The organism is Pseudogemmobacter hezensis (assembly GCF_013155295.1).
Classification (GTDB): Bacteria; Pseudomonadota; Alphaproteobacteria; order Rhodobacterales; family Rhodobacteraceae; genus Pseudogemmobacter; species Pseudogemmobacter hezensis.
The window spans coordinates 56936-114390 of the sequence record NZ_JABJXT010000008.1 but is presented as its reverse complement, the minus strand read 5'-3'; the positions used below and the strand labels follow the sequence as shown (position 1 = coordinate 114390).

The 57455-nt window shown below is 63.5% G+C and carries 48 protein-coding genes and 2 riboswitches (2 of these 50 running past the window's edge); of the genes, 27 read left to right on the top strand and 21 right to left on the bottom strand.

The window, feature by feature from the left end; genetic code table 11:
* Positions 1-193, top strand: the end of a protein-coding gene (locus HOY34_RS10785) for a DUF1489 family protein (protein ID WP_172362647.1). Its footprint begins 236 nt before the window's first position; the window shows 193 of its 429 coding nt (coding positions 237-429); its start codon lies off the left edge, out of view; the stop codon is at positions 191-193.
* A gap of 114 nt (positions 194-307) precedes the next feature.
* Here HOY34_RS10785 and HOY34_RS10780 read toward each other — a convergent pair whose 3' ends face one another.
* A complete protein-coding gene (locus HOY34_RS10780; RefSeq protein WP_172362645.1) occupies positions 308-682 on the bottom strand; it encodes a bactofilin family protein in 375 nt (124 codons plus the stop codon).
* 320 nt (positions 683-1002) lie between these two features.
* A riboswitch (cobalamin riboswitch) is annotated at positions 1003-1180 on the top strand.
* Positions 1181-1228: 48 nt separating this feature from the next.
* Here HOY34_RS10780 and bluB point away from each other — a divergent pair.
* On the top strand, positions 1229-2032 hold the full coding sequence (bluB, locus tag HOY34_RS10775) for a 5,6-dimethylbenzimidazole synthase (RefSeq protein ID WP_172362643.1): 804 nt from the start codon (positions 1229-1231) through the stop codon (positions 2030-2032).
* An 85-nt stretch (positions 2033-2117) separates the two neighbouring features.
* Here the strand turns inward: bluB and HOY34_RS10770 are convergent, their stop codons facing one another.
* Entirely contained in the window at positions 2118-2570 is a 453-nt protein-coding gene (locus HOY34_RS10770) for a type II toxin-antitoxin system RatA family toxin (RefSeq protein ID WP_172362641.1), read from the bottom strand.
* Between the two features lie 195 nt (positions 2571-2765).
* Here HOY34_RS10770 and hpt point away from each other — a divergent pair, with 195 nt between their 5' ends.
* From hpt to HOY34_RS10755, 3 genes are all read left to right on the top strand, one after another.
* Complete coding sequence (gene hpt / locus HOY34_RS10765; RefSeq protein ID WP_172362639.1) at positions 2766-3386, top strand: hypoxanthine phosphoribosyltransferase; 621 nt, start codon at positions 2766-2768, stop codon at positions 3384-3386.
* Positions 3387-3494: 108 nt separating this feature from the next.
* Positions 3495-3620 (top strand): hypothetical protein, encoded by a 126-nt coding sequence (locus tag HOY34_RS22315; protein ID WP_301538896.1) that lies wholly within the window; start codon positions 3495-3497, stop codon positions 3618-3620.
* 156 nt (positions 3621-3776) lie between these two features.
* A riboswitch (cobalamin riboswitch) is annotated at positions 3777-4007 on the top strand.
* Positions 4008-4042: 35 nt separating this feature from the next.
* Positions 4043-4846, top strand: coding sequence for an ABC transporter ATP-binding protein (locus HOY34_RS10755; protein WP_172362635.1), 804 nt, complete (start codon positions 4043-4045; stop codon positions 4844-4846).
* Between the two features lie 141 nt (positions 4847-4987).
* On the opposite strand, the gene HOY34_RS10750 is transcribed toward HOY34_RS10755, so the two are convergent.
* Genes HOY34_RS10750 through HOY34_RS10740 form a run of 3 tightly spaced genes read right to left on the bottom strand, consistent with a single transcriptional unit; the run spans position 4988 to position 7250 of the window.
* Positions 4988-5488: a CinA family protein gene (locus HOY34_RS10750; RefSeq protein WP_172362633.1), complete on the bottom strand. Its 501-nt coding sequence runs from the start codon at positions 5486-5488 to the stop codon at positions 4988-4990.
* Positions 5476-5985, bottom strand: coding sequence for a phosphatidylglycerophosphatase A family protein (locus HOY34_RS10745; protein WP_172362631.1), 510 nt, complete (start codon positions 5983-5985; stop codon positions 5476-5478). The genes HOY34_RS10750 and HOY34_RS10745 overlap by 13 nt, the downstream gene beginning before the upstream one ends.
* Positions 5982-7250 (bottom strand): bifunctional 2-C-methyl-D-erythritol 4-phosphate cytidylyltransferase/2-C-methyl-D-erythritol 2,4-cyclodiphosphate synthase, encoded by a 1269-nt coding sequence (locus HOY34_RS10740; RefSeq protein ID WP_436645197.1) that lies wholly within the window; start codon positions 7248-7250, stop codon positions 5982-5984. Before HOY34_RS10740 ends, HOY34_RS10745 begins: the two co-directional genes overlap by 4 nt.
* Before the next feature lie 375 nt (positions 7251-7625).
* Between HOY34_RS10740 and dusB the strand changes: the two genes are divergently transcribed.
* The 10 genes from dusB to HOY34_RS10690 all read left to right on the top strand — a co-directional run bounded on the left by dusB (position 7626) and on the right by HOY34_RS10690 (position 20538).
* Positions 7626-8591 carry a tRNA dihydrouridine synthase DusB gene (gene dusB / locus HOY34_RS10735; protein WP_172362901.1) on the top strand — a complete coding sequence of 322 codons (966 nt, stop codon included), beginning with the start codon at positions 7626-7628 and terminating at the stop codon, positions 8589-8591.
* Positions 8588-9715, top strand: coding sequence for a two-component system sensor histidine kinase NtrB (locus HOY34_RS10730; RefSeq protein WP_172362627.1), 1128 nt, complete (start codon positions 8588-8590; stop codon positions 9713-9715). Before dusB ends, HOY34_RS10730 begins: the two co-directional genes overlap by 4 nt.
* Positions 9716-9718: 3 nt before the next feature.
* Positions 9719-11098, top strand: coding sequence for a response regulator (locus tag HOY34_RS10725; RefSeq protein ID WP_172362625.1), 1380 nt, complete (start codon positions 9719-9721; stop codon positions 11096-11098).
* Positions 11099-11161: 63 nt separating this feature from the next.
* Positions 11162-13522, top strand: coding sequence for a sensor histidine kinase NtrY-like (locus tag HOY34_RS10720; RefSeq protein ID WP_172362623.1), 2361 nt, complete (start codon positions 11162-11164; stop codon positions 13520-13522).
* A 1-nt stretch (position 13523) separates the two neighbouring features.
* Complete coding sequence (gene ntrX / locus HOY34_RS10715) at positions 13524-14939, top strand: nitrogen assimilation response regulator NtrX (protein WP_172362621.1); 1416 nt, start codon at positions 13524-13526, stop codon at positions 14937-14939.
* 91 nt (positions 14940-15030) lie between these two features.
* Complete coding sequence (trkA, locus tag HOY34_RS10710) at positions 15031-16407, top strand: Trk system potassium transporter TrkA (protein ID WP_172362619.1); 1377 nt, start codon at positions 15031-15033, stop codon at positions 16405-16407.
* Positions 16407-18149, top strand: coding sequence for a potassium transporter TrkG (locus tag HOY34_RS10705; protein ID WP_253944383.1), 1743 nt, complete (start codon positions 16407-16409; stop codon positions 18147-18149). The genes trkA and HOY34_RS10705 overlap by 1 nt, the downstream gene beginning before the upstream one ends.
* 222 nt (positions 18150-18371) lie before the next feature.
* Complete coding sequence (gene hfq, locus HOY34_RS10700; protein WP_107672734.1) at positions 18372-18605, top strand: RNA chaperone Hfq; 234 nt, start codon at positions 18372-18374, stop codon at positions 18603-18605.
* A gap of 113 nt (positions 18606-18718) precedes the next feature.
* Entirely contained in the window at positions 18719-20035 is a 1317-nt protein-coding gene (hflX, locus tag HOY34_RS10695; protein WP_436645198.1) for a GTPase HflX, read from the top strand.
* Positions 20020-20538: a hypothetical protein gene (locus tag HOY34_RS10690; RefSeq protein WP_172362617.1), complete on the top strand. Its 519-nt coding sequence runs from the start codon at positions 20020-20022 to the stop codon at positions 20536-20538. Before hflX ends, HOY34_RS10690 begins: the two co-directional genes overlap by 16 nt.
* A gap of 70 nt (positions 20539-20608) precedes the next feature.
* Here HOY34_RS10690 and HOY34_RS10685 read toward each other — a convergent pair whose 3' ends face one another.
* Positions 20609-23098 carry a penicillin acylase family protein gene (locus HOY34_RS10685; RefSeq protein WP_172362615.1) on the bottom strand — a complete coding sequence of 830 codons (2490 nt, stop codon included), beginning with the start codon at positions 23096-23098 and terminating at the stop codon, positions 20609-20611.
* Between the two features lie 86 nt (positions 23099-23184).
* On the opposite strand from HOY34_RS10685, the gene HOY34_RS10680 reads away from it, so the two are divergent.
* Positions 23185-24051 carry an NAD(P)-dependent oxidoreductase gene (locus HOY34_RS10680; RefSeq protein ID WP_172362613.1) on the top strand — a complete coding sequence of 289 codons (867 nt, stop codon included), beginning with the start codon at positions 23185-23187 and terminating at the stop codon, positions 24049-24051.
* Between the two features lie 48 nt (positions 24052-24099).
* On the opposite strand, the gene HOY34_RS10675 is transcribed toward HOY34_RS10680, so the two are convergent.
* The 3 genes from HOY34_RS10675 to hemB form a co-directional block, all read right to left on the bottom strand.
* Positions 24100-24669, bottom strand: coding sequence for a DedA family protein (locus HOY34_RS10675; protein ID WP_172362611.1), 570 nt, complete (start codon positions 24667-24669; stop codon positions 24100-24102).
* Between the two features lie 66 nt (positions 24670-24735).
* Complete coding sequence (locus HOY34_RS10670) at positions 24736-25293, bottom strand: lipid-binding SYLF domain-containing protein (RefSeq protein WP_172362609.1); 558 nt, start codon at positions 25291-25293, stop codon at positions 24736-24738.
* A 190-nt stretch (positions 25294-25483) separates the two neighbouring features.
* On the bottom strand, positions 25484-26482 hold the full coding sequence (hemB, locus tag HOY34_RS10665) for a porphobilinogen synthase (RefSeq protein WP_172362607.1): 999 nt from the start codon (positions 26480-26482) through the stop codon (positions 25484-25486).
* A 195-nt stretch (positions 26483-26677) separates the two neighbouring features.
* On the opposite strand from hemB, the gene HOY34_RS10660 reads away from it, so the two are divergent.
* The gene (locus HOY34_RS10660; RefSeq protein ID WP_172362605.1) at positions 26678-27202 is read left to right on the top strand and encodes a component of SufBCD complex; all 525 of its coding nucleotides are present in this window, start codon (positions 26678-26680) and stop codon (positions 27200-27202) included.
* A 4-nt stretch (positions 27203-27206) separates the two neighbouring features.
* Positions 27207-30662 carry a transcription-repair coupling factor gene (gene mfd, locus HOY34_RS10655; protein WP_172362603.1) on the top strand — a complete coding sequence of 1152 codons (3456 nt, stop codon included), beginning with the start codon at positions 27207-27209 and terminating at the stop codon, positions 30660-30662.
* Positions 30663-30715: 53 nt separating this feature from the next.
* Here the strand turns inward: mfd and HOY34_RS10650 are convergent, their stop codons facing one another.
* From HOY34_RS10650 to HOY34_RS10640, 4 genes are all read right to left on the bottom strand, one after another.
* Positions 30716-31948: a multidrug effflux MFS transporter gene (locus HOY34_RS10650; RefSeq protein ID WP_172362601.1), complete on the bottom strand. Its 1233-nt coding sequence runs from the start codon at positions 31946-31948 to the stop codon at positions 30716-30718.
* Between the two features lie 5 nt (positions 31949-31953).
* Complete coding sequence (locus tag HOY34_RS10645; RefSeq protein WP_172362599.1) at positions 31954-32607, bottom strand: DsbA family oxidoreductase; 654 nt, start codon at positions 32605-32607, stop codon at positions 31954-31956.
* A gap of 315 nt (positions 32608-32922) precedes the next feature.
* Positions 32923-33039, bottom strand: a complete 117-nt coding sequence (locus tag HOY34_RS22420) for a lipoprotein (protein ID WP_366926946.1) — start codon at positions 33037-33039, stop codon at positions 32923-32925.
* A 68-nt stretch (positions 33040-33107) separates the two neighbouring features.
* Positions 33108-34940 (bottom strand): extracellular solute-binding protein, encoded by a 1833-nt coding sequence (locus tag HOY34_RS10640; protein WP_172362597.1) that lies wholly within the window; start codon positions 34938-34940, stop codon positions 33108-33110.
* A 325-nt stretch (positions 34941-35265) separates the two neighbouring features.
* On the opposite strand from HOY34_RS10640, the gene HOY34_RS10635 reads away from it, so the two are divergent.
* Together HOY34_RS10635 and HOY34_RS10630 are read left to right on the top strand one after the other, a co-directional pair.
* Positions 35266-36039, top strand: coding sequence for a 3-hydroxybutyrate dehydrogenase (locus HOY34_RS10635; protein WP_172362595.1), 774 nt, complete (start codon positions 35266-35268; stop codon positions 36037-36039).
* 101 nt (positions 36040-36140) lie between these two features.
* Complete coding sequence (locus tag HOY34_RS10630) at positions 36141-37157, top strand: patatin-like phospholipase family protein (RefSeq protein WP_172362593.1); 1017 nt, start codon at positions 36141-36143, stop codon at positions 37155-37157.
* A 38-nt stretch (positions 37158-37195) separates the two neighbouring features.
* Here the strand turns inward: HOY34_RS10630 and HOY34_RS10625 are convergent, their stop codons facing one another.
* The 3 genes from HOY34_RS10625 to HOY34_RS10615 all read right to left on the bottom strand — a co-directional run bounded on the left by HOY34_RS10625 (position 37196) and on the right by HOY34_RS10615 (position 39789).
* Entirely contained in the window at positions 37196-37891 is a 696-nt protein-coding gene (locus tag HOY34_RS10625) for a DUF502 domain-containing protein (RefSeq protein ID WP_172362591.1), read from the bottom strand.
* Positions 37892-37978: 87 nt separating this feature from the next.
* Entirely contained in the window at positions 37979-38896 is a 918-nt protein-coding gene (locus HOY34_RS10620) for a pseudouridine-5'-phosphate glycosidase (protein WP_172362589.1), read from the bottom strand.
* Positions 38896-39789: a PfkB family carbohydrate kinase gene (locus HOY34_RS10615; RefSeq protein ID WP_172362587.1), complete on the bottom strand. Its 894-nt coding sequence runs from the start codon at positions 39787-39789 to the stop codon at positions 38896-38898. Before HOY34_RS10615 ends, HOY34_RS10620 begins: the two co-directional genes overlap by 1 nt.
* A 181-nt stretch (positions 39790-39970) precedes the next feature.
* Between HOY34_RS10615 and uvrA the strand changes: the two genes are divergently transcribed.
* The 6 genes from uvrA (at position 39971) to HOY34_RS10585 (ending at position 48087) form a co-directional block, all read left to right on the top strand.
* On the top strand, positions 39971-42823 hold the full coding sequence (gene uvrA, locus HOY34_RS10610; protein ID WP_172362895.1) for an excinuclease ABC subunit UvrA: 2853 nt from the start codon (positions 39971-39973) through the stop codon (positions 42821-42823).
* Between the two features lie 241 nt (positions 42824-43064).
* A complete protein-coding gene (locus HOY34_RS10605) occupies positions 43065-44450 on the top strand; it encodes a DUF4153 domain-containing protein (protein ID WP_172362585.1) in 1386 nt (461 codons plus the stop codon).
* On the top strand, positions 44447-45118 hold the full coding sequence (locus tag HOY34_RS10600; protein WP_172362583.1) for a response regulator transcription factor: 672 nt from the start codon (positions 44447-44449) through the stop codon (positions 45116-45118). The genes HOY34_RS10605 and HOY34_RS10600 overlap by 4 nt, the downstream gene beginning before the upstream one ends.
* The gene (locus HOY34_RS10595; protein ID WP_172362581.1) at positions 45115-46089 is read left to right on the top strand and encodes a sensor histidine kinase; all 975 of its coding nucleotides are present in this window, start codon (positions 45115-45117) and stop codon (positions 46087-46089) included. The genes HOY34_RS10600 and HOY34_RS10595 overlap by 4 nt, the downstream gene beginning before the upstream one ends.
* 247 nt (positions 46090-46336) lie before the next feature.
* Positions 46337-47455, top strand: coding sequence for an RNA ligase RtcB family protein (locus HOY34_RS10590; RefSeq protein ID WP_172362579.1), 1119 nt, complete (start codon positions 46337-46339; stop codon positions 47453-47455).
* Entirely contained in the window at positions 47452-48087 is a 636-nt protein-coding gene (locus HOY34_RS10585; RefSeq protein ID WP_172362577.1) for a peptide chain release factor-like protein, read from the top strand. The genes HOY34_RS10590 and HOY34_RS10585 overlap by 4 nt, the downstream gene beginning before the upstream one ends.
* A 52-nt stretch (positions 48088-48139) precedes the next feature.
* Here HOY34_RS10585 and HOY34_RS10580 read toward each other — a convergent pair whose 3' ends face one another.
* From HOY34_RS10580 to HOY34_RS10560, 5 genes are all read right to left on the bottom strand, one after another.
* Entirely contained in the window at positions 48140-51253 is a 3114-nt protein-coding gene (locus HOY34_RS10580; RefSeq protein ID WP_172362575.1) for a valine--tRNA ligase, read from the bottom strand.
* Between the two features lie 196 nt (positions 51254-51449).
* Positions 51450-51965, bottom strand: coding sequence for a bactofilin family protein (locus tag HOY34_RS10575; protein ID WP_172362573.1), 516 nt, complete (start codon positions 51963-51965; stop codon positions 51450-51452).
* Positions 51955-53295: a DUF5930 domain-containing protein gene (locus HOY34_RS10570; protein ID WP_172362893.1), complete on the bottom strand. Its 1341-nt coding sequence runs from the start codon at positions 53293-53295 to the stop codon at positions 51955-51957. The genes HOY34_RS10575 and HOY34_RS10570 overlap by 11 nt, the downstream gene beginning before the upstream one ends.
* 589 nt (positions 53296-53884) lie before the next feature.
* Positions 53885-54727 (bottom strand): ferritin-like domain-containing protein, encoded by an 843-nt coding sequence (locus tag HOY34_RS10565; RefSeq protein ID WP_172362572.1) that lies wholly within the window; start codon positions 54725-54727, stop codon positions 53885-53887.
* A 52-nt stretch (positions 54728-54779) separates the two neighbouring features.
* The gene (locus HOY34_RS10560; RefSeq protein WP_172362570.1) at positions 54780-55256 is read right to left on the bottom strand and encodes a peroxiredoxin; all 477 of its coding nucleotides are present in this window, start codon (positions 55254-55256) and stop codon (positions 54780-54782) included.
* Between the two features lie 316 nt (positions 55257-55572).
* Between HOY34_RS10560 and HOY34_RS10555 the strand changes: the two genes are divergently transcribed.
* Positions 55573-57455, top strand: the 5' portion of a protein-coding gene (locus tag HOY34_RS10555; protein ID WP_172362568.1) for a hypothetical protein. It continues 1666 nt past the right edge of the window; 1883 of the gene's 3549 nt are visible here — the first part of the coding sequence; its start codon is at positions 55573-55575; its stop codon lies off the right edge, out of view.

Sequence of the window (57455 nt, the reverse complement as noted above, 5' to 3'; positions counted from 1 at the left end):
CGGGATTGCCCGCTGTGCCATCATCCTGGATCGTGAGATCATCCGCACCGCGCCCGCCCCGCGCAGGCCGTTTCAGGGCTGGCGCTATATCGCCCCTGAGGATGTGCCGCCCGATCTGATCGCGGGCCGCGACGGCGATGACAGCCTGCCGCCCGAACTGGAGCGTGCGCTTTCCGAAATCGGCCTGCGCTGAGATCTGATCGCTTTGAATTCAGCTGGCCTTAATGGTCGCGCGTCATGCCGTCGCGTCATCCGCATGGCCGGGCTGTCTTGCCTTGGCCATGCGCTGCAACAGCACCCCAGGGCCTCAGCCGTTGCGGGTAAAGCGGCCCTCGATCACGGCACCGCTTTCGATCACCAGCGTCTGGTAGCCGATATCTGCGGCAACCTGGGCGGCCGAGCGCATCACGAATTGCCGGCTGCTGACCTTGCCATCAAGGCGGCCATTCACCTCGACGCTGCCTGCGTTCACGGTGCCTGATACCCGGCCATTTTGCCCCACGATCAGGCCGTCGGCGGTGATATTGCCGTCAACCTCACCGAGGATTTCCAGCGCGCCGGTCGAGGTGATCTCTCCGGTGATCTTCAGATCCGGGCCAAGCACCGAGCGATTGGCATTGCTGCGCCCTGCGCCATGGGGCGCTGCGGGTTCAGAGGTCTGGTCGGCGGTTTTCGAGAACATGGCTGAACTTTCTGCAATCCACTTGCGCCAGTTAAGGCGTATTTGTGGCCTATGGGTCAAGGGTGCCCAAGCGGCATGGGCCAGCGAAACATCGATTATCGCAAAAATACGCCAGCCCCGGCGGCAGGAGGCGCAGATCCGCATATTGCACCATGCCCACCTGAATGCTGCCCGCCCCATGCTGCCCCGCTACGATACAGCCGCCATGCTGCCCGGCCTGTAGGATGCCAGGCCTATAGGATGACCGACCTGTATCTTGCAAAGGCGCAGGCCTGGCGCGATAAGGCGACTGTCTGGTGCTCTGACCAGGGGGCTTCTGGCCGAACCTTTGTGCGGCGGGTCTTATGGGCAGAGATAATCGGGAACACGGTGCAACTCCGTGACGTGCCCAACGCTGTAAGGTGGACCGGGCGGCAGATACCACTGGCCGGATGGCCGGGAAGGTGCCGCAGCGGGGCGAAGCCAAGTCAGAAGACCGGCCAGACCAGAATGACCGATGCCACGCGGACGGTGGCAGGGTCACCGATGGTCAGGCAGGGGAATGTCATGACAAGAGATCGTAAGAATGCCGGAGCCGGGCCGTCGGCCAGTCCGGAACTGATAGGGGCGGCGCGCTCAAAGCTGGATGCCCTGGCTGATAAAGGGGCGCAGGAAAGGCCGAAACTGGCCCGCGCCGCGGCCTTCAGCCCAGAGGAACGCCGGGCGGTCTATCGCGCGATCCATGAGCGCCGCGATGTGCGTTCGCAATTCCTGCCCGATCCCATCGCAGATGAGGTTCTGCTGCGTCTGTTGCAGGCGGCGCATGCGGCCCCTTCGGTCGGGCTGTCGCAGCCCTGGAATTTCATCCTGGTCCGCGACCAGGCGGTTCGGGCACAGGTGCGGGCGGCCTTTGAAGCCACCAATGCCGAGGCCGCGCAGATGTTCGCGCCCGGCCAAAGGGCGCTTTATTCCGCGCTGAAGCTGCAGGGCATATCCGAGGCCCCGGTCAGCCTTTGCATCACCTGCGACCGGGATCGCGGCGGGCCTGTGGTGCTGGGGCGCACCCATGACCTGGACACCGATCTCTATTCAACGGTCTGCGCGGTGCAAAACCTCTGGCTGGCCGCGCGGGCCGAGGGGGTGGGTGTCGGTTGGGTCAGCATCTTTCGGCCGGGCGATCTGGCGCAGATCCTTGGCCTGCCGGAACGCGTGGTGCCGGTCGCCTGGCTTTGCCTTGGCTATGTCAAAGACCTCTATGACGGGCCAGAGCTGGAGGCGCGGGGTTGGGCCACACGTCAGCCGCTGCAGCAGATGGTATTCTCTGACCGCTGGCAGGGCGAGCCACCGGATTTTGTAAAAACTGAAGGGTGATGGCCTGGGCGGATTCCCCCAAGGGGGCCGCCCGCCCCGGCGAGGGGGCACCAATCCGGCGGGAGGCACCCATCCGGCGGCGGGTTTATCTGGCGCCGTAAAGCTCGGCCGCGCGGCGTTCAAAGGCGCGGACGATGCGCTGCATGGCCTCATTGAACACCAGCCCGATCACGCCCTGCAAGATCGCATTCCTGAACTCGAAATCGACGAAGAAGGTCACCTCGCAGCCGCCGCTGTCCAGATCCCGAAACCCCCAGTTCGAGCGCATATAGCGGAAGGGGCCGTCGATATACTCGGTCAGGATCTGTTTTTGCCCGGGCAAAAGCGTCACCCGGCTGCCAAAACGCTCGCGGAAGACTTTGAACGAGATCACCAGATCCGCCTCAAGCAATTCGCCGCCCTCGACCGGCCTGCGCGAGCGGATCCGCGCCGCCGCATTCCAGGGCAGGAATTTCGGATAGCTTTCGACATCGGCCACGAGATTGTACATCTCCTGTGCCGTCCAGGGCAGATTGCGGGTTTCGTTGTGCTTTGGCATTTCAGACCGTCGTTTCGGCTATGGCCCCATCTCGCCCCCCAGGGCGGGGATTTCAAGGGCAATGACCACAGGAATCAGGCTTAGGGCCCCAGTTTCCGCTTTTCCCGCCACGCAATAGGCGCGAAAAGGAAGGCTGCATCTCCACAATCCCCGGCGGTGCCGCGTTATCTTTGACCCATTCCGATGCCCAGGCCGATGACCAATTCCACCTCTGATCCCTCTGCCATCCCGTCCGGCCCTGTGGCCACCACCGCGCCTGCTTCTGCGCCCGCCACTGCACGCCCCTATGTCATTGATCAGCTGATCAGCGCCAAGGCGATTGCCGCGCGTATCGAGACCCTCGCGCGTGAGATCACCCAGGCCTTTCATGACACCGAAAAGCTGGTGGTGGTCGGGCTGCTGCGCGGCTCTTTCGTCTTTATCGCCGATCTGGTGCGCGAGATTAACCTGCCCGTCGAGGTCGATTTCCTTGAGGCCTCGTCTTACGGGAATACGACGCAAAGCTCGCGTGAGGTGCGGATCCTGAAAGATCTGCGCGGCGAGATCCAGGGCCGTGACGTGCTGGTGGTCGAGGATATCGTCGATACCGGACACACGCTGACCCATGTGAAAACCCTGCTGATGTCGCGCCAGCCAAAGCGACTGGAGATCTGTGCGCTGCTTGATAAGCCCTCGCGCCGCGAGGTGCCGATCCGCGCCAGCTGGACCGGATTCGAGATCCCCGATGAGTTTGTCGTCGGCTATGGGATTGATTTCGCGCAGCGCAATCGCAACCTTCCCTATATCGGCAAGGTCCGGTTTACCGATCAGGGTTAAGTCAGGTCTGGCTCAGGTCTGATCAGCGCAGGACAGAGGGAAGGCTGCTCGATGAACATAATGGCATGGATGATCCGCGCGTCCCGCTGGGCAAGGAATCCGCCTCCGATGAGCCGGGTGCTGCTGGTGCTGGGGGTGATCGCGGCCGCGCTGCTGATCGCCGGGGCAGAATGGCTCTGGGGCTGGCCCGAATGGCTGAAGGTCAACCGTCTGCGGCCCGGCTTGCCGCACTGATTGCCCCATTGATCGCCGGGCAGGCGCAGTCACAAACATCATTTCGCAAACGCGGGCGTTGTCCGCCGCAGCACTTTCATGCGCGCAATCCGGCGGCAGCGGGGCGTTTTGTCATCGGCCCAATGGCCAAAAAGGCTTGACGTGGCCTGCCTGCGGCGTTTCCCTGCGGGAGATGGTTCCTGCTGCCATCCTTCGGGCAAGTCCCGGGGTGCGGGCAGCGGGTGAAAAGGGAACGGGGTGCGGCGCTTTTGGTGCCAAATCCCCGACTGCCCCCGCAACTGTAAGCGGCGAGCCTTTCTTCAGCAGCCACTGGCCCTGACGGGTCGGGAAGGCGAAGAGGGGCCGCGACCCGCAAGTCAGGAGACCTGCCATCATCACGACCACCTTTCAGCCGGGGCGGGGAGTCCCGGAAGGAGATTTTGATGATTTCTGCAAGCCCCCGGTCCCCCGGGCCAGATAGCGCTGTCGCCAAACATGGGCTGTTGCCCGCGCCACGCCATATTGATCCCGCCCCAAACCGCATAGCCCCATTCCCAGACACTGCCGCTCTGACCCTGGCGTCGCGGTCTCAGCCCCCCCAGCCTCAGGCTCTGCCCGCGATAGAGCTGCGCCGCGTTGTCTTGCCCGGCCAGCCGCTGGCGCAGGATCGGCGCAAATGGCCGCGTTTCAGCCTTAGCCTGCCGCGCGGGGCGAAGATTGCGCTTTGCAGCGCCGACCCGGTCCTGGCCGAGGGGGTCCTGGACCTGGTCACCCGCCGGGCGGCGGCGCTTGCGGGCACGGTCTGCCTTGATGGGCGCGATATCTGGTTGCTCAGCCCGGCTGAGATCCGCAGCAAGATCGCCTGGCTGCCCGCCCCGGATCAGGGCGATCCTGAGGCGAGCCTCTGGCAGACCCTGGTGCGAGAGGTCTTGCCCCGGGGCTGCGACTGGGGCGAGGTGCATGACCCCGATCAGCGCCAGGCCATCACCGATGCGCTGGATCTGGTCGGGCTGGGGGCGCTGGCCGGGGCGAAACTGGGCAGCCTTGCTTCGGCGCAAAGGCTGGCGCTGCGGATCGCGCTTGCGCTGGTGCACCGCCCCGGTGTGCTTGTGCTGGCGCTGGACGAAATCGAGCCTGCCGCAACCCAGGTTTTGGGGCTGCTGGCGGGCGAGAGCGAGCTGTCGGTCCTGATGACCGCGCGGCCAGGGCAGATCCTGCCCGAAGGCGTGACCAGGGTGCAGCTGTAAGCATCTGCCGGGGATCAAAGGCCGCGCCGGATAATGTCGCAGGCGCCCCTTGACGCCTGCGATTGGCGGCGGTCCAGGCGGGGCACAGGGGCACAGGGGCACAGGGGCGCAGGCAGGCCTGGCCCAGGGCGCGAGATCCGTTCAGGCCAGCGCGGAAGGTTTCAGCTGGTTGTGCAACAGGCGCAGCGCATATTCTGTGGCCTGTCTGCGCACCTCTGCCCGGCCCAGAGGGCCGAAATCGCGGGTCTCGGTCACGCTTGCCCGCCCGCGCTGTGCCAGGCCAAAGCAGACCCGGCCTTCGGGCTTATGCTCGCTGCCACCAGGGCCTGCGATCCCGGTGACAGAGACCGCGATATGCGCCAGCGAATGGGCCAACGCGCCCTCGGCCATTTCGCGGGCGACCTCTTCGCTGACCGCGCCGTGGGCGCTCAGCGTTTTCTCAAAGACGCCCAGCATCTGCTGCTTTGCGGCATTGGAATAGGTGACAAAGCCGCGCTCGAACACATCGGATGCGCCGGGGATTTCGGTCAGCGCCGCTGCGACCATGCCCCCGGTGCAGCTTTCGGCGGTGGTGACCATCTGGGCGCGGGCACGGGCCTCTTGCAGCACCGCCTCGGCGAGGGTTGCGATCACATCAGCCATGGTTGCAGCACCGCATGATAAAGCCCCGCCAGGATTACAGATCCCACGCCCGCGAACAGCCCCGCATAGACATCATCCAGCATCACCCCCGCCGCATCGCCACGACGGTCGGCCTGGCCGATGATCCAGGGCTTCCAGATGTCAAACAGCCGGAACAGCACGAAAGGCGCGACCCAGGCAGGCCAGGCCCCCCACCACAGCCCGATATAAAGGCCGTGGTTCATCGCCGGAATCGCGGTGAAGCTAAGCGCGATCCACTGGCCTGCCACCTCGTCGATCACCACCTCAGAGGGGTCGCTGTCATCACGGCCCCGCAGATAAAGCGGCACCGCCCAAAACCCAAGCACCGTGGCCGCCACCGCGCCCAGTGGCACCAGCCAGTAAAGCCCCTGGTTCATCGCCAAAAGCCCCAGCAGCACCGCCGCCAGCGAGGCCCAGGTGCCCGAGGCCGGGCGCAGATGGCCGATCCCGAAAAATGTTGCGACTGCGTTGATCATGCTTTCACCAATAGGGCTGTTGCGATTGCGGCGATACCCTCTTCGCGGCCGGTGAAGCCCAGCCGCTCGGATGTGGTGGCCTTGACGCTGATCCGCGCCGCTTCAAGCCCCATGATCTCAGACAGCGCCGCCTGCATCGCGCCTGCATGGGGGCCTATCTTCGGGCGCTCGCAGATCAGGGTGACGTCGCAGTTTGAGATGGAAAAACCCATTTCAGCCGCCAACGCCACGGCATGGCGCAGGAAAATATGGCTTTCCGCGCCCTTCCACTGCGGGTCTGAGGGCGGGAAATGGCGGCCGATATCGCCCTGGGCCAGCGCGCCATAGATGGCATCGGTCAGCGCATGCATGCCGACATCGGCGTCCGAGTGGCCAAGCAGCGCCTTCTCATGCGGCACCCTGACGCCGCAAAGCCAGAGGTGATCGCCCGTCGTAAAGGCGTGCACGTCAAAGCCATTGCCCATGCGGATATCCATAGCATCTCCTTTCGCATCGCGCGTCCCGGCGCTGAGCGCCAAACCCGCGCCGGCGCTGAGCGCCAAAATTTGCCCGGCGCGTTGCGCCAAAATCTGTTCGGCGCGGGGGAAATCCGCAGCCCAGGTAAGTTTGAGATTGTCTTCCTCGCCCTCGACAATCGCCACCGGAAGACCCGCAGCCAGTGCCAGCCCGACATCATCGGCGGCGGTGCCGGTCATGTCAGAGCGATGGGCGGTAAGGATGGCGTTGAAGTGAAACCCCTGCGGGGTCTGGGCGCGAAACAGCCCGTCACGCGGCTGCAGCCCGGTGACGCGGCCCGAGGCACCGCGCCACAGCGCATCGGTCACCGCCAGCGCAGGCGCGGCAGCCGGGTGGGTTTCCAGCGCCGCGATCACCCGGGCGATCAGCGCCTGGCTGACCAGAGGCCGGGCGCCGTCATGGATCAGCACCTGCGCGAACGCCTTGTCCGCCATCGCCTCAAGCGCGTTGCGCACCGAGGCGGCGCGGCTGGCGCCCCCCTCGACAATCACCGTATCGGGGGCGAGGCGGTCGCACAGATCCTGCGCCTTTGCGCGATCGTCGGGATGAACAACCAGCACCCGCGAAAAGCCCGCGAAAGCGGCCAGGGTATGGGCCAGCACGGGCCTGTCACCCAGCATGCGCCATTGCTTGGGCTGATCGCCCCCGGCCCGCAGCCCGCGCCCGGCGGCGGTGATCACCACCAGCACCCCGTCTGGGGCGGTTTTCTCAGGCGGGGGGGGCGCTGAAATCTGGCTCTCGCTTGTCACGAAGGATAGGCCTCGGCTTGGGACATCTGCGGCAAGGCCCGACCGCGTCATTGGCATAGGCCAAAACGGGCAGGCTGGGTCTGGTGCTTTGCTTCTAGGCCAGGCGGGGGCGGCTGACAATCTGCGGCATTTCTGCCTGTTTATTATGCATCCATGCCTAAATATTGCGCTATGCCTCTTTCCAGGGCAGTTGTGCCCAGGAATCATCCGGCCCCTTGCCTTGGAAATGGGCCAGAGCCTGCCTAGCACTGACTCTGAGACAGAAGGAAACCGCCCTTGGCCCGCAATTCCGGCCCCGATACTGCCACCCAGAAGCCGGTCGCCCCGAATCCGGTTTTGAATGCTGCACCACAGTCGCAGGCGGCTGGGGTGCGGCTGGGAGATCTGCGCCTTTGGCCCCCGGTCTTTCTGGCGCCGCTGGCCGGGATCACCGATCTGCCGAACCGCCGCCTGGTGGGATCCTTCGGGGCGGGGCTGGTCGTCTCTGAGATGATCGCCTCGGATGAGGTATTGCGCAACCGCCCCGAAGCCCGCGCCCGTGCCGAGCTGGGCTTTGGCGAGGGCGCGACCAGCGTGCAGCTGGCAGGCCGTGACCCTGCGCTGATGGCCGAGGCCGCGAAATGGTGTGAGGGGCAGGGCGCCCGGATCATCGACATCAATATGGGCTGCCCGTCGAAACGGGTGACGACGGGGCTGTGCGGCTCGGCGCTTTTGAAGGATCTGGATCTGGCGACGCAGCTGATCGAGGCGGTGGTGGGCGCGGTGCAGGTTCCGGTCACGCTGAAAACCCGGCTGGGCTGGGATGATCAGCTGCTGAACGCCCCCGATCTGGCACGCCGCGCCCAGGGCGTTGGCGTGCAGATGGTGGTGATCCATGGCCGCACCCGCTGCCAGTTCTACAAGGGCGCGGCGGATTGGGCGGCGATCCGGCGGGTGAAAGAGGCGGTCTCGATCCCGGTGATCGCCAATGGCGATATCACTGACGCAAAGACCGCAGCCGAGGCGCTGGCCCTGTCGGGCGCGGATGGGGTGATGATCGGGCGCGGGGCGCAGGGGGCGCCCTGGCGGCTGGCTGAGATCGGCCATGCGCTTTACGGCACGCCCGCGCCGCAGATCCCCGATGGGGCCGCCCGCGCCGCGATGATCATCGGCCATTACGATGAGATCCTCGAATTCTACGGGCTGCAGCTGGGCCTGCGCTGCGCGCGCAAGCATCTGGGCTGGTATCTCGAAGAGGCGGGGCTGGAACATGCCCGTGAGGGCGTGCTGACCGCGACAGATCCGGCTGCGGTGCGCGCCCTGATCGCCGCCGCATTCGCCGAAACAGAGGAGGCCGCATGAGCAGCTATCGTTCCCCCTGGCCGGTTCCGGGCGTCGTCTGGGCCTCGCTGCCACTGCCTGCGCTGCTGGTCGGGCCGGACGGCCTGATCCGCGAGGCCAATCCGGCGGCGGAAAGCTTTCTGAACGCCTCGGCGAAATCGCTGTTCGGCCAGCCGGTGCTGGACCGCATCATGATCGACGCGCCGATGGAAGAGGCCTTTAGCCGCGCCCGCGCCAATCAGGCGCCGATGAAGATCAATGATGCCGATGTCACCAGCGGCGACCGCGCCCCGGTGCAATGCGGCGTCCATATCGCGCCGATGCATGACCAGCCGGAATATCTGATGCTGATCTTCAGCCCGCGCGAGATTGCCGACCGCCTTGGCCGGGCGGGGGCCTCGAAAACGGCGGCGAAATCGGCAATCGGCATGGCCGAGATGCTGGCGCATGAGATCAAGAACCCGCTTGCCGGGATCTCTGGCGCGGCGCAGCTTTTGTCGATGAGCCTGACGCCCGAAGACCGCGAGATGACCGATCTGATCGTCGAGGAAACCAGGCGCATCGTGAAGCTCTTGGAACAGGTCGAGCAATTCGGCAATCTGCGCCCGCCAGAGCGCCGTGCCGTCAATATCCATGATGCGCTGGATCGCGCCCGACGCTCGGGTCTGGTGGGCTTTGCCTCGCATATGACGATCCAGGAGGATTACGACCCCTCGCTGCCGCCGACTTTCGCCGATCCCGATCAGCTGATGCAGGTCTTTCTGAACCTGATCAAAAACGCGGCCGAGGCGGCGGGCCGTCAGGGGGGCACCATCCGGCTGCGCACCTTCTATGACCTCAGCCTGCGCATGCGCCGCAAGGATGGCAGCCAGGGCGCGCTGCCCCTGAATGTCGAGGTGATTGACGATGGCCCCGGCCTGCCGCCCGATATCGCCGCTGAGGTCTTCGACCCCTTCGTCTCGGGGCGCGAGAATGGCACCGGGCTGGGCCTGGCGCTGGTCTCAAAGATCATTGCCGATCATGAGGGCTGGATCTCGGTCGATTCCGTGCCCGGGCGCACCGTGTTCCGCCTGTCGCTGCCGATGGTGCCCAAAGAGGCAAAGCCTGACTCTGATAAGCCCGAAACCGCTAAGAAAGAGGTGTAAGTGATGGATGGAACGGTTCTGGTTGCCGATGACGACCGCACGATCCGCACGGTTCTGACCCAGGCGCTGACGCGGGCGGGATGCAAGGTTCATGCCACCTCCAGCCTGATGACGCTGATGCGTTGGGTGGAAGAGGGCAAGGGCGATCTGGTGATCTCGGATGTGATCATGCCTGACGGGAACGGGCTTGATGCGCTGCCCCGGATCTCGCGTATGCGCCCCGGCCTGCCGGTGATCGTGATAAGCGCGCAAAACACCATCATGACGGCGATCCAGGCCGCCGAGGCCGAGGCGTTCGACTATCTGCCCAAACCCTTCGATTTGCCCGATCTGATGAAACGCTCGGCCCGCGCGCTGGAGCAAAAGCGCCGTGCAGCCCCCGTGGCGGCCCCGGTGCGCGAACCGGCCGAGGAACTGCCGCTGGTGGGCCGGACGCCTGCGATGCAGGCTTTGTACCGGCTGGTTGCGCGGGTGATGAACACCGATATTCCGGCGCTGATCACTGGCGAATCGGGCACCGGAAAAAGCCTGCTTGCCCGGGCGATCCACGATTTTTCCGACCGTCGCACGCTGCCTTTCGTCACCGCCAGCGCCAGTGATCTGCAAGGGGTCGAGGGGCCAAGCTCGCTGATCGCGCGGGCGCGGGGCGGCTCGGTCGTCTTTGATGAGATCGGTGATTTCGACGATGACGCCCAGGCGCGGGTGGTGCGGCTGCTGGATATGCTGGGCGATGATTCCATGGCCGGAAAAGCGCCGCGGATCCTTGCCACCAGCCAGGTTGATCTGGCCGGGCGGATGGAGGCGGGCAGCTTCCGCCAGGATCTTTACTACCGTCTTGGCGGCGTGATGCTGCATGTGCCGTCCTTGCGTGAGCGGGTCGAGGATATCCCGCTTCTGGCCGAGCATTTCCTGGCCAAAGGCGAGCGCGATTTCGGCACCATCCGCCAGCTGGCCCCCGACGCGCGCGAGCTGATCCGCAACCACTCCTGGCCCGGCAATGTGCGCCAGCTGGAAAACGCGATCCGCCGCCTGCTGGTCACCGCCTCTGACGCCGAGATCAGCCGCGCCGAGGTGGCAGCCGTGCTGGGCCAGCTGCCAGTGGCAGAGCCAAGCCGTGGCGTGATGGAAAGCGAAAAGCTCTCGGCCACCGTGATGCGGCATCTGAAGCGCTACTTCGATCTGCACGGCGGCCAGCTGCCGCCGCCGGGCGTTTACCAGCGTATTTTGCGCGAGGTGGAAGGCCCGCTGATCGAGATTGCGCTGGATGCGACGGGCGGAAACCAGGCAAGATGTGCCGATCTTCTTGGGATAAACCGCAATACTTTGCGCAAGAAGATCACAGATCTGGATATTCACGTGACACGGCGCAGGAAGCTGATGTAAAACCGCAACATCAAGCGTGGCAGACGGGTCGCATTACGGCCCGTCCACAAGATGTTGAAGGTTATGGCTCGGACGGGTTCAGGGGCAGGATCAGGTCGCATTCTGAGCAGCGATGTCTGGCAGAGGGTTTCACGCCTGCGCCGTCAGCGCAGGTTTCAGACGGCTTTCACACTGGGGCTGGTCTTTTTGGGCCCGGTTCTGGTGGTGGGCACCTTCCTGCTGCTGGGGCCGATGAATCACTCTGGCAACTCGCCGGCGCTGCGGCTGATTCTGCTGGCCGATTTCGTCTATGTGCTGCTGATTGCGACGCTGGTTCTGGCGCGGATCATGCGGATGGTCTCGGATCGGCGTCGCCGCTCGGCCGGGTCAAAGCTGCATATGCGGCTGACCGGGGTTTTCGCGGGCATGGCGCTGGTGCCGACGGTGCTGGTCGCGGTTTTCGCGGTGCTTTCGGTCAATCTGGGCCTGGAAGGCTGGTTTTCCGAGCGGGTGCGCTCGGTCGTGGGCTCGTCGCTGGCGGCGGCCCAGGCCTATGAAAGCGATCAAAGCGCCAGCCTTGCGCAGGATGCGATTGCGCTGGCGGCCTTTCTGAATGCAGCGCGCGAACAAAGCGTCATGCTGCGTGACGATCAGCTGCGCCCCCTGCTGGCGAAGGGGCAGGAGCAGATCCAGCGCGGGCTGAAAGAGGCCTATCTGGTCGATGGCATGGGGCAGCTGAAAACCCGGGGGGAAAACTCATATCTGTTTGATTTCGAACAGGTTCCCGCAGGCAGTATTGAGAAGGCCCAGGCCGGCGGCGCGGTTTTGATCCCTGACTGGGCGAACAATGAGTTCCGCGCCCTGGTGCGGCTGCCCGCCTATGCTGACCGCTATCTCTATGTCTCGCGTGAGGTGGATGGGCGGCTTCTGTCGCTGCTGGATGAAACCACCGAGACCGTTAAGCTTTATAACCAGCTGGAATCGGATCGCGGCAAGCTTTTGCTGAATTTCGGCCTGATCTACCTGGGATTCGCGCTGATCGTGATCCTGGCGGCGATCTGGCTGGGGCTGTGGTTTGCGGAACGGCTGTCGCGCCCGGTAGGCCGCCTGACGGGGGCGGCGCAGCGGGTGGGCGAGGGTGATCTGGATGTGCAGGTGACCGAAGAGCAGGGCGATGATGAGATCGCCATGCTCGGCCGTATCTTCAACCGGATGACCCGGCAGCTGAAAGGCCAGCGCGCCGCACTGGAGGCCAGCCATGCCGAGACCGAGGAACGGCGGCGCGTGTTCGACTCGGTGCTCTCAAACGTGACGGCCGGGGTGATCGGGCTGGGCAGCGACGGGCGCGTTGACTTCATCAACCGCGCCGCCCTGCGCATCCTGGACCTGGGCGAGGATGTCGATGATCGGCCGCTGGACGAAATCGTCCCCGAATTCGCGGGCCTTTTTGGCAATCTGCGCGACAGCAAGGGCAATCTGGTTCAGGAAGAGATCCGCATCACCCGGCGCGGCCAGATCGAGAACCTTTTGGTGCGCATGGGCGAGCGGCATGACCAGCAAAACGGGGCCGAGGGCTATGTCGTCGCCTTTGACGATGTGACGGATCTTGTATCCGCGCAGCGGATGGCGGCCTGGGGCGATGTGGCGCGGCGGATCGCGCATGAAATCAAGAACCCGCTGACGCCGATCCAGCTTTCGGCCGAGCGGGTGAAGCGCAAATTCTCAAAACAGGTGCAGGATGTCGAAGAGCTGCAAAGCCTGACCGATGTTATTGTGCGTCAGACCAATGACTTGCGCCGCATTGTTGATGAGTTTTCCAAATTCGCCCGCATGCCGGAACCGGATCGGCGCGAAACCGATCTGATCGCAATCGTGAAAGACGCGGTGACCCTGCAACGGGCCGGCCAGCCCGGCGTCAACTTTGTGACAGAGATCCCCGAAGGGCCGCTTTTGCTGGATCTGGACGCGACGATGATCAGCCAGGCCCTGACAAACCTGATTAAGAACGCCGGGGAAGCCACTGAAACCTTTGCGGAAAATGCGGCGTCTGCTGGATATGTGCCGCAGATCCGCATCCTCTTGCACAATGACGAGGCCGAGACGGTCATCCGCATCCTGGACAATGGCACCGGCCTGCCCGAAGACCGGGCCCGCCTGTTCGAGCCCTATGTAACCACCCGCGCCAAAGGAACAGGGCTGGGGCTGTCCATCGTGCGAAAGATCATCGAGGAACATGGCGGCAGCCTCAGCCTGAGTGATGCCCCTGTTTTTGAAGGAAATTCCCATCACGGCGCCATGGCAGAGATCCGCCTTCCGCGGCTGCACAAGCGCCGGATGGGCCGCAACCTCGCGCCGCAACCAGCCGCGCAGACCGCAGAACAGACAACAGACAACAATAGCCCGCAACGGGGCGATGACGCCCCTCACAGCGGGAATGGAGACTGAGATGAGCATTCTGATCGTCGATGACGAAAAAGATATCCGCGAGTTGATCGGAGACATCCTGAAAGATGAGGGCTATTCAGTTCGCCTGGCAGCCAATTCTGAGGATTGTATCAGCGAAATCAACGCTGAAGCGCCCGATCTTATGGTGCTTGATATCTGGCTGAAAGACAGCCGGATGGATGGGATCGACATCCTCAAAACCGTCAAACGCGACAATCCCGACGTGCCGGTGATCATCATTTCCGGCCATGGCAATGTCGAGATCGCGGTCGCCGCGATCAAGCAGGGCGCCTATGACTTTATCGAAAAGCCCTTTAATATCGATCAGTTGGTGCTGGTTGTTGCCAGGGCGATGGAAACCTCGCGCCTGCGCCGCGAGAACAATGAGCTGAAGCGCCGCGATGTCACCTCGACCGAGATGATCGGCTCCAGCCCCTCGTTCAAGGCGCTGAAATCGCATCTCGACAAGGTGACGAAATCGAATGGGCGGGTGATGCTGACCGGGCAGCCCGGCTCTGGCAAAGAGCTGGCGGCGCGGTATATCCACCTGAACTCGAACCGGGCCTCGGCGCCCTTTGTCACCGTTTCCTCGGCGACGATTGAGCCAGAGCGGATGGAAGAGGTGCTTTTCGGCCGCGAAACGCCTGAACGTGGCGTCGAGGCGGGGCTGCTGGAACAGGCCCATGGCGGCGTCGTCTATTTCGACGAGGTGGGCGATATGCCCAATGGCACCCAGTCCAAGATCCTGCGGGTGCTGACCGAGCAGCAATTCACCCGCGCGGGCGGCACCGACAAGGTGCGCGTCGATCTGCGCGTGATCTCTTCGACCTCGCGCGATCTGCCGGGCGAGATCCGCGCCGGCCGCTTCCGCCAGGAGCTGTTCGACCGTCTGAATGTCGTGCCGATCCAGGTGCCCAGCCTTGCCGATCGCCGTGATGATATCCCCGAACTGGCCCGCCATTTCGTCGAGTATTTCCATCGCAGCCAGGGCCTGCCGCAGCGGGTGATCAGCCAGGACGCCGAGGCGATGCTGCAGACCATGTCCTGGCCCGGCAATATCCGCCAGCTGCGCAATATGATCGAGCGGGTGCTGATCCTGGGCGATGGCGCAGGCGAGATCGAGGCCCGCGAGCTGCCCGGAAATGAGGGCCAGGGGGCCCAGGGCGACAGCATGGTTCTGGGCGGCGCGGTCGCAACCCTGCCGCTGCGCGAGGCGCGGGAATTGTTCGAGCGCGAATATCTGCTGACCCAGATCAACCGTTTCGGCGGCAATATCAGCCGCACCGCCAATTTCGTCGGCATGGAACGCTCGGCTCTGCACCGCAAACTGAAAAGCCTCGGCGTGGTGACCTCGTCGAAGTCGGGCACCCGCAGCGCCTATTTCGATGAGGAATTCCAGGAGGGGGATGACGGCTGACGCCCCATCCCGCCAGCGCTTGCGGCATCGCCGCCACATTGCAGCGCATAGCGGCCCATTATAACAGGCGCGTCAAAGGCAGGAGAGCGGTATGAAAGTCATCATCTGCGGCGCGGGTCAGGTTGGCTGGCAGATCGCCCGTCAGCTGGCGGGCGAGAAGAACGATGTCACAATCGTCGACACCAATGCCGAGCTGATCCGCCGCGCGACTGAGATGCTGGATGTTCAGGGCGTGGTCGGCTTTGCCAGCCATCCTGATGTGCTGGCCCGGGCCGGGGCGCGTGACGCCGATATGGTGATCGCCGCGACCTATTCCGATGAGGTGAATATGGTCACCTGCCAGATCGCCGCCAGCGCCTTCAATGTTACCCGCCGCATTGCGCGGATCCGGGCGCAGAATTACCTCGAGACCGGATATTCCGATCTCTACAATGCCGACCGGCTGGCGATTGACGTGATCATCAGCCCCGAGCGCGAGGTGGCCGAGGCCGCGTTGCAGCGCCTGGCCGCGCCAGAGACCTTTGATACCGAGGTCTTCATGCAGGGGCGGGCACATCTTCTGGGCCTGCAGCTCAGCGCGGAATGCCCGGTTCTGAACACGCCGCTGCGGCAGTTGAATGATCTCTTCCCCGGCCTCAGGGCGATTGTGGTGGGGGTGCGCCGCCAGGGGCGGCTTTTCGCGCCCGACCCCAATGACCAGCTGCTGGAGGACGATCAGATCTATATCTTCGTCCATGCCGAGGATGTGCAGCGCAGCCTGGGCATCTTCGGCAAACGCAGCCACAAACAGGACCGCATCGTCATCATCGGCGGCGGCAATGTCGGGCTGACCGTCGCCCGCACGCTTGAGGCACGGCTTGACCGGGTTCGGGTGCGCATGATCGAGCGCGACCGCGCCACCGCCGAGGCCGCCGCCGATCAGCTGTCGCGCACCATCGTTCTGAATGGCGACGGGATGGATATGGAGCTGCTGGCCGAGGCGGCGGTTGACCGCGCCGATGCCGTGCTGGTGGTCACCGATGACGACAAGACCAATCTGCTGGTCTCGGTCCGGGCGAAACAGGCGGGCTGCCAGCTGGCGATTGCGCTGGTCAATGACCCGACGATGGCGCCGATGATGGCGGCGCTGAATATCGACGCCTGGATCAACCCGCGGGCCACGACCGTCAGCTCTATCCTGCGCCATATCCGCCATGGGCGGGTCAGGGCGGTCTATTCGCTGGGGGATGGCGAGGCCGAGATGATCGAGGCGCAGGTGATGTCGACCTCGCCGATTTCGGGGCGTATGATCCGCGAGATCGCCTTCCCCGAGGGCGTGCTGGTCGGCGGTGTGATGAAGGGGGATCGGGTGCTGAAACCCCAGCCCGATATGCGCATCGAGCCAGGCGATGTGGTCGCAGTCTTTGCCCTGACCAAAGACGTCCCCGAGGTCGAGCGCCTGTTCCAGGTCTCGATCGACTTTTTCTGATGCCCGGTCCCGCCAACAACGCGCCCGCCGAAAGCAATGCCGGGCGCGGCGCGGCCCCCAATCCGGCCCCCAATCCGGCACGCCAGCCCGCACCGCGCCAGCCCGCACCGCCCCAGCCCGCATTCAGGCAGCCGCGTGGCCCTGCCCTGCGCGAGGTGCCGCTTCTGGTGCTGTCGCTGGGGGTGGTTGGCCTGCTTGCCCTGGTGCCCGCAGCCCATGCCGCGATCATGCGCGACGCCCATACGGCGCAGGCGTTTTTCTATGCGTCGCTGCTGCTTCTGACCCTGACCACGATGCTGGCGATTGCCACCCAGCGGCCCGCGCGGCGCAGCACGGCCTATGGGCAGCTTGGCGCATTGGCGGGCACCTATGCGATTTTGCCCTTTGCTTTCGCGCTGCCGATGCTGTCGATTTTGCGCGACACCACGCTGCTGAACCTGTGGTTCGAGATGCTATCGTCTTTCACCACCACCGGGGCCACGGTCTATGCGCCAGACCGTCTGCCGCCCTCGGCGCATCTTTGGCGGGCGATGGCGGGCTGGCTGGGCGGGTTTTTCGTGTTGCTGGCCGCCTGGGCGGTGCTGGCGCCGCTGAACCTTGGCGGCTCTGAGGTGATATCGGGGCAGTTGCCGGGGCAGAGCGGTCAGCCGCTGACGTCTGCCAGGGGTGGAGGGGCTGCTTCCGGCACGGCCGCCCCGTCGGGTCATCGCCTTTCAGGCAGTTTCGCCGACCCGCGAGAGCGGCTGATACGTGTCGCAGCGGCGATTTTGCCGGTCTACCTGGGGCTGACATTCGCGCTTTGGCTGATGCTGCTGGTGGCGGGCGAGGATGGTCTGATCGCGCTGACCCAAGCGATGGGCACGCTTTCGACCAGCGGGATCAGCGCCGGGACGGGCAGGGCGGTGGCGGGTTCGGGCCTCGCGGGCGAGGTGCTTATTTTCTTCTTCCTGCTGCTCGCGCTCAGCCGTCATCTGATGCCGTTTGAGCTGCCTGGGCAAAAGCGCACCCTTTTGCGCCAGGATCCTGAAATCCGGCTGGGCCTGTTTCTGATCGCGCTGGTGGTGCTGGCGCTGATGCTGCGCCATCTGGTTGCCGATGCCAGCGCAGGCTCGGACGAGGGGATTGCCGCGCTGATCCGCGCCTTTTGGGGAGCGCTGTTCACCGCCACCTCTTTTCTGACCACGACGGGCTATGAAAGCATGTGGTGGTCTTCGGCGCGCAGCTGGGCGGGGATGGGCTCGCCGGGGCTGATGCTGATGGGGCTGGCGATTATCGGCGGCGGGGTTGCGACCACGGCGGGGGGGGTGACGCTGCTCAGGGTCTGGGCGCTGTGGCTGCAGGGGCGGCGCGAGCTGGAGAAAATCATCCACCCCCATTCCATCGGCAGCGGTGGCGCGGCCAATCGGCGGCTGGGGATGCGCGGGGCCTGGTTTGCCTGGATCTTCTTCATGCTTTTTTCCATTTCGGTGGCGCTGGTCACGGCGGTGCTGACGGTTTTCGGTCTGCGCTTTGAAGAGGCGCTGATCTTTTGCCTTTCTGCGCTGACGACCACCGGGCAGCTGGCCTGGCTTGCCGGCGAAGAGCCTTTGTCCTGGGCCGGGCTTTCTGACCCGGTCAAGGTGATTCTGGGGCTGACCATGGTTCTGGGCCGCCTGGAGACGCTGGCGCTGATCGCATTGCTGGCCCCTGGCAACTGGCGCGGCCGCGGGGGGCGGCATTTATCCGGCAAGCACCGGGGATAACTGGTTTTTTCGCAACAGTGGCGGGCATTCCGGCCATATCTCCGGGGTGAATCGTAATTTCCGCTCTGGAAACCCTGATATTCCCGCCTATTATCCTTTCAGCCCGGCAGGTTTACCTTTTCCGGGGCTGGTGGGGCTGTTTTATCTTCTGATTTACGCAGGTCCTGCCGCACCATTCAAACCCGCGCGTGACGTGGGCCAAAGCGCAAGGCAAAAGAAACAATGGCTGGCGACAAACAGAACCTCCAGGACGCTTTCCTGAACCATGTCCGCAAGGCAAAGGTTCCGGTAACCATCTTCCTGATCAACGGGGTCAAACTCCAGGGTGTGATTACCTGGTTCGACAATTTCTGCGTGCTGCTGCGCCGTGATGGCCAGTCGCAGCTGGTGTATAAACACGCGATCTCGACGATCATGCCTGGTGCACCGATCAGTCTTTATGAAGGCGAAGACTGATAAATACGCCTTCAGATCCCCCCTCTGATTCCGCAGACGATCCCTCTGCATTCCAGCCAGCCCCCCTCTTGCCAGAGGGGGCAGCGGATGGTGAGGACGATTTCTTCGGTGCCCTGTCCAAAGACCGGGCAGAGCGCAGCAAGTGGCAGCTGACCGCGACCGAAAGGACGCGGGCCGTTGTTTTGCATGCCGATATCCGCCGCCGTCACAGCCGCCGCCTGCCCGAGCATGGGCTGGCCGAGGCCGTCAGCCTGGCGGCGGCGCTGCCCAATATGGATGTGGTCTGGTCAGAGGTGGTCAGGGTCTCGAAAACCCTGCCGGGCACGCTCTTTGGCCTTGGCAAGGTGGAAGAGATCGGCCAGCGCCTGCGGGCAGATAAGATCGGCCTCGTCTTTGTCGATGGTCCGGTGACGCCCGTGCAGCAGCGCAACCTGGAACGCGAGTGGAAGGTCAAACTTCTCGACCGGACCTCGCTGATCCTTGAGATTTTCGCTGACCGCGCCCGCACCCGAGAGGGCGTTTTGCAGGTGGAACTGGCCGCGCTGCAATATCAGCGCACCCGGCTGGTGCGCGCCTGGACCCACCTTGAGCGGCAGCGGGGCGGCTTTGGTTTCGTCGGCGGCCCCGGCGAGACGCAGAAGGAAAACGACCGCCGCGCGATTGACGATCACGCGATCCGGCTGCGCCGTCAGCTGGAAAAGGTGGTGAAAACCCGCCACCTGCATCGGGCGGCGCGGGCGAAAGTGCCTTTCCCGATTGTGGCGCTGGTGGGCTATACCAATGCCGGAAAATCCACGCTTTTCAACCGGGTAACCGGGGCAGAGGTGCTGGCGAAGGACATGCTTTTCGCAACCCTTGACCCCACCATGCGGGCGCTTGAGATCCCTGGCGCCAATGGCGGTTCGCGCCGGGTGATCCTGTCGGATACGGTGGGCTTCATCTCGGATCTGCCGACGCAGCTTGTTGCGGCCTTTCGCGCCACGCTGGAAGAGGTGCTTTCGGCCAATCTCATCCTGCATGTGAGGGACATCTCGCATCCCGAAACCGCCGAACAGGCCGCCGATGTCGAGGATATCCTGACCTCGCTGGGCGTGCCGCCCGAAACGCCGAAGTTCGAGATCTGGAACAAGCTTGATCTGGTTGACCCCTCAGCGCGTGAGGCGCTTGAGGCCCAGGCCGCCAGCCGCCCCGGCACCTTCGTTCTGTCGGCGCTGACCGGCGAGGGGGTGGATGAGCTGCTGACCGCGATCTCGGCCAGTTTTGAGGCCGAGAAGACCCGCGCGACGCTTGATCTGGGCTTTGATGCGGGGCGCAAACGGGCCTGGCTGCATCAGCGCGGGTTGATCACCGCAGAGAGCCAGACCGATGAGGGCTGGCGCATCGATGTCGAATGGAATGAGAGGCAGGCGGCGGAATGGGCGAAACTGTAAGCCCGAATGCTCTGAATACACCGGGGAATAGCCCGGGCGCTGTGACGCGGGTGGGGCGGGCGCTGGTTTGCGGGCTTTTGGGCACAGTGCTGGCCAGCGGCACGCATTACCTGACCCTCAGCGCCGGGGTGGCGATGCCCTATCTGGCGCAGGGGCGCGGCCTGCCGGAAACACCCTCACTGCCGCTGACCCCGGGCGGCCTGGCGCTGCATTGTCTGATCGCCGCGCTGCCGATGCTGCCGGTGCTGGCCGCCTGTTCCTATGGCGGGCGGCTGCTGATCGCCCTTGGCTTTGTCCTGGTCTGGGCGCTTGGCGGCGAGCATCTGGGCCAACTTTTCGCGGCAGATTTCGGCAATAGCTGGGGCTTTTCAGAACCCCTGCGCAGCCTCTATCTGCGCGGAAGTTTCAGCACGGTGGCGGTATTTGTCTGCCTCTTTGTGCTTTGGACCGTGCCATCTCTGCCCGGCGACCGTCAGGGTGCCGGGGCATCCGGGGGTCGCTGAGGCCCTTTGCGCGACTGACACCGATAGCGGGCCGCATAGGGCTGATCTCAATGCCCTATGCGGCCCGCTTTCATTCCTGCGGCTGATCGGCTGCCCCTGCCGGGGTCAGCATCATCACACCCGCTGCTGCCGCATGGGCGAGATCGGCATCCAGCGACATCGGGGTGTATTCACCGCGCCGCCACAGCTCGCCCAGGTCGTCATAATGGCGCGACAGCGGATGGCCCGACTGCCCCGTCGCGGTGATGAAGATCGAGCTGTCGGGGTCGGCAAAGTCATAGACCCCGCGATAGCCCGCGCCATGGACGTTCAGATAGGGGTTCGGGCCAGAGCCTTTCGTCACCCCCCGCATCAGCGTGTCATCCCCGCCCGAGGTTGACTGGCGGATATTGACGAACCAGCGCAGGAAGGGCACCTCGCCCAGCACCGCATGATCATGCGTGGCCTGATGCGCATCGCCCCAACGCCAGCTTTCGATATTGCGACCATAGCCTTCCGACAGCTGGATCAGCGCCTCGTCCAGCGCCATCCGCGCCATATCGGTGCAGGTCTCGACCGGGGCCGATTGCACCACATCGCACCAGACCGAGGCGCCGCCAATATTGCGGTAGACGCGCTCGATAAAGACCGGGTCGATGCGGCGGAAATTCTGCGCCAGCGGCCCCAGCTCGTCCTGGACCAGCCGCTCCATCAGCACGCGCAGCCAGGCCTCGGCGATCAGCGGCTCGGGGGCATGTTCGCTCATTTCGCCATTCCAGGCGGCCAGCAGGGTCAGCGCCCGCTGGCGGAACTCTTCCTGGCTGCCGGTGGGGGCGGCCTCGCCGGTGAACCACAGATCGGCGCCGACCAGCGGCAGCAACAGCCGCGCCGTGGGGTTCACGGTATCCAGCTGCGCCTCCATGAAACTTTCGCGGGTATGGACCTCGCGGGCCTGGAACAGCGCAAGCCAGGCCTGGATGCGCTGTGTGTCGCCCCAGTTGAAGCTGACATGATGCGGGAAGGGGCGGTCAACGGTCTTGTTGTTGGTATTGCCCAGGATCCCCTCGGGCGGGTTCAGGAAGCGCGGGTTTTCCTCATAGGGGAAGATCCCTTTGAAGCCCGTCGCCGCCACCCAGCCCGGTGCAGGCATCCGCCCCTGGCTGGGGTGGGCTGCATCGCGGATCGGCATCGCGCCGATCATCTGCAGCGCGATCCCCTCTTTGCCCGCCAGCATCAGGTTCTGCGCCGGCGCGATGTAAAGACGGCCCGCCTCGATCGCATCGCTGATCGATCTCGCCTTCATCAGCCGCATCGCCGCCGTCATCGAGGTGTCAGCGGGCGAAAGCGCCGTCCAGGACATCACCGCCACATGGCCCGCAGGCGTGACCGATTGCAGATCATACTGCCGGCCCGACAGAACGGGCCCGTTTCTCGACCAGCGCAGCGTCAGGGTCAGCGGCTCGGCATCTTTGACGCGCACCACGGTCTGGCGGGTGGTGAATTTCTCATATGTGCCGTCAGGCAGCTGATATTCCTCATTATTGTCGGGGTTCAGCTTTTCAATGACGATGTCCTGGTCATCCAGATAGGCTGTGGTCAGGCCCCAGCCCATTTCCTCGCTGCGCCCGATCATCACCACGGGCATGCCGGGGATGGTCGCGCCGATCACGCCGCCTGTCGACAGCTCCAGCCGTGCCAGATACCAGATGGTCGGCGCAGAAAAGCCCAGATGCGGGTCATTGGCCAAAAGCGCGCCGCCCGCGGCCGAGCGTTCCGCCGCCGCAGCCCAGGCATTCGAGGCCCCCGCAAGCGCAGGTTCCGCCAGCGGCGAAAACGGGCCAAGGGCGAAATCGACGGGCTTTGCGCCGGGGCCTGGCGTGGCACCGGGGATCAGGCTGGCATAATCGGGCGAGGTGATGCCCTTCGTCGGATCCTCTGGCAGGATATCGGCCAGCCGCTCTGGCGAAAGCGTCAGCGACAGCCTGGCCCGCAGCACCTCATTCTGGCCCTGGCCGGTCAGCTGCAGCGCCATCAGTTTCAGGATGGCAATCGAATCCGCCGGGGCCCAGGCGGCGATCTCCCGGTCAAAAAGCCAGAATTCTGGCGCGCCCCGGCCCCGTGCCCCGGAATTGACCTGCTCGATCCAGGCATTGACGCCTGCCGAATAGGCCTCAAGCACCGCCAGGGTTTCGGGATCCTGCGCCTTCACCGATTCCAGCGCCAGGCCGTAAAGGTCGTAGCGGCGGACCAGCTCGTCCACGGCCAGGGTGCGCGGGCCGAACATCTCAGACAGTCGCCCCTGCGCGGTGCGCCGCAGCATGGTCATCTGCCACAGACGATCCTGGGCATGCACAAAACCAAGCGCGAAATAGGTGTCATGGTCGTTCTGGCCGAAAATATGCGGCACCGAGTCGTTGTTTCTGACCACCTCGACCGGGCCGGTGATGCCATCGAGGGTGAAATCCTCGTTGTAATCGACCAGTGAGCGCGACAGGAACCAGTAAAACACCATCAGCGTCACAAGCGACAGCGCGATCAGCCCGGCGACAATGCGCATCAGCCAGCGAAAAAGGGTCAGCATTGGGGCCCGTCCTTGACGACCAGAGTTCAAAGGGTTCCTAGTCGAACAAAGGTCCAAGGGCAATTCACGGCAAAAGGAGCACCGCCATGGCAAAAGTCGCATTTCTGGGGCTGGGGGTGATGGGCTTCCCCATGGCGGGGCATCTGGCCGCGAAGGGCCATGAGGTGACGGTCTGGAACCGCTCGCCCGCCCGCGCGCAGGCCTGGGGGGCGCAGCATCAGGGCAGGGTGGTTCCCTCGGCAAAAGAGGCGGCGGCGGGGGCCGAATTCGTCATGTGCTGCGTCGGCAATGATGATGATCTGCGCGAGGTTTGTCTGTCGCCTGAGGGGGCATTTGCGGGCATGGCCCCGGGCGCGGTCTTTGTCGATCACACCACCGTTTCAGCCAAAGTCACCCGTGAGCTGGCGGAAATCGCGGACGCAAAGGGGCTGTCTTACGTCGATGCGCCGGTCTCGGGCGGTCAGGCGGGGGCGGAAAACGGTGTGCTTTCGGTGATGTGCGGCGGGGCACAGGCGGATTTTGAGCGCGCAGCCCCGGTGATTGCCGCCTATTCCCGCATTTGCCGCCGGATCGGCGATGTCGGCGCGGGGCAGCTGGCCAAGATGGTGAACCAGATCTGTATCGCAGGGCTGATGCAGGGGCTTTCCGAGGCGCTGGCCTTTGGCGCGAAGGCCGGGCTTGATGGTGCTGCCGTGGTCGAGGTGATCAGCCAGGGCGCGGCGGGCAGCTGGCAGATGGCGAACCGGCATCAGACCATGCTGGAAGACCGTTTCGATTTCGGCTTTGCCGTTGACTGGATGCGCAAGGATCTGGCGATCTGCCTTGATACCGCCGAAGAGATCGGCGCCAGCCTGCCGGTCACCGCGCTGGTCGACCAGTTCTATAAGGATGTGCAGCTGATGGGGGGCGGGCGCAATGACACCTCCAGCCTGATCCGTCGCCTGCCGCGCTGAACCAGGAAAGACGCCGCCAGAAGCGCAAAGCCAGAGGCGCAAGGACTGTCAGCGGCGGGTGCGGGCGCGTATCACCAGGCGCAGCGCCAGACCCGCCGCTATCACAAAGAGCAGCAAAAGCCCCAGATGCAGCCCGTGCAAACGGCCCAGGATCACATGCGCGGCAAGGCCGAAATGATAGCCGATGGCGGTGAACCCCACCGCCCATACCAGGCATGACAGCGCATTCAGCGCGGTAAATCGCAGCCAGCTTACCCCGGCCTGAGCCAGCAAAATCGGGCCCAGAATGCGCGTCCCGGGCACAAAACGAAACGCAAGCGTCAGCCCGTCCGGATGATCGGATACCCATTGCCGGATCTGCGCCGCCCCGGGTTTCCCCCGCAGCCGCGCCAGCCGCGAGGCGATCCAGCCCTGGCCAGAGATATGGCGCGACAGCAGAAACCACATCTGATCCCCGGCAACGGCACCGCAAAAAGCAACGATTGCCGTGACCTTCCACCCTGTCAGCCCGTGATGTGCGATCACCCCGCCCAGCACGGCGGCGGTTTCGCCCTCAAAGAAACAGCCCCAGAATACCGCCCAAAGCCCCCAGCGAGAAATCAGGCTTTCCAGCGACATGGTCAGATCCGGGTCATTTCAGGTTCGGGTCATTTCAGTTTCGGGCCATTTCAGATCCGGGTCGGATCAGGGAATGATACGGGTGTATTTCACGCCCGCCAGCGTTGCGCCTGCGATTAGCCCCTGCTGGCCGAAGATCAGCGCGATGACCGGCTCACTTTCGGTGGTGGCCTTGCCGATCGAGGCGCCTTCCTCGGGCGTTGCATAGCGCAGATCGGCCGAAGCCGCCCAGCCGGACGAGCGACGGAACTCTTCCATCGCCGAGGGAGTCATGAAAAACAGCGCATGTGCATATTGCTGCGCACCGATCTGCAGGCCAACGCTGGCCTTGGTGGCCGAGTAATAATCGACCGTCGCGCCCTGGATGCGCAATGCACCGCGCCCGAAAGCGCCGCCCCAGACAAATCCGGCCTCGGTCATCAACGGCATGTAAAGCACGCCATTGGCGCGGCTGGCCAGCTCACGCGTGCCCGGATAGCGGCCGAAGAGATAGTTCTGCGTCGCATCGACCCGCGCATCAATCTGCGCCGCCCCGTTCGAGCCAACCCCATTGCCGCAGGCCGCCGTCAGCAGCGTTGCCGATCCTGCACCAGCCAGCAAGGCGCGTCTTGTCAGTTTTTCCATAGCTCTGCCCTCAATACCGTAAGCAGGGGCTCTGTGTCCCCATTTGCGCTAAATCTAGCGGGGCAAGCGGGCTTTGTCATCGGCCATGCGCAATTTTCTGTCGCAAGAGGCGGGTTTCCCCACCTTTGCCAGGATCAGATGCCCATATCAAAAGCGCAGCCCACCCGCAGGCTTGCCCGCATCGCCCGCCTTATCCGCGCAGCAGCCGGGCAAGCGCGGGCGCGAAATAGGTCAGGATCGCGTCACATCCGGCCCGTCGAAAGGCCATCAGGCTTTCCAGCATCGCCTTTTCGCCGTCAATCCAGCCGTTCTGCGCCGCCGCCTGGATCATCGCATACTCGCCCGAGACCTGATAGGCGAAGGTCGGGGCGCCAAAGGCCTCTTTCACCCGGTGGCAGATGTCCAGATAGGGCAGGCCGGGCTTGACCATCACCATATCCGCGCCCTCGGCCAGATCCCGCGCCACCAGTCGGATTGCCTCATCGCTGTTGGCGGGATCCATCTGATAGGTCTTTTTGTCGCCCACAAGCCGCGAGCCCGCGCCAACCGCATCGCGGAACGGGCCATAAAAGGCGCTGGCATATTTCGCGGCATAAGACATGATCGCCACATCCTTATGGCCCGCCGCCTCAAGCGCCTGGCGGATCGCACCGATGCGCCCGTCCATCATATCCGAGGGGCCCAGGATATCCGCGCCCGCATCGGCCTGGGCCAGCGCCATTTTCACCAGCGCCTCTACCGTCTCGTCATTGACGATGATGCCATCGCGGACAAAGCCGTCATGGCCATTGGCGTTATAGGGATCCAGCGCGATATCGGTCATGACCGCCAGTTCGGGCAGCGCCGCCTTCAGCGCGCGAATGGCACGGTTGGTCAGATTGTCCGGGCTCCAGGCTTCTTCGCAGGTCTCATTGCGCAGATCCGGGTCGGTATAGGGAAAGAGGCAGATCGCCGGGATGCCCAAGGCCGCCGCCTCTTCGGCGCGCACCAAAAGGCGGTCAAGCGACAGCCGGCTGACGCCGGGCAGCGAGGCGATCGGCTCTTCGATCCCCTGGCCTTCGCGGATAAAAACCGGCCAGATCAGGTTGTTGACGCTCAGCTCATTTTCGCGCGTCAAAGCCCTGAGGGCTGCGCTGCGCCGGTTGCGGCGGTGGCGGGTGGCGGGGAAGGCGGCCTGGATCGGTTGCATATCTGGGGTCCCTGACCCCGTGCTCAGACCAGAGCCGCTGCATCATATGCAGCATGGCGGCCATTCAGCGGGGCCTTTGAGCAAGGCAAATGTCGAGAGGGCTTGCAGCCCGTGCCCTTGCCTGCCATGGAAAGGGGGGCCTCTTCAAGTGCGGGGGGCGCGACAATCAGTCCTTAAGACAGGGAAGCCGCGCAGGTGGAGCTTTACCACATTGTCACCGAAGTGATCGACCTGCGGTCCTTCTCAAATCTCTGGTATTGGATCGGGCTGGCTGTGATCTGGTCGATGTCCAGCCATTGGGTGCTGGGCGTGCCCTTTGACATGATCAGCCGCGGCCGACGTGAGGGCGGGCAGACGCAGCTGGATATCGAGACGCTGGCCGGCATCAGGGCACGGCGCATGCTGGGCGTGGCGCGCACCGCCGCAATGCCGATGTTCTTTGGACTGACCTTCTTCTTTACCGCACTGGCCATGATGGCCTTCTGGTACTGGATCGAATTCGCCCAGGCGCTGTTTCTGATGACCATCTGGATGGTGCCCGTGGGCTGGCTGAGCCTGCGCACCTCTTTGCAGATCGAGGGCGGCGACAATCAGGGCGAGGCCTTGCTGCGGCGTCTGATCCAGCTGCGCCGTTATGTGCAGATGATCGGTATGGTGGCGATTTTCACCACCTCGCTTTTCGGCATGTGGCGCAACCTTTCCCATTCTGTGCTTTACTGAGACCATGGTCCATCTGCCGATAATCCTCGGAGGGGCGCCGGAAGGCTATGACGGCTTCCTGCTTGCACGCGAGCTGGAAAAGGGCCGCCCCGTCATCCATGTCGCCCGCGATGACAAACGGGCCGAGGCGATGCGGGCCGCGCTGCGGGCTTTCGCGCCGGGTGTGCCTGTTCTGAGCCTGCCGGCCTGGGATTGTCTGCCCTATGACCGTGTCTCGCCGAACCCTGAAACCTCGGCCCGGCGCATGTCGGTGCTGGCGGCGCTGGCCGAAGGATTGCCCGGCGCTTTCGTGCTGGTCACCACGCTGAATGCCGCCAGTCAGAAGCTGCCCTCGCGCCAGGTGGTGCGAGAGGCCTCGTTCCAGGTGAAACTGGGCGACCGTGTCGATGAGAAACGGCTGCGTGATTTCCTGGCGCGTATGGGTTTTACCCCGGCCTCGACCGTGGCCGAACAGGGGGATTATGCGCTGCGCGGTGGCATCGTCGATATCTGGCCGCCGGGGCCGGATGGGCCGGTGCGGCTGGATTTCTTCGGCGATCAACTGGACGGCATCCGCCGCTTTGACCCCACCAGCCAGCGCACCACGGAAAAGCTGAAATCGGTCGAATTCGCGCCGATGTCTGAGGTGATCCTGGATGAACCCGCGATCACCCGTTTCCGCCAGAACTACCGGGTGGAATTTGGCGCGGGCGGCTCGGATGATCCGCTTTATGAGGCCGTCAGTGCGGGGCGCAAGCATCAGGGGATGGAGCATTGGCTGCCCTTCTTCCATGAGCGGCTTGAGACAATCTTCGACTATCTGCCCGAGGCCACGGTCATGCTGGATGACCAGGTCCCGGTGATGCAGCTGGCCCGCTGGGAGGCGGTGGCTGACGCCTATGACGCCCGCAATGATGCGATGGCGGCGCGGGCGAAGATGGATTCCGTCTATAAGCCGGTGCCCCCCCAGGGCCTTTACCTTGACGAAGAGGCCTGGAAAACGGCGCTTTCTGATCGCCGTGAGATCCGCCTTTCGCCGCTGGCACAAAGCCCCGGACCCTCGGTTCTGGATGCGGGCGGGCGCGCGGGCCGCAGCTTTGCCCCCGAGCGTCAGCAGGAATCCGTCAATCTTTTTGAGGCCCTGGCCGATCATATCCGCCAGCTGCGCCAGGATCGCCATGTCGTGCTGGCCTCCTGGTCCGAAGGCGCGCTGGAGCGTCTGCGCGGTCTGTTGACCGATCAGAATATAGCAACCGAAACCATCCGCGATCTGCGCGACGTTGACGCCGCGCCCGTCAAAGGCGCAGGCAAGCCCGGCGCAGTTCATCAGATCATCTGGGCGCTTGAGGCGGGTTTCACCGCCAAAGGTCTTGCCGTCATATCCGAACAGGATGTGCTGGGCGACCGGCTGGTTGCCAAACCCGCCCGCAAGCGCAAGGCCGAGAATTTCCTGCGCGAGATCGACAGTCTTTCGGTCGGCGATCTGGTCGTCCATGTCGAACATGGCGTGGGGCGCTACCTGGGGATTGAGACCATCACCGCTCTGGGCGCGCCCCATGCGATGGTGATGATCGAATATGCCGAAGAGGCGAAGCTTTACCTTCCGGTCGAGAATATCGAGCTTCTCTCGCGTTACGGCCATGAGGAAGGCCTGCTTGACCGCCTGGGCGGTGGTGCCTGGCAGGCGAAGAAGGCGAAACTCAAGGAACGCATCCGCGAGATCGCCGACAAGCTGATGCGGGTTGCCGCCGAACGGATGCTGCGCTCGGCGCCGATCCTGGATGTGCCGCATTCCGCATGGGAGGCCTTTGCCGCCCGCTTCCCCTGGCCCGAAACCGATGACCAGCTGGCCGCGATCAGCGATGTGGTGGCGGATCTGGAAAAGGGCTCGCCCATGGACCGGCTGATCGTCGGCGATGTGGGATTCGGCAAGACCGAGGTCGCCATGCGGGCGGCTTTCGTGGCGGCTATGGCGGGGATGCAGGTCGCGGTGATCTGCCCGACCACACTGCTTGCCCGCCAGCATTACCGCAGCTTTGCCGAGCGGTTCCGGGGCTTTCCGCTGAACGTGCGGCCGCTGTCGCGCTTTGTATCGGCGAAAGAGGCGGCTGAGACCAGGAAGGGCCTCGGCGACGGCACCGTTGATATCGTGGTGGGCACCCATGCGCTGCTGGCCAAGGGGGTGAACCTGAAAAACCTCGGCCTTTTGATCATCGACGAGGAACAGCATTTCGGGGTCAGCCACAAAGAACGCCTGAAAGAGATGCGATCCGAGGTCCATGTGCTGACCCTGACCGCGACGCCGATCCCGCGCACGCTGCAACTGTCGCTGACCGGGGTGCGCGATCTGTCGATCATCGCAACGCCGCCGGTGGACCGCCTGGCGATCCGCACCTATGTCTCGGAATTCGACACGGTCACGCTGCGCGAGGCGCTTTTGCGTGAGCGTTATCGCGGCGGGCAGTCGTTCTTCGTGGTGCCGCGTGTCTCTGACATCCCCGAGATTGAGGAATTCCTCAAGGCGCATGTGCCTGAGGTCTCTTATGTCATCGCCCATGGCCAGCTGGCGGCGGGCGACCTCGATGAGCGGATGAACCAGTTCTATGACGGGCGGTTCGATGTGCTGGTGGCGACGACCATCGTTGAGAGCGGCCTGGATATCCCGACCGCGAACACGATGATCGTGCATCGCGCCGATATGTTCGGGCTTAGCCAGCTTCACCAGATCCGCGGCCGGGTCGGTCGCTCGAAAACGCGGGCCTATTGCTATCTGACCACGCGGCCCCGGATGATCCTGACGCCCCAGGCGCAGAAGCGTCTGAAACTGCTGGCCAGTTTCGACAGCCTGGGCGCGGGGTTCAACCTGGCGTCCCACGACCTTGACCTGCGCGGCGCGGGGAACCTTTTGGGCGAGGAACAGTCGGGCCATATCCGCGAGGTCGGCTATGAGCTGTATCAGCACATGCTGGAAGAGACGATTGCGAAACTTAAATCGGGCGAGATCGACGGGCTTTCCGATGTCTCGGACGACTGGAGCCCGCAGCTGAACCTGAACGTGCCGGTGATGATCCCAGAGGATTACATCCCCGATCTCGACATCCGGCTTGGGCTTTATCGCAGGCTTTCCGGCCTTTCGTCGAAGGTCGAGCTTGAGGGTTTTGCCGCCGAGCTGATCGACCGCTTCGGGCCGATCCCGAAAGAGGTCAATACGCTGATGCTGATCGTGCGCATCAAAGCGATGGCGAAACGGGCCGGGATCAACCGTCTGGATGCCGGACCCAAAGGCGCGACGCTGACCTTCCAGAACGACAAATTCGCCAATCCGGCAGGCCTGGTCGAATTCCTGAAAGACCAGGGCCCCGCCGCCAAAGTGCAGGGCAATAAGATCGTGCTGCTGGGCGAGATGAAGTCTGAGGCTGACCGGATCCGGGGCGCCTTTGCCATCGCCCGTGACCTTGCAGAAAAGGCGCGCGGAAAGTAATCCGCGCGCCTTTTCAAAGGGATAAATTGTAGCCGTCTTTGGCGCTCTGGCTGTTACCGCTTTGTCAGCCGCATCAGCGCCAGCGCCAGGCCCAGGAACACCACCGAACCCGCGACCAGCGGCAGATGGCTGTCGGTAAAGCTTTGGGTCACCGGCAGCGACAGCACAACCGCCAGCACCGTCGAGACCCCCGCCATGATCGAGGCCGCAAAGCCTGCAATATGGCCCACCGGCTCCATCGCGAGTGCGTTCAGATTGCCCATGGTCAGGCTCATCATGCAAAAGAGGCTGGTCAGCCAGATCATGAACAGCGCGAAGTCGGCACCAAGCGGCAGTTTGATCCACAAAAGCGAGATCAGCACCAGGACCGAGATCGTCAGCACCACCGCAAAGGTGACGGTGACGACGCGGCGCATGCCAACCGTCATCACCAGCCGCGCATTGGCCAGCGAGCCAAGCGCCGAGAAGACCGCCGCCAGCGCGAACCACAGCGGAAACTCGGTGCCACGCCCGAAATGCTTTTCAAACACCGGGGCGATAGAGGACAGCTGCGAGACCAGAACCGCCATCACCAGCGCCTGGATCACAATCGTCACCACCACGATCCGATGCGAGAACAGATCCTTCGTCGAGGCCATCAGCCGCGGAATGTTCAGCGGGATGCGGTCGGCCAGCGGCAGCGTCTCTGGCTGGCGCAGGCCCAGCCACAAGAGGCTGATCACAGAGAAGATCACGAAGGCCAGGAAGATCGCATGCCAGTCGGCCAGATGGATGATCGCCTGACCCATCAGCGGCGCAATCGCCGGGGCGACCATGAAGATCATCATAGCGAAGGACATGATCCGCGCCATCTCACGACCGCTGTACATATCGCGCACCATAGCAAGCGAGACGGTGCGGGGGCCGGCAGCGCCGATCCCCTGGACGACACGCGCGGCGATCAGCACCTCAAGAGAGCCCGCGAAGTAGCACACCAGCGAGGCAATCGAATAGATCGCGCCGCCGATCATCATCACAGTCTTGCGCCCCCAGGCGTCAGACAGCGGGCCAGAGACAAAAGTGCCAAGCCCCATGCCCAGGAAAAACGCGCCAATGATCAGCATGGCGCGATTGGGGGCCTCGGGGGACAGAAGCTGCCCGATCTCGGTGATCGCGGGCAGCATCGCGTCGATCGACAGCGCGATGGTCGCAAAAAGCATCGCAATCAGCGCGATAAATTCCACTTGCCCAAGCGCGGGCTTCGCGTGGTTGGGGCCCGCAGGGCGCGGGCTGCCAGAGGTATTCATGGTGTTCAGGTCTTTGCTATTTCCTGGATCACATCCGCCCAGAACTTCGGCGGCTGTGCTCCGTTGACGACATATTTTTGCCCGATCAGGAAGGTCGGGACGGAATTCACGCCCTTGCGGCGGGCCTCGCCTTCGCGGGTGATCAGCTCTGCCTTATCGGCGTCTGACTGCAAAAGGCGCAGGGTTGCGGCGCGGTCCATACCGGCCGAGGCGGCGATATCTGCCAGCACTTCGGCGTCGCCGATATCGCGCCCCTCATCCCAATAGGCCTGCAGGATGCGGGTGACAACCTCATGCTGCACGCCTTCAATCCCGGCCCAGTCGATCACCCGATGGGCATCCAGCGTGTTTGGCAGGCGGGGCGGGCGGTCCGGGTCGATCTCGCCCCCGGCGTCCTGCGCCACCTGACGCAGACGCTGATTGACCTCATCGACCTTTTCCTTGCCGCCAAAGCGCGCCTCCAGATATTCGCGCTTGTCGACGCCCGCTTTGGGGATATCGGGGTTCAGGCGGAACGGATGCCAGAACAGGCGGAAGGGATGGCCCGGATGCGCGGCAAGCGCATTCTCCAGGTTCTGCATGCCGATATGGCACCAGGGGCAGACGGGGTCGATAAAGATGTCGAGACGGACTTCTTTCTGGGGGGCGTCGCTGCTCATAACAGGGCTTTCTGGTTAAGGAAGACAGGGGCCGACCGCTTTGGCCGTTGCCTCTGTGAACAGGCTTACAGGGTGGCGGCAAAGGATCCTGCCAATCGGGCGAAGTGGCAATCGCACCAGACCGGCGGCAGAGATCAGACTCTGTCTGCGCGGGCTCTTGTAGCCTGGCCGTCGCCCCTGCGCAAAGTTATTTCAACGGCTTTCAGGCACAGCCGCGCCTGCGCAAAAACACGCAACGACAAGCTGTGCCATAAGTGTAAGGGGCGGATTGGGGCAGCAGCGCCGGCGAAAGGGCCTGCGCCTGAGGATCTGCGATCAGAACCAGCCCTGAACGGTGCGGGCCCCGCCCGAGACATCCTCGCCCACGCCAGCCACGGTGTTGCAGCCCGCAAGCCCCGCCAGAATGAGGCCAATCATCAGGTATTTTTTCATGCTCTGTCTGCCTTTACTGCCCATTATTTCAGACCGTCTGCGCGGCCCTGATACCGGATAGGGATATATCACTCAGCCTGATACCACCAGGTATCCGGCTGAAATCCCAGCCAATCCCCATAAAGTGGGATTTTGGCGGGATATTTCAACTCTTTTCTGTGCGCAATCCGGGCGCGGTCAGAATACCAGATCGGCACCACATAGCGCCCGGCGGTCAGCACCCGGTCCAGCGCCCGCACCGAGGTCTGGAACTCTGCCGGATCATCGGTGCCGAGGATCTGCGCGATCAGCGCATCCACCGCGGGCGTATCAACCCCCATCCAGTTGCCGCTGCCAGGCTGGGTCACCCCCGCCGAGCCCCAGTAAAGCAGCATCTCATTGCCGGGCGAAAGCGAGGTCGAGCGGATGTAATGCGTCACGTCAAAGCGGTATTCGCGGGTGCGCTCACGCATCTGCGCCGCGTCGATCGCATTGACCGAGGCCTCTATGCCCAGGGCCCGCAGCGCCTCTATCCAGATTGCGGCGACGGCGATCATCTCATCCTGGCCTACGCCCAGCAGGATCTCAAAGCGGAAGGGCCTACCCGCGCTGTCGCGCAGCATGCCGCTGTCATCGGCATGCCAACCCGCCTCTTCCAGAAGCCGCGCGGCGCTGCGCAGCTGGCGGCGATAGCTGGTGGCATCACTTGCGCCCGGCAGGCGATAGCCCTCAATCGTGCCGGGGGGCAGGCTGTCGGCAAAGGGCAAAAGCCGCGCAAGCTCGTCACCTTCGGCGGGGGTGCCGGGGATCATGCCAAGGGGCGAGTTCGAGAAATAGCTTTCTATCCGCGGCTGGACGCCGCCATTGATCACCTGATTGATGAAGGTGAAGTCAAAAGCCTGGATCAGCGCCTCGCGCACCCGCCAGTCCTGGAACAAAGGGTTGCGGGTGTTGAAAACGAAGCCCTCGATCCCCGAGGGGCGGTGATGGGGGATTTCGGACAGGGTAATATCGCCGCTGCGGATGGCGGGGAAATCATAGCTGCTGGCCCAGCGGGCCGGATTGGTCTCACGGTAAGAGGTGACAAAGCCGCTGCGGAAGCTTTCAAAGATCGCCAGCGGATTGGCGAAATACTCATAGCGGATCTCATCGAGGTTCCACTGGCCGCGATTGAAGGGCAGATCGCGGCCCCACCAGTCGGGATTGCGACGATAGGTGATCGAGGTGCCGCGTTCGACCCGCGCGACGGTATAGGGCCCCGATCCCATCGGCGGATCAAAGGAGGTCGCGGTAAAATCGCGCCCCTGCCACTGCGCCTTTTGCAAAACCGGCCGCAGCCCCAGGATCAGCGGCAATTCCCGGTCAGCGGTGGTGAAGGTGAAGCGGACAGAGCGCGGACCGCTTTTCTCGGCGCTGGCCACTTTGGCCCAGGCGGCGTGATAGCGCGGATTGCCCAAAGTGCCGAGTGTTTCAAACGACCAAAGCACGTCTTCGGGCGTAACGGGGCTGCCATCGGCGAATCGAGCCTCTTCACGCAGGGTGAATTCAACATAGCTTCGTGCCGAATCGGTATCGACCGATTCGGCCAAAAGCCCATAGAGCGAGAAGGGCTCGTCATAATTTCGCCCCATTAGTGTTTCCACCACGAGCGGCGTGATCCCGGTCGCCGGATTGCCTGCGGTGATAAAAGGATTAAGGCTGTCAAAGGTGCCAGGCAGGGCAAGCGTGATGCTGCCGCCTTTCGGGGCCTCTGGGTTGGTTTGTGGCAAAGACACAAAATCCGGGGGTAGCGCAGGCGCGCCATACATAGCTATGCCATGCGAGGGCTCTGTCTTTGCGGGCAAAGGGCTTAGTCCGGCGATCAGCACAATCACAGGGGCAAGCCTGTGGCCTGTCAGTTTGCGACGAATTTGGATCAGCATTCCGGAAACAATCCCTGGAGGGTCTGGGGTGATTGGCGCGAACCTAAGCCCGAGTTCCAGGGTTTTCAAACTTTTAGCTTGGCCATCGGCGAAGAGAGGACTATATAAGACTTACTGCTCGATAGGTTTCTTGCCTGTATGAAACCTGCCTCAACGACTTAACGCCGGCTTCGTGCCGGCGTTTTTTTTATTCGGGGGTCTGGCTGAAGCATTGCGTGATACACGCCAAACGGGCGCTTGATCAGGCGATATTTACCAATCTTAACTGGAAATTCTCACTTCAGGCGCTAGTCTTTACTGCGGGTGCAGCAGGGAGTTTGCGATTATGAATCTGTCCGGTAAGCGCGCGATTGTGACTGGCTCTAACTCGGGAATCGGTCTGGGTGTGGCAGAGGAACTGGCGAAGGCCGGGGCCGATATTGTCCTCAACAGTTTCACGAATCGTGACGAGGACCATGCCCTGGCCGCAGAGTTTGCGGAAAAATACGGGATCAAAGCCACCTATATCCAGGCAGATCTGTCCCAGGCCACTGAGGCGCGGGCATTGGTCAGCAAGGCCGGTGGATGCGATATCCTTGTCAACAATGCCGGCATTCAGCATGTGGCGCCGATTGATGAATTCCCGGCCGATATCTGGGACCGGATTATCGCGATCAATATGAACTCGGCCTTTCATACCAGCGCAGTTGCCTTGCCGTTTATGCGTGAAAAAGGGTGGGGGCGGATCGTCAACATCGCCTCAGCCCATGGATTGACGGCAAGCTCGTTCAAATCGGCCTATGTGACGGCAAAGCATGGTGTGGTTGGCATGACCAAAACCATCGGGCTGGAAACGGCCGGGCAGGGGATCACCTGCAATGCGGTTTGTCCGGGCTATGTGCTGACACCGCTGGTCGAGGCGCAGATCCCTGATCAGATGAAGGTGCACAATATGGACCGCGAGACAGTGATCCGGGATGTGATGCTCGAGCGCCAGCCGTCACGTCAGTTTGTCACCACCACGCAGATCGGCGGCACGGTTGTCTGGCTGTGCTCGGATTATGCCGCACAGGTCACCGGAACCACGATTTCAGTGGATGGCGGCTGGACCGCTCTTTGAGCGAGGTTTCATCCTGCGCGGCACCGGATCCTTGTAAGGATCCGGTCCGTTTCCTTTGAAGGAAACGGCGCCGACGCGATCTTTGCTGTCAGGGGATTCACATGACCAAAATCAGTCTCGCATTGCAGGGGGGCGGCGCACATGGCGCTTATACATGGGGTGTTCTTGACCGCATCCTCGAGGATGGCAGGCTGGAGATTGCCGCGATCAGTGGCACCTCTGCGGGGGCGCTGAATGGCGCAGCGCTGAAGGCTGGATTGGTTGCAGGAGGACGTGAGGCGGCCCGCAAGCGTTTGCGGAGGCTTTGGGAAAGCATCGGCGATATTGGTGATTTTCGTGTCCTTCTGCCCTGGTTTCAGCCCATGATGCCGATCATGCGTTTGATGCAGGAGGCCGGTGAAGCAATGCTGCCCTTCAGCGCATCGGGGATCGCGGCCCAAATCTACAGCCCCTATTCCTGGGGCGATGCCTGGCAAAATCCGCTTGCGCCCGTGGTAGCGGATCTGGATTTCAGTCAGGTTTGCACCGATGCGGGGCCCGCTCTTTTCATTGGCGCAACCAATGTAAGAACTGGCAAAGCGCGGGTTTTCACGGGCAGCGAGATCAGCCCCGAGGCTCTGATGGCCTCTGCCTGCCTTCCGTCGGTATTCCAGGCGGTTGAAATCGACGGCGAGGCCTATTGGGATGGTGGTTTCGCGGGCAATCCTTCGCTTTGGCCGCTATATGACAGGGATCTGCCGGACGATATCCTCATCATCCATGTCAACCCACTGCGCCGTGATGAGGTGCCTGAAACACCGCTGGGCATTCAGAACAGGGTGAATGAGATCAGCTTCAATGCCACGCTTTTGTCAGAGCTGCGCTCGGTCGCCTTCGTCAAGCGGCTGATCGCCGAGGGGCGGATTGAACGTGGTCAGATGAAGGATCTGCATATCCACCTCATCCTTGATGACGCTTTGATGAATGCGCTGAGCGCAGGTTCAAAGCTGCAGCCGTCCTCTGCCCTGATCTCGCGCCTGTTTGAGGCGGGGCGGGCATCGGGTGACGCCTTCCTTGCGGAATGTGGCGCAAAGATCGGTCATGAATCTTCTGCCGATCTCGCAGCCCTGTTTGGCTGAAGGCCGGGCTGGCAGCAGGGTTTGCCCGTCCGGCAGGATCAGATGGCGTCTTTGGTCGTCGGATAGACCAGGCCACCAGAGACAATCAGCTTTGCCGCGTCATCGATCCCGGTCTCATTAAGAATGATCAGATCTTTGGTCGGCACGAAAAGCAGCATGCCACTGGTGAATGGCGTAAGCCCCACAAATACCGCTGAAAATTCGTCGCCCAATGCGGTCAGCTTATCTGCCAGCTCGCCCTTGGGGCGCGTTGACAAAAAGCCAAGCGCCCAGGAGCCGGGGCGGGGAAACTCGACCAGACAGGCCTTGTCGAAACTGGTTTCCTTCTTGTTGAAGAAGGTTTCGGCCACCTGTTTGATCGCCCCATAGACCGAGCGCACAACCGGCATCCGGTCGACCATCTGTTCGGCCTTGCGGATCACCGAGCGGCCGATAATCCCCTTGGCGATCCAGCCCACCAAAATGGTGAAAACCAGAAACACCAGCACGCCAACGCCGCGCACCGGGAATTCATAATCCGGCCCCAGATAGCGCAAAAGCACCGCATCAGGCTGCCAATAGGCCGGGATCAGCGGCAGGATCCAGCCGTCAATCCAGCCGATCACCGCCCAGACAAGGTAAAGCGTCAGACCGATCGGCAAAACCACCACCAGCCCGGTCAGGAAACTGGCCCGCAGGCTGGCGAAAAAGCCGCGGCGCGGCGGAAGGATCGGCGGCTGGGACAGGTCGGACATTCTAACTCCCTTATCGGGCTAATCTAGGGGCCCGACCCGTCCCGGTGCAATGGCCGATTGCCAGGTGGCGGCCAAAATCCCGACTGATCAGTTCAGTTTCGCCGAGGCTGCCGCAATCTGCGCCGCCAGCCGGGCATTGTTCAGCACCAGCTCGATATTGGCGGTAAGCGAGCGGCCTTCGGTCAGCGTAAAGATGCGGTCAAGCAGGAAGGGCGTGACCTCTTTGGCGCTGACGCGACCGGCCTCGACCTCACGCAGGGCGGCTTCGACATGGGGCATGATCTCTTCGCGCGGGATCTCATGTTCCTTCGGGATCGGATTTGCGACCAGCTGGCCGCCGGGAATGCCAAGCGCCGCCCGCATCGCCGCCGAAGCCGCGATCTGCGCCGGATCATCCATCCGGAGCGGTGCCTTCAGCCCCGAGGCGCGCGACCAGAATGAGGGCAGCTCGTCCTGGCCATAAGCGATGACCGGCACGCCTGCGGTTTCCAGATATTCCCAGGTTTTCGGCAGATCGAGAATTGCCTTGGCCCCTGCGGCCACCACGGTCACTGCCGTTTGCGCCAGTTCCTGCAGGTCGGCCGAGATGTCGAATGAGGTTTCCGCGCCGCGATGGACGCCGCCAATCCCCCCGGTTGCGAAGGTGGTGATCCCGGCCAGGCGGGCGCAGATCATCGTCGCCGCCACCGTTGTTGCGCCATTGCCGCCGCGAACCACGCAGGCCGCCAGATCGGCGCGGGACAGTTTGGCGACATCGGTGGCCTGGCCAAGCGCGTTCAGCTCTGCCTCGGTCAGGCCGATGTGGATGCGGCCCTTCAGGATCGCCATGGTCGCGGGCACCGCACCCGAGGCGCGGATCTCGGCCTCAACCCGGGCGGCGGTTTCCACATTCTGCGGCCAGGGCATGCCATGGGTGATGATGGTCGATTCAAGCGCGACGATCGGCAGGCCATTCTTGCGGGCCTCGGCCACCTCGGGCGAGTAGGTCAGCGGGATCTGGGTCATCAGTTTATGTCTCCTGAAACATAGGCGGCAGCGGCGGCGAGGGCGGCATGCAGCGCGGCCTCGCGGTCCTGACCGCGCCGTTCGGCCGCGATATGGGCGGCCATGAAAGTGTCACCTGCGCCGGTGACACGGGTCACCAGGACCTGCGGCGGGCAGCCGGTGACTGTGGGTTTGTGCTGGCTTGCCTCGGCGGCGGGGCTGCCGCCATTGGTCACCAGCACCCGCGCGGCACCGCGGGCGATCAGCGCATCAGCGGCCTCGCGGGCATCGGTGGCGGTGATATTGGCCAGAAGGCAGGCCTCTTCAAGGTTCAGATAAAGCGTGGCGCCGGGGTGCAGCAACAGGGGGCGCAACCGGCCCGCTTTGCCGGGGCTGGCGGGCGCGATCCGCAGGTCTGCGGCGCGAAACAGCCGTGATCCGGCGATTTCAGACAGCAGAGCCTCGGTCAGGTTGCCATCCAGCGCGATCTGGCCGTCCCAGGGATCGGCCTCACTTCCCAGCCTGCCATCTTCCAGGGGGGCAAGGATTTTTGCACCCGCAAGCTCCAGCGAATGGGCATCCGCGATTGCGGCGATCAGACCATTGGCACCCTCGATTGCCAGATAACGGTCGGTCGGCAGATCATCCGAGCGCAGCGCGAAATCTGTGGCGACGCCCAGGCCCAGGCAGGCATGGACCAGCTCATCGCCCTCTGCATCGCGGCCGATCAGCGTCAGCACCTGGGGCGAAAGACCAAACCGCGCCAGCCCCATCGCAATGTTCAGCGCCACACCGCCCGGCAGGCGCGTGATGCGCCCCGGCACGTCAGAGCCCTGCCGCATCACAGCAGAGCTGCGGCCAATAATGTCCCAAAGGACGGAACCGATGCAAAGAATCTCAGACCTGGTGCTCATGGCGCGTATCTTGCGCAGTCGCCCTGCCTGCACAAGTGGCACCGTTGTCCGCAGCTGTTCTTCGCTCGATAGTGTTCGCGGGTGTTCATACTTCGTTCACTTATTGCGCTTGGCGGCGCGGCGATTATGCCCTATCTCTCTCGGTGTTGATCCCCCAATGCGTGAAGATGGCGGTGTGATGATGGCCGAACAGAAGTTTATCGAAGTGCGCGGCGCGCGCGAGCATAACCTGAAAGGCGTTGATCTCGACATTCCGCGCGATCAGTTCGTGGTGATCACCGGGCTGTCGGGCTCGGGCAAATCCTCGCTGGCCTTTGACACGATCTATGCCGAAGGGCAGCGCCGTTATGTTGAAAGCCTGTCGGCCTATGCGCGCCAGTTCCTCGATATGGCCGGAAAGCCGGATGTTGACCATATCTCGGGCCTGAGCCCGGCGATTTCGATTGAGCAAAAGACCACGTCGAAAAACCCCCGTTCGACGGTGGGCACGGTTACCGAGATCTACGACTACCTCCGTCTGTTGTTCGCCCGTGTGGGTGTGCCTTATTCCCCCGCGACCGGGCTGCCGATCACCGCGATGCAGGTGCAGGATATGGTCGATGCGGTGATGGCGATGCCGGAAGGCACCCGCGCCTACCTTCTGGCCCCCATCGTGCGTGACCGTAAGGGCGAATATAAAAAGGAATTCCTGGAACTTCGTAAACAGGGCTTTCAGCGCGTCAAAGTGAATGGCGAATTTTACGAGCTGGAAGAGCCGCCGACGCTCGACAAGAAATTCCGCCATAATATCGACGTGGTGGTCGACCGCATCGTGGTGCGCGAAGGGCTCGAGGTGCGGCTCGCCGACAGCTTCCGCACCGCGCTGAACCTGGCCGACGGCATCGCCGTGATCGAGATGGCTGATGAGGGGGGCGAGCGGAAGACCTATTCCGAGAAATTCGCCTGTCCGGTCTCTGGCTTCACCATCGCCGAGATCGAGCCGCGGCTTTTCTCGTTCAACGCGCCTTTCGGGGCCTGTCCGTCCTGCGACGGGCTGGGGGTCGAGTTGTTCTTTGATGAGCGCCTCGTTGTGCCCGACCAGGGCCTCTCGATCCCGCAGGGCGCGATTGCGCCATGGGCGAAGTCGAAATCGGCTTACTTCACCCAGACCGTAGATTGTCTGGCAAAGCATTACGAATTCGATAAAAAGACCAAATGGCGCGATCTGCCCGAAAAGATCCGCCAGCTTTTCCTTTACGGATCAAAGGGCGAAGAGATCGACTTCACCTATGATGAGAACGGCCGCGTCTATAAGGTGCGTCGTCTTTTCGAGGGCATCATCCCCAATATGGAGCGCCGCTACCGCGAGACCGATAGCAATTGGTCGCGCGAGGAAATGGAGCGTTATCAAAACAATCGCCCCTGTTCCTCATGTAACGGCTATCGGCTGAAGCCCGAGGCGCTGGCGGTGAAAATCGCCGGGCTGCATATTGGCCAGGTGGTGCAGAAGTCGATCCAGGAAGCGCATGACTGGATCTCGGGCGTGCATGAAACCCTGACCGGGCAGCAAAATGAAATTGCAAAAGCCATTCTCAAGGAAATCCGTGAACGTCTTGGATTCCTTGTAAATGTTGGGCTGAACTATCTGACGATGGCGCGCAATGCCGGCACGCTGTCGGGGGGGGAAAGCCAGCGGATCCGGCTGGCCAGCCAGATCGGCTCGGGTCTGACGGGGGTGCTTTATGTGCTGGATGAACCCTCTATCGGGCTGCATCAGCGTGACAATGACCGCCTGCTGGCGACCCTGAAAGGTCTGCGCGATCAGGGCAATACCGTGCTGGTGGTCGAGCATGATGAGGATGCGATTCGCGAGGCGGATTACGTGTTCGACATCGGCCCGGGCGCAGGGGTTCACGGCGGGCAGATCATCGCATGTGGCACCCCGGCCGAAATTACCGCCAATCCTGAAAGTATCACCGGCCAGTATCTCTCTGGCAAACGCGAGATCGCAGTGCCGAAAGAGCGGCGCAAGGGGAATAGGAAAAAACTAACAGTTGTAAAGGCTTCGGGGAATAACCTCAAAAATGTCACGGCAGAGTTCCCGCTGGGCGAATTCGTTTGTGTGGCAGGCGTGTCGGGCGGCGGGAAGTCGACGCTGACCATCGAGACCCTGTTCAAAACAGCAGCGATAAAACTGAATGGGGCCCATGAGACGCCAGCGCCCTGCGAGACGATCAAGGGGTTTGAGCACCTCGACAAGGTGATCGACATCGACCAGCGGCCCATCGGGCGGACGCCGCGTTCGAATCCAGCAACTTACACCGGGGCCTTCACACATATCCGCGACTGGTTCTCGGGCCTGCCTGAGGCGAAAGCGCGGGGCTACGGGCCAGGACGCTTTTCCTTCAACGTCAAGGGCGGGCGCTGTGAGGCCTGTCAGGGCGATGGTGTCATCAAGATCGAGATGCATTTCCTGCCCGATGTCTATGTCACCTGTGAGACCTGCAAAGGGCAGCGTTACAATCGGGAAACGCTTGAAATTAAGTTCAAAAACAAAAGCATCGCCGATGTTCTTGATATGACGTGTGAAGATGCGCGTGATTTCTTCCAGGCGGTGCCCTCGATCCGCGAGAAGATGGAGGCGCTTTGCGAAGTGGGCCTTGGCTATATCAAGGTTGGTCAGCAGGCGACGACGCTTTCGGGCGGCGAGGCGCAGCGGGTGAAGCTGTCGAAAGAGCTCAGCCGTCGCGCCACCGGGCGCACGCTTTATATCCTCGATGAACCGACCACGGGCCTGCATTTTGAGGATGTGAGGAAACTGCTGGAAGTGCTTCATTCCCTTGTCGATCAGGGGAATACGGTGGTGGTGATCGAGCATAATCTCGACGTGATCAAGACCGCCGACTGGATCATCGACATCGGCCCCGAGGGCGGTGATGGCGGCGGCCAGATCGTTGCCAGCGGCACGCCCGAAGAGGTGGCAAAGATCGCGGCCAGCCATACCGGGCGCTATCTGGGCCCGATGCTGAAGCCAAAGCGGGTGGCCGCCGAATAGCGGGTTCTGCACAGGTTCTGCACATCTGCCCTGCGGTTTCTGCACATGCGTCGGGGCATTCTGGCCGGGATTTCGGTTCAGAGGATTGCGACGAATGCAGAGTTTCGAAATGCGCGGCAGGCCGCGCAGCCTGTCACGCGACGGTTGGTGGTTGGCATCTGAAGCCCACCAGCCAGATGCGGTGCCCCCGTCTGACAGCCCCGGCAGGCAGTGCGAAGGCGGCTGGGATCCTGCACGAATTATGGGTCTTATCCTTCTGCTTTTGCTGGGGGATTTCCTGTTCTGGCAGCAGCACGTCGGCCTGTCTCTGGCGCTTTTCAGCCTGGCGGTGACGCTGGTGGCCAGTCATGGCAGCCCGCTGCGGCTAAGACTGGTGGCGCTGTCGATCTCTTTGGCCGGGGCATTGCCGGTGGTGGATTACGTGCTGCCGCTTTCGGTCGCATTTTTGCTGGCGGGTCTGATCTCCAGCGTGGTTGTTCTGGCCCGAGCCGATCATGGCAGAGGGGCATGCACCTTCATCCTGCATCTTGCAGATTTCCTGATCGCACTGCCGGATCGCTGGCTTTTCGCTTTGCGCGGTTTGCTTAGGCCTTTCGCGGCTCGTGGCCCTGGGCCGGGGCGTGCAGTCGCGCATCGTGATCGTGGCACGCGCGGGCGCGGGCTGCGCGACTGGGCTTTTCCGCTTGGCGGGTCGTTGATTTTTCTGGCGCTGATCCTTGAGGCCAACCCTTTGCTTTTGCAGCTGGGGCGCGAGACGCTGGATCCCTGGACCCTGATCCTGCGGGTCTGTTTCTGGGCCGGGCTTGCGCTGATGATCCTGCCATTTCTCAGCCGCCGACCCGCAGCAAAGATGGCGCATCTGCCTGCCTGGCGGGTATTGCAGCTGCCGGGGCTGAACCCGCGTTCGGTCTTGCGGGCGCTGATCCTTTTCAACCTGCTGATCGGGTTGCAGATCCTCAGCGATGCCTCGATCCTGATCGGCGGGGCCAGCCTGCCTGCGGGGATGAACTTTTCCGAATATGCCCATCGTGGTGCCTGGCCTTTGCTGGCAACGGCGATGCTGGCTGGCGGCTTTACCCTTGCTGCGCGTCCTTTCCTGCAAGAGCACAGGGCGCTGAGGCCTCTTTTGCTGCTGTGGCTGGTGCAGAACATCCTTTTGAGCGGGGCAGCGGCGCTGCGGCTGGATCATTACATTGACGCCTATGGCCTGACATTCCTGCGTCTCTATGCGCTGATCTGGATGGGACTGGTCGGCTTTTCACTGATGCTGATGGCCTGGCAGGTGCTGGCAATGCGCAGCAATTCCTGGGTGGTGATCAGGCTGTTTTGTGCCGCATTGTCGGTGCTTTACGCCTCTTCCTTCATAAATTTCGCGGCGTTGATTGCGGCGCAGAACCTGAGCCGTGACCGGATTGATATTCCCTATATCTGCGACCTTGGCCCGCAGGCGGCGGCAGAGGTAAGGCTCGCAGCGCACCGGCGTCCTGAAGCAGCGCTTTTGACGTCTTACTGTGCAGCCGGCCGTGCTCCGAAGATCCGGGGCTGGCGGGATTGGGGCTTTCGCAATGCGGATGTGCTGCATAAACTGGCGCTGCAGCAAGCGCAGGCAGAGGGGGAGGCCGGATGAAGATACTGGTCGTCGACGACGATCCGCGCCTGCGCGATCTGGTTCGCCTCGCAGCCGAGCGGGCGGGATTCAGCGTGATCACCGCCGCCGACGGCCAGGCCTGTCTGACCCATCTGGCGCGTGAGGCCCCGGATCTGATCATCCTGGATATCGGCCTGCCAGAGATGGACGGGTTTGAGACCTGCCGCCGGATCCGTCAGCGCTCTGAGGTGCCGGTCCTGTTTCTGACTGCCCGTGATGATGAGATTGACCGTATCGTCGGGCTTGAGCTGGGCGCCGATGACTATGTGACCAAGCCCTTCAGCCCGCGCGAGCTGATCGCGCGGGTGCGGGCGATCCTGAAGCGTTCTGCAGGCCAGCAGCCGTCCGCGCCGCTGCAATATGGGCGGCTAAGCCTTGATCCGGGCGCCCGCATCTGTCGCACAGACCAGTCCGATCTGGCGCTGACCGCCACCGAATTTCAGCTGCTTGCGCGGCTGATGGCTGATGCGGGGCGCTTTGTCCCGCGTGAGGCGCTGATAAGCGCCGTTTGGGGGCCGCGCAGCGCCGTATCCGGCCGCACGCTTGACAGCCATCTGCGCAACCTGCGCCAGAAACTCAGCACGGCGGGCCTTGATGAGGCGATCGGCACCCTGCATGGCCAGGGCTTCCGGCTGGAGGCCAGATGAGCCGGCGCTGGCGGCCCTCACTTGGGCTGGTGCTGGGCGGTGCGCTGGCCGGGACGCTGGGGCTCAGTTTCCTTGGCATGGTGGTGCTGCGCTATCTGGGGCCGGTTATTGGCTTTCGTCATGCGGTGATTGTCATCGCGCTGGTGATCGCGGCGGCGACGGCGGTGCTGGGCTGGCTGCTGGTGCGGCTTTTGTTGCGCCCGATCCTGGCGCTTGAGCATTTCGCGGCGGGCGCTGAAAACGGCGAACCCCTTGTTCCGCCCACACATTTCGGCACGTATGAACTGCATGCGACCGCGCAGCGGGTGATTGCCATGGCGGGTGTGTTGCGCGACCGTGAGGCGACGGTGCGCGCCTATACCGACCATGTCACCCATGAGCTGAAAACCCCGGTTGCCGCGATCCGCGCCGGGGTCGAGCTGCTTGACGACGGGGCGCAGCTGCAGGGCGATGATGCACTTTTGTTGGCGCAGATCGGCGCGGCGGGCCGCCAGATCGAGGCACAACTGGCCGCGCTGCGCGAGGTCGCGCGGGCCCGTGAGGCCCGCTATCTGGGCGAAAGCACGCTGTCCGAAATCGAGGCAGCGCTGGCGCAGGATTGGCCGGATCTGCGCTGGACGATCACGGGGCAGGCGGTGCGGATCCCGATCTCTGCCCAGGGCCTCGGCCTGATCCTCAGCCCGTTGGCCCGCAACGCATCCGAGCATGGCGCGACAGAGATCACGCTTTCCGCCAGTCTGAGCGCCCAGGACTGCGTGATCCATTTCAGTGACAATGGCCATGGGATCAGCCCCGGCAATGCCGCCCGCATATTTGATCCGTTCTTCACCACCCGGCGCGAAAGCGGCGGCACGGGGATGGGGCTGGCGATCCTTCGCGCCATGCTGGCGGCGCATGGGGGCAGGGTGAGCCTGGCTGCCGCCACGAAAGGCAGCAGCTTTCGCCTGACGCTGCCCCGGCGTGACATCTGATATGTTGCCGTAGTGCAACCCTGCGTGCCGCATGGGCCACAGGTATCTTGCGTAGAATCAGCCATACAGGCATCCAGGCCGCCAAATCACCCGCATCAGTCTGAGGAGGGCGGCCCATGACAGCAATCAGCATCCAAACTCTGCCGTCGGAACTGGCGCGGGGCTGATCCTGAACGGATCATTTCCCTGACAGCGTCGTTCCGCCCGCGCCCCATTCCGGGCGCAATCTCGCGTTGGAAAGACGAATATGGGCACTCCCATTACCAGAGAAGGCCGCCTGCGGGCGCCTGTCTCACAATTCTATCAAAGCACGACCTGGATCGAGGGCCGCGCCGAGGATCAGCTGGCCGAGACCGCCCGCTGGCCTGGCATGGTCGCGGTCGCGGGTTTTCCTGACCTGCATCCTGGGCGCTATGGCCCGGTCGGGGCGGCCTTTCTGGCTGACCGGATCTGGCCGCAGCTTGTCGGGCCGGATATCGGCTGCGGTATGGCGCTCTATCGGCTGGACCTGCCGCGCCATCGGCTGAAACTCGACAAAGCGGTGCGTCGGCTGGCGGCTCTGGACCAAGGCGCTGAGGCTGATGAGGCGGCGGCGCGACTTGCAGCGGCAGGCCTTTCCGGGCTGATTGGCGCAGAAGGTCTTGGCACAATCGGCGGCGGCAACCATTTTTGCGAGCTGCAGCAGGTGGAAGAGGCTGACGCGGCCTCTGGGCTGAAGGACGGCGATCTCTGTCTGCTGGTGCATTCCGGCTCTCGCAGTCGGGGGGCGGCGGTGTTTGAGGGCCTGGATCAGGCCTGGAAACAGGGCTATGCGCCCGATGCCCAGGCAGGCCGCGACTATCTGGCGCTTCACGATGCGGCGGTGATCTGGGCGCGGCTGAACCGGGCACTGATCGCCGAACGCGCGGCCCTGGCGCTTGGGGCCGAGGCGCGGCTGATCTGCGACGCGGTTCACAACCATGTCGTGCCGCATCAAGGCCATTGGCTGCACCGCAAGGGTGCTGCGGCGCCGGACCTGGGGCTTGTTCCACTGGCAGGCTCGCGCGATGCGCCAAGCTATCTGCTTTCGGTGCCGGATCTGGTGCCTGAGGCGCTGGCCTCGGTCTCGCATGGGGCGGGGCGGCGCTATGACCGCAGCTCGATGCATGGGCGGATCCGCAAGGAACGGTCGGTGCTGACGCAGCTTACCCGCAACCGTTTCGGCGGGCGGGTGGTCTGCGCCGATCCAGACCTTTTGCTGGAAGAGGCGGGCACGGCCTATAAGCGCCCTGAAAGCGTGCTGGCTGATCTGCAGCATTTTGGCCTTGCCCGCCCCCTTGCGCGGCTGATCCCGCTGATCACCTGGAAGAAGGGAGAGGCGGCATGAGCATGGCTGAAACCCTGCTGATCTCAAGCGGCAATGGCCCGGGCGAGTGCCGCCAGGCGGTGGCGCATTTCCTGGCCTGGCTGGAGGATCAGGTGGCGCTTTACGGGCTGGATCTGGACATCGCCGCACGAGAGGGGGCGCATGGGCCGTCCTCGGCGGTGGTGGTCCTTGGCGGGACCGGGGCGGATCTGCTGGCGCAGCAGGTTGCCGGCGTGGTGCTTTGGCGCTGTGCCTCAGGCCTGCGGCCGAAACATCCGCGCAAGAACTGGTTCATCCAGATCTTCCGGCTGACGCCCCCGCCTGCGCAGGTGGCGATTGATCCGGGCGCGGTTGAGATGCAGGCGATCCGGGCCGGGGGGCCGGGCGGTCAGCATCAGAACAAAACCGCCAGCGCGATCCGGGCGCGGTGGCGCGATGACAAGGGGCGGCTTTGGTCGGTGGTGGTGCGTGACAGCCGCTCGCAGCATCAGAACCGCCGCATCGCGCTGGAGCGTCTGGCCGCACTGATCGCCGCCGATCAGGCCGGGGCCGAGGCGGCGGCCCAGGGGGAAAGCCATGCGCTGCATCACCAGCTGCAGCGCGGCGCGCCGCATCTGGTGTTCGACGGCCCTGCCTTCCGGCCCGCCAGATAGGGGGGCTGCAAATAAGAAGAAAGCCCGCAGAGTGATCTGCGGGCTTTTGCTGTTACGAGAGTTCCGAGAGGCGTTTCAGCGCGACCTCAACCTTGGCCCGCTCATCCTCGCGGGCTTCGAGATTGGCGCGGGCCTCATCGACCACCTCTTCCGGCGCAGAGGCTGCGAATTTCGGATTGTCGAGCCGCCCTTTCAGACCGCCGATCTCTTTCCCCAGCTTCTCAAGCGTTTTGGTCAGCCGCGCTTTTTCCTCGGCAATGTCGATCAGCCCTTCCAGCGGAATGGCAAAGCCAGCGCCACCCGCCGCCACCAGGATCGAGCCTTTCGGGGCCGCGCCTTCCGAGAAACCGTCGATCCGCGCCATGCGGCGGATCAGCGCCTCATTGCGGGTGAAGGCCTCACGTGCCGCGCCCGTCAGATCCGTCGCCACGATGTCGATTTTCAGACCCGCGGGCACATGGCATTGCGCCCGGGCCGAGCGGATTTCATCGATCAGCCCGGTCACAAACGACATCTCGGCATCTGCCGCCTGGTCGATCAGGGCGGGGCCATATTCGGGCCAGTCGGTGTGAACCAGCAGTTTCTCGCGCGTGCCGGTGGTCGCCCAAAGCTCTTCGGTGATGAAGGGCATGAAGGGGTGCAAGAGGATCATGCACTGGTCAAGCACCCAGGCCATGGTTTCCCGCGTCTCTGCCGCTGCATCGCCATCGAACAGCGGCTTGGCGAATTCGACATACCAGTCGCAGACCTTGCCCCAGACGAATTTGTAAAGCGTGTCTGCGGCCTGATCGAAGCGGAACTCGGCCAGCGCCAGATCGACCTCGGCGAGCGCTTTCGCGGTCTCGCCGATAATCCATTTGTTCGCGGTGGCGGCTGCAACCGGCGGCCCGGCTTTGGTGGCGTGGCCTTCCCAGACGCCGTTCATCTCGGCGAAACGGCAGGCGTTCCACAGCTTGGTGCCAAAGTTGCGATAGCCCGCGATGCGGTCTTTCGACAGCTTCAGGTCACGCCCCATCGCGGCCATTGCGGCCAGGGTAAAGCGCACCGCATCGGCGCCGTAATCGGCGATCAGATCCAGCGGGTCCAGCACATTGCCCAGCGATTTCGACATCTTCTTGCCCTTCTCATCGCGGACAAGGGCATGAACATAAACGGTTTTGAACGGCACCTGATCGACGACGGCCAGCTGCATCATCATCATCCGGGCGACCCAGAAGAAGATGATGTCAAAGCCCGTCACCAGCACAGAGGTCGGGAAATAGCGCGCCAGTTCCGGCGTCTGTTCCGGCCAGCCCAGGGTGCCAATCGGCCACAGACCAGACGAGAACCAGGTGTCCAGCACATCGGCATCGCGCCAGACCGGATAGATCAGCTTCGTCGGGTCCTGGGTCAGGTTGTAGTCTGCCAGGGCTGCGGCCAGGGCCTCGGTCGCGGCCTCACGGTTTTCGACCTCGACGATGCGGGCCTGGTTCAGCGGCATCGGCAGGGGGGCCAGCGCGTCCTGGAACTGACCCGTCACACCATCGAGCGAAGGCGCGCAGAAATAGACCGGGTCGGCATTGTTGAATCCGCCATCAAAGAGGAAGCGGAAGATCTCTGCCTCATCCAGCGCATTGTCGCCCTGATCGTCTTTGAACCCGGCGGGGCGCAGATCCAGACCATACCAGACCGGGATCTGATGGCCCCACCACAGCTGGCGCGAGATGCACCAGGGCTCGATATTTTCCAGCCAGTGGAAATAGGTCTTGGTGTCACGCTCGGGCAGGATCACCGTGTCGCCATTCCTGACAGCATCCAGCGCCGGGCCGACGATTTTCGAGGTCTCGACGAACCACTGGTCGGTCAGCATCGGCTCGATCACCACTTTCGAGCGGTCACCGAAGGGCTGCATGATCTTCTTGTTCTCGACCACCGGAACGCGTTCCAGATGCTCGGCATTGGTCTCTTTGTCGACCGACTTCACCAGTTTGGTGACGGCGAGGCCTTCTTCGTTGATCTCGGCCACCACCAGCTTACGCGCCTCATAGCGGTCAAGGCCGCGCAGATGGTCGGGCACCAGGTTGATGCGGTCGACATCGGCCTCGGTATAGCTGGCACCGTCCAGAATGGCTTTGGCGTTGGCGCAGCTTTCCTCATAGGGCAGGCCATCGTCGCGCATCCGGGCGCGGGTATCCATCAGGCGGTAAAGCGGGATGCCATTGCGCTGCGCCACGCCGTAATCGTTGAAATCATGCGCGCCGGTGATCTTGACCGCGCCCGAGCCGAAGGTCGGATCGGGATACATATCGGTGATGATCGGCACCAAGCGGCGATGCTCTTGCGGGCCGACGGGGATTTCGCAGAGCTTGCCGACGATGGGCGCATAGCGGCTGTCAGAGGGGTGCACCGCCACCGCGCCGTCGCCCAGCATCGTCTCAGGCCGGGTGGTCGCAATGGAAATATAGTCGCGGGTTTCCGAGAAGGTGACGTTGCCGTCCTCATCCTTCTCTTCGTAAAGATAGGTCTCACCCCCGGCCAGCGGGTATTTGAAATGCCACATATGGCCGTCGACCTCGGTCTGCTCGACCTCAAGGTCAGAGATCGCGGTCTCGAAATGGGGATCCCAGTTCACCAGCCGCTTGCCGCGATAGATCAGGCCCTTGTTGTAAAGATCGACAAAGACCTTGATCACCGCGTCGTGGAAATTGCCTTCCTCGCCCGCAGGCGCATCGGGGGCGCCCGACATGGTAAAGGCCTCACGGTCCCAGTCGCAGGTCGCGCCAAGGCGCATCAGCTGGCCGATGATATTGCCGCGCGATTTCTTCTTTTGCTCCCACACCAGACCCAGGAATTCAGGGCGCGAGAAATCCGAGCGGCGCTTGCCGTCTTTGGCCAGCTCGCGCTCGACCACCATCTGGGTGGCGATGCCCGCGTGATCGGTGCCGGGCTGCCAAAGCGTGTCAAAGCCGCGCATCCGGTGCCAGCGCACCAGCACATCTTGCAGCGTGTTGTTGAAGGCATGGCCCATATGCAGGCTGCCGGTGACATTCGGCGGCGGAATGACGACGGAGAAGGCGGGCTTGCCGGGTTTGGCATTTGCGCCCGCACGGCCGACCTTTTGGTCGATCCAGAGTTCGGAAATCCGGGCCTCGGCTTCCTGGGCGTTGAAGGTCTTTTCCATAGCCATCGCGCTTCCCCTTATGCTGAGGCAGGATTTAGCCAATACGCGCGAAAAGGGAAAGAGGCGGGCTGGGGCTGGCAGATCTTAACGCGGCATATCGCCCGCCTGAGGCATCAGAATATGCGGCAAAGAAAAACGGCCCCCCGCAATCGGAAGGGCCGTTTGATAGTCATCCCGGCCTTGCGGCGGGGTTATGCGAGGATCAGGGCGTCTCGACAGCCGGGGCCGCATCGGCGACCTGGGGCTGGATGACCGATGCCGTCGCGCCGCGCCCGGTGGACAGCGGATCTTCCTGGCGCTGAACCGAACCCTCGAAATGGGCACCCGATTCGATGGCGATGGTTTTGTGGATGATGTCGCCTTCGACACGTGCGGTCGAGGTAAGGCGCACTTTCAGCCCGCGCACCCGACCGATGACGCGGCCGTTGACGACGATATCGTCAGCCACGATCTCGCCGCGGATGGTGGCGCTTTCGCCGACGGTCAGCAGATGGGCGCGGATATCGCCCTCAACCGTGCCCTCGACCTGGATATCACCCGAAGTGCGCAGATTGCCCACAACCGTCAGATCCGAGGACAGCACGGATGCGACAGCTTTGCCCTTGGGGGCCGAGGGAGTGAAATCCATGGAAGGTTTCGACACGGGGGCCTCCGGCGCCTTGGGTTTGTCTGCTTCGGGTTTCGCGCCCGTTTCGTTGATGCGGCTCTTAGAAAACATTTCTCGCTGCCCTTATGAAGGTCATCGGGTTCACAGCTGTGCCACCGATGCGGACTTCGTAGTGAAGATGAGTGCCGGTCGACCGGCCTGAATTGCCCATATCACCGATCCTGTCGCCGCGCGACACCTTTTGTCCAACCTGGACACGGATCTGTGACAAATGAGCGTAACGGGTTTCGACGCCAAAGGCGTGCTGGATCTTGATAAGGCGGCCGTATCCGTTTTGCCAGCCCGCATGCGTGACCGTGCCTTCGGCGGTGGCAAAGATCGCGGTTCCATAGGGGCCTGCGATATCGGTGCCCTCATGGCGGCGGCTGCCGCGCCCGAACGGGTCATCGCGGGTGCCGAAACTTGAGGTCCAGCGCACATTGCCTGCGGTGATCGGGGTTGCGAAAGGCGCTTTCCAGGCGGCGAGACGGTAGAGATCCATCTCTTCCATGTTTTTCAGGATCGCATTGGCGCGTTTCTCGCCCTCTGTCAGCGGCCCGCCCATGCTCGACGCAGTGATCGGCGACAGGGGGCCGCCCTGGCCCGAATAGCCCCGGCGCACGGTTGCAATCAGATCATCTGGGTTCATGCCGGCGGCGCGGAACATCTTTTCCAGCGGCTCGACAGAGACGGTGACCGCATCTTCCAGCTTGGCGAAAATCGCGTCATGGCGCAGCTCCAGCGCCCGGCGTTCATCCAGCGCAAGCGTCAGCTCTTCGCGGGCGATGCTGGCCTCGGCCTTGCGGGCGTCACGCTCGCGGGCGGTGGCGTCCAGCTTGCCGGTCAGAAAGGCCAGCGTCTGCCCGGTGTCGCGGATGCGGCCCATCTCGGTGGTATTGCCGCCCTGTTCGCCCAGCATCGCGGTCAGCTTGGCGACCTCAGTCCGGGCCTCGTCACGTTCGCGGATCATGCCGCGCAGGCTGTTTTGCACCACGTCAATGCCTGTCTCCAGCTCGCGGCGGCGATCTTCCGAGGCCAGCAGCATTTCCTGCATCGACGAAACCTGGCCAAGCGCCAGGTTGAAGCGCTCCTGCGCCTGGACGGCCTCGGATGCGCGCAGATCGCGGTCGGCAGACAGCACCGCCAGGCGCTCTTCAAACATCATCCCCTGGCGCTGGCTTTGCACGCGCCCGGATCCGGCACCGATCGACTGCATCATGAAGATCGAGGTCGCAACGATCGTCCAGGCCAGCCCAAGCGCCCCCACCAGCACAACAATCGCCTGGGTCGCGGGTCTGAGCCGCAGATAATGGGTTCCGTGCTCGGATTTCAGGTAGAGGCGCTGCTCGGGGAACACAGTCTCCAGCGCCGAATTGATCCGAAAGGCCAGTCTTGAAAGCACCCGGTTTTCCATTTCCTGCCCTCTGGCCCCCACCTGTTACAGGGGCAATTGGGGATCGCTTCTTCCTTCAGGGTGATTGGGGCAGGGCTGGTTCCTGAACGGAAGCCCCGGTCCCATCACCGTTCACACCACAGAGCAAGGCCACAAAGGCAGCCCGGCAACTGGCGCGTAGTCTCTGGCGCACAGTCTGGCGCGCATTTTACAGCAACAGCCGGGGTTGCAGGCGTGGATGTCACCCGCAATCGGGTGCCATTTCAGCCTTGCACACCAGCCGGCACAGGTTCCGGCAAACCAACCGCCGCCGAAGATTCGCACCTTCGTCAGGTCCTGGGTCATTAACGCCCGGCGCCCTGTCCCGCAACATTTCACGCCGTCAGGGGGCCGGGCTGCGCCAAACTGCGCCCATACCAGGCAAGAACTCGCCGATTGCGCCCGGGGCTTGCGATGCAATCAGACCGGGTCTGATGCGGACAGGTGGCCCAGGCAGGCAGCTGGCCTGGCCCTGATCTTGACATGACTGATCTGGGCATGCCCAAGGCCTGGTCAGGCTCGGCCAGGGGCAGGGGCAGGGCGTTCAGCCGGCCAGGTCTCATCCTGCCAGGTCGGGATCCGCCAGCTCTTCGGTCAGCGGCCAGTAGAAATCGGGCGGGATCCCGGCTTCGGCGCGTTTTTCCTCATTGAAAGGGGGTTTCAGCTGGCCGTGGAAATAGTGGCGGACCAGGGCGTGAAATACCTCTTTGGGATCCTCGCCATCGCGGCCACAAAGCCAGTTGAACCATTTAGAGCCATAGGCGACATGGCCGACCTCTTCGGCATAGATCACCTCAAGCGCGGCCAGCGCCCCGGTTTGCTCGCCCTGATCGCGGGCGCGGCGGAAGATCTCTATCATGCCGGGCGTCACATCAAGGCCGCGGGCCTCAAGCACCATCGGAACCACCGCAAGGCGGCCTTTGAAATCCTGGGCCGTATCCTCGGCGGCCTGCCACATGCCGGCATGGGCGGGCAGGGCGCCGTAATAGCAGCCCATTTCTTCCAGCACATCTGAAAGCAGGGTGAAATGCTTCGCCTCTTCATCGGCGGCGCGGACCCAGTCGTCGTAAAAGCTGGGCGGCATCGGGTGATCGGCAAAGCGGGCGATGATGTCCCAGTGCAGGTCAATCGCGTTCAGCTCGATATGGGCCAGGGCGTGCAAAAGCGCGATCCGCCCGGCGGGGCTGCCGGTGCGCCTGCGCGGCACATCGCGCGGGGCAAGCAGCTCTGGCCGTTCGGGCCGGGCCGGTCGCAAAGGCGGGGTGGCACGGCCGATGTCCAGCGGCGCACCCGCCTTGCGTGCGGCGAACCAGGCCGCGGCATGCTGCCGCCCCAATGCGGCCTTGGCGCGGCCGTCGGCGGTGGTCAGAACCTGAACCGCCATCTCTGAAAGGGTCATCATCGCTTGCTATCCAATGGCCTGGTCAATCTGTGAAGGCTGCATGCCAGAGGCATCAGCCCGGCAAGGCACGGGCGGCCTCAAGCACCACTTGCGCATGGCCTGCGACCTTCACCTTCGGCCAGATCTGCGCGATGCGGCCATCGGAGCCGATCAGGAAGGTTGTGCGGGTGATGCCCATATAGGTCTTGCCGTAATTCTTCTTCTCGCCCCAGGTGCCGTAATCTTCCGAGGTGGTGCCATGCTCGTCCGAGGCCAGGATGATGCCCAGGCCATGCTTGCGGCAGAATTTGTCATGGGCGGCGACGCTGTCTTTCGAGATGCCGATCACCGTGGTGCCTGCGGCCTGGAATTCGGCGATCAGCCGGGTGAAATCCTGCGCCTCAAGCGTGCAGCCGGGGGTATCGTCGCGCGGATAGAAGTAAAGCACCACCTTGCCCGGCAGCAGGGCCTGCAGGGAAATCTCGCCACCGCCATCACGGGGCAGCGTAAAGTCTGGGGCAAGGCTTCCGGTTGTCAGCGCAGCGCTCATGATAGGCTCCTGTGGGTGATGCGTATTCGCATGTTGCATGGATTGTAGGGGTTTGTGCGGCCGATCCGGGCAGGGTCTGGCACAGCCCCAGGCGGCAGATCGCAGGATCCGGCTGATTGCTGCCGCAAGCCTTTGTGTTTCCTTTTGCTTCACGCCACAATAGCGCGTGAAACGGGGCCGTGCCAGTGGTGCCTGCCATCGGTGCCTGTCAATGGTGCTTTCCGGTGGTGCCTGTCAACGGTGGCGGGGCCCGGCACTCCGGGATGCAGATACCCTGTGGTGTTACGGGGCGTGAAGAGACAAGGACGTCTGAGCATTGAACGAGGCAGATGCCGATCACGACAGCCCCGGCGGAAAGTCAGGTGGCCCCCCCACAGGCGCTGGCCGTCGCAGGGGCAGGTGGCGTATCGGGCTGCGGCTTGGGGCGTTTTTGATCCTGCTGGCGCTGATGGTTGGCTTTGCCGGGATCGTGCTGACCGGACGCACACTGACGTTGCCGGTCTGGGCGGTGGCGGGGATTGAGGACCGGCTGAACAGGCAGCTGGGCACGCATCTGCCCGAGGGCAGCGCCGTTTCGCTGGGCGAGGTCAGCGTGATGGTCGGGCGCGATCTTTCGCCCCGGCTGATGCTGACGGATCTGCGGCTGCTGGATCAGCGGGGCACGGCGCTTGTATCGCTGCCGGAACTGCGCATCGACCTGGAGCCGCTGCCCCTGCTGACGGGCCAGGTCAGGCCGCGCCTTGTGCGCATGACCGGGGCGCAGATTGCGGTTGCCCGTGATGCCGATGGGCGGATTGCGCTTAGTTTCGCGGGGTTGTCGGGGGCGCCTGCGATGGGCACGCCTGCTGAAATCCTCGACGCGCTGGACCGGATGTTTTCGGGCGATGCCCTGGCCAGCCTGGGTCTGATCGAGATCGAGGGCCTTGCCCTGACACTTGATGACGCGCGGGCGCGGCGCAAATGGCAGCTGGGCGATGGCCGTCTGGTGCTGACCAACCGCGATGAGGGGCTGACGGGCGAATTGTCGGTGACCCTGCTGGCCGGGGCCGATCCGGCGCGGGCCAGCCTGGTGGTCGAGACCTCAAAGGCGGACAGCTCGGCCCGGTTCTCGGCCACGATTGACCATGTGGCGGCGCGCGATCTGGCGGTCCAGGCCGCCCCGCTTGCGGCTTTTGCGGTGCTGGATGCGCCGATCTCGGGGCGGCTGAGCGGGGCACTGGACGCCGACGGCAAGCCCGGCCTTTTTGAGGGCAGCCTGTCCCTGGGCGCGGGCGCGCTGGACCCGGGCGCTTTGCGCAATATCGAGGCAAAGGATAGCTCGCTGCAGATCCCAGCCCCGCCCGACAGCGACGGGCCCGCGATTGACAGCAATGCCACCTCCCCGCCGGCGAACCTGTCCAATGCCGATGGCACGCCGGGTGATGCGCCTGCTGCGCTGCCGGTGCCGCGGGTGGTGGGTTTTGACAGCGCCTCAATCGGGCTGCGCTATGATGCCGGGCTGCAGCGCGTTTACCTGGATCAGGTCACGGTCGAAAGCGCGTCCCTGCGCTTTTCGGCCAGCGGCACCACCGAGCTGCGCGACGAGGGCGGCGGCCCGCTTGACCCCGGCGAGCTGCCGCATGTGGTGATTTCGCAGCTGAAAATCGGCGAGGTCATGGTCGATCCCGACGGGCTGTTTGAGGCCCCGGTGCGCTTTGGCGGTGGCTCGGCTGTATCGCGGCTGACGCTGGAACCTTTCCGCATCGAGATCGGCGAGGTCGCGTTGCAGGAAGATGACGAGCGGCTGGTCCTGCGCGGCGATATCAGCGCCGATGGCAATGGCCGCTGGAGCGGCGCGGTCGATGTGGCGCTGAACCGCATCTCATCTGATCGGCTGATCCGCCTCTGGCCGCTGATCGCGGTGCCGCGCACCCGCACCTGGCTGGCGGAAAATGTCGGCGAGGGCGAGCTGTCCGATGTCGCCGCCGCCATCCGCTTTCAGCCCGGGGAAGAGCCGCGTTTCGCGCTGGATTATGAGTTCTCGGGCGCGGCGGTGCGGGTGATCAGATCGCTGCCGCCGATCACCAATGGCCGGGGCCGGGCGGCGATGCAGGACAATGTCTATACGCTGGTCGTCGAGGGCGGCGAAATTACTGCACCCGGAATTGGCGCAAATGCGGCAGGCGAGGACGCGGCGCGGATCACGGTTGACGGCTCGCT

What these genes read in the sequence shown, in the direction of transcription:
- HOY34_RS10585 (WP_172362577.1), top strand. Translation starts at nt 47,452, where the DNA reads ATGAGCATGGCTGAAACCCTGCTGATCTCAAGCGGCAATGGCCCGGGC.
- HOY34_RS10590 (WP_172362579.1), top strand. Translation starts at nt 46,337, where the DNA reads ATGGGCACTCCCATTACCAGAGAAGGCCGCCTGCGGGCGCCTGTCTCA.
- HOY34_RS10705 (WP_253944383.1), top strand. Translation starts at nt 16,407, where the DNA reads ATGCCCGGTCCCGCCAACAACGCGCCCGCCGAAAGCAATGCCGGGCGC.
- HOY34_RS10730 (WP_172362627.1), top strand. Translation starts at nt 8,588, where the DNA reads ATGAGCAGCTATCGTTCCCCCTGGCCGGTTCCGGGCGTCGTCTGGGCC.
- ntrX (WP_172362621.1), top strand. Translation starts at nt 13,524, where the DNA reads ATGAGCATTCTGATCGTCGATGACGAAAAAGATATCCGCGAGTTGATC.
- HOY34_RS10720 (WP_172362623.1), top strand. Translation starts at nt 11,162, where the DNA reads ATGGCTCGGACGGGTTCAGGGGCAGGATCAGGTCGCATTCTGAGCAGC.
- HOY34_RS10780 (WP_172362645.1), bottom strand. Translation starts at nt 682, where the DNA reads ATGTTCTCGAAAACCGCCGACCAGACCTCTGAACCCGCAGCGCCCCAT.
- HOY34_RS10690 (WP_172362617.1), top strand. Translation starts at nt 20,020, where the DNA reads ATGGGCGAAACTGTAAGCCCGAATGCTCTGAATACACCGGGGAATAGC.
- HOY34_RS10600 (WP_172362583.1), top strand. Translation starts at nt 44,447, where the DNA reads ATGAAGATACTGGTCGTCGACGACGATCCGCGCCTGCGCGATCTGGTT.
- HOY34_RS10650 (WP_172362601.1), bottom strand. Translation starts at nt 31,948, where the DNA reads ATGAATACCTCTGGCAGCCCGCGCCCTGCGGGCCCCAACCACGCGAAG.
- HOY34_RS22315 (WP_301538896.1), top strand. Translation starts at nt 3,495, where the DNA reads ATGAGCCGGGTGCTGCTGGTGCTGGGGGTGATCGCGGCCGCGCTGCTG.
- HOY34_RS10725 (WP_172362625.1), top strand. Translation starts at nt 9,719, where the DNA reads ATGGATGGAACGGTTCTGGTTGCCGATGACGACCGCACGATCCGCACG.
- HOY34_RS10595 (WP_172362581.1), top strand. Translation starts at nt 45,115, where the DNA reads ATGAGCCGGCGCTGGCGGCCCTCACTTGGGCTGGTGCTGGGCGGTGCG.
- bluB (WP_172362643.1), top strand. Translation starts at nt 1,229, where the DNA reads ATGACAAGAGATCGTAAGAATGCCGGAGCCGGGCCGTCGGCCAGTCCG.
- HOY34_RS10745 (WP_172362631.1), bottom strand. Translation starts at nt 5,985, where the DNA reads ATGATCAACGCAGTCGCAACATTTTTCGGGATCGGCCATCTGCGCCCG.
- HOY34_RS10755 (WP_172362635.1), top strand. Translation starts at nt 4,043, where the DNA reads ATGATTTCTGCAAGCCCCCGGTCCCCCGGGCCAGATAGCGCTGTCGCC.
- HOY34_RS10605 (WP_172362585.1), top strand. Translation starts at nt 43,065, where the DNA reads ATGGGTCTTATCCTTCTGCTTTTGCTGGGGGATTTCCTGTTCTGGCAG.
- HOY34_RS10685 (WP_172362615.1), bottom strand. Translation starts at nt 23,098, where the DNA reads ATGCTGACCCTTTTTCGCTGGCTGATGCGCATTGTCGCCGGGCTGATC.
- hpt (WP_172362639.1), top strand. Translation starts at nt 2,766, where the DNA reads ATGACCAATTCCACCTCTGATCCCTCTGCCATCCCGTCCGGCCCTGTG.
- HOY34_RS10565 (WP_172362572.1), bottom strand. Translation starts at nt 54,727, where the DNA reads ATGATGACCCTTTCAGAGATGGCGGTTCAGGTTCTGACCACCGCCGAC.
- HOY34_RS10560 (WP_172362570.1), bottom strand. Translation starts at nt 55,256, where the DNA reads ATGAGCGCTGCGCTGACAACCGGAAGCCTTGCCCCAGACTTTACGCTG.
- mfd (WP_172362603.1), top strand. Translation starts at nt 27,207, where the DNA reads ATGGTCCATCTGCCGATAATCCTCGGAGGGGCGCCGGAAGGCTATGAC.
- HOY34_RS10670 (WP_172362609.1), bottom strand. Translation starts at nt 25,293, where the DNA reads ATGGAAAAACTGACAAGACGCGCCTTGCTGGCTGGTGCAGGATCGGCA.
- HOY34_RS10615 (WP_172362587.1), bottom strand. Translation starts at nt 39,789, where the DNA reads ATGAGCACCAGGTCTGAGATTCTTTGCATCGGTTCCGTCCTTTGGGAC.
- HOY34_RS10635 (WP_172362595.1), top strand. Translation starts at nt 35,266, where the DNA reads ATGAATCTGTCCGGTAAGCGCGCGATTGTGACTGGCTCTAACTCGGGA.
- HOY34_RS10625 (WP_172362591.1), bottom strand. Translation starts at nt 37,891, where the DNA reads ATGTCCGACCTGTCCCAGCCGCCGATCCTTCCGCCGCGCCGCGGCTTT.
- HOY34_RS10640 (WP_172362597.1), bottom strand. Translation starts at nt 34,940, where the DNA reads ATGCTGATCCAAATTCGTCGCAAACTGACAGGCCACAGGCTTGCCCCT.
- HOY34_RS10620 (WP_172362589.1), bottom strand. Translation starts at nt 38,896, where the DNA reads ATGACCCAGATCCCGCTGACCTACTCGCCCGAGGTGGCCGAGGCCCGC.
- HOY34_RS10575 (WP_172362573.1), bottom strand. Translation starts at nt 51,965, where the DNA reads ATGTTTTCTAAGAGCCGCATCAACGAAACGGGCGCGAAACCCGAAGCA.
- HOY34_RS10630 (WP_172362593.1), top strand. Translation starts at nt 36,141, where the DNA reads ATGACCAAAATCAGTCTCGCATTGCAGGGGGGCGGCGCACATGGCGCT.
- HOY34_RS10750 (WP_172362633.1), bottom strand. Translation starts at nt 5,488, where the DNA reads ATGGCTGATGTGATCGCAACCCTCGCCGAGGCGGTGCTGCAAGAGGCC.
- hemB (WP_172362607.1), bottom strand. Translation starts at nt 26,482, where the DNA reads ATGCAACCGATCCAGGCCGCCTTCCCCGCCACCCGCCACCGCCGCAAC.
- HOY34_RS22420 (WP_366926946.1), bottom strand. Translation starts at nt 33,039, where the DNA reads ATGAAAAAATACCTGATGATTGGCCTCATTCTGGCGGGGCTTGCGGGC.
- HOY34_RS10645 (WP_172362599.1), bottom strand. Translation starts at nt 32,607, where the DNA reads ATGAGCAGCGACGCCCCCCAGAAAGAAGTCCGTCTCGACATCTTTATC.
- HOY34_RS10580 (WP_172362575.1), bottom strand. Translation starts at nt 51,253, where the DNA reads ATGGCTATGGAAAAGACCTTCAACGCCCAGGAAGCCGAGGCCCGGATT.
- HOY34_RS10770 (WP_172362641.1), bottom strand. Translation starts at nt 2,570, where the DNA reads ATGCCAAAGCACAACGAAACCCGCAATCTGCCCTGGACGGCACAGGAG.
- HOY34_RS10680 (WP_172362613.1), top strand. Translation starts at nt 23,185, where the DNA reads ATGGCAAAAGTCGCATTTCTGGGGCTGGGGGTGATGGGCTTCCCCATG.
- hfq (WP_107672734.1), top strand. Translation starts at nt 18,372, where the DNA reads ATGGCTGGCGACAAACAGAACCTCCAGGACGCTTTCCTGAACCATGTC.
- HOY34_RS10675 (WP_172362611.1), bottom strand. Translation starts at nt 24,669, where the DNA reads ATGTCGCTGGAAAGCCTGATTTCTCGCTGGGGGCTTTGGGCGGTATTC.
- uvrA (WP_172362895.1), top strand. Translation starts at nt 39,971, where the DNA reads ATGGCCGAACAGAAGTTTATCGAAGTGCGCGGCGCGCGCGAGCATAAC.
- trkA (WP_172362619.1), top strand. Translation starts at nt 15,031, where the DNA reads ATGAAAGTCATCATCTGCGGCGCGGGTCAGGTTGGCTGGCAGATCGCC.